The sequence below is a fragment of the Rhizobium pisi genome (assembly GCF_003938655.1).
GTDB lineage: Bacteria > Pseudomonadota > Alphaproteobacteria > Rhizobiales > Rhizobiaceae > Rhizobium > Rhizobium pisi.
This window is the reverse complement of the sequence record NZ_RJJT01000007.1, coordinates 1-57,357: the sequence shown is the minus strand read 5'-3', so window position 1 is coordinate 57,357 and position 57,357 is coordinate 1. Positions and strand designations below refer to the sequence as shown.

49 protein-coding genes and 3 pseudogenes (1 of these 52 only partly in view) are annotated in these 57,357 nt (G+C 60.5%); 24 read left to right on the top strand and 28 right to left on the bottom strand.

Features of this window, described 5'->3' with window-relative positions:
• Positions 1-150 carry the 3' portion of a hypothetical protein gene (locus EFD55_RS11345; RefSeq protein ID WP_125845148.1) on the top strand. The gene continues 1,320 nt to the left of window position 1, outside the view, so only the last 150 of its 1,470 coding nucleotides appear in the window; its start codon lies off the left edge, out of view; it ends in the stop codon at positions 148-150.
• A gap of 176 nt (positions 151-326) precedes the next feature.
• Here EFD55_RS11345 and EFD55_RS11340 read toward each other — a convergent pair whose 3' ends face one another.
• Positions 327-626 carry a hypothetical protein gene (locus EFD55_RS11340; RefSeq protein WP_125845147.1) on the bottom strand — a complete coding sequence of 100 codons (300 nt, stop codon included), beginning with the start codon at positions 624-626 and terminating at the stop codon, positions 327-329.
• A gap of 308 nt (positions 627-934) precedes the next feature.
• Between EFD55_RS11340 and EFD55_RS11330 the strand changes: the two genes are divergently transcribed.
• Together EFD55_RS11330 and EFD55_RS11325 are read left to right on the top strand one after the other, a co-directional pair.
• Positions 935-1,846 carry a glycosyltransferase family 8 protein gene (locus tag EFD55_RS11330; protein WP_125845145.1) on the top strand — a complete coding sequence of 304 codons (912 nt, stop codon included), beginning with the start codon at positions 935-937 and terminating at the stop codon, positions 1,844-1,846.
• A 25-nt stretch (positions 1,847-1,871) separates the two neighbouring features.
• Positions 1,872-2,894: a glycosyltransferase family 2 protein gene (locus tag EFD55_RS11325; RefSeq protein ID WP_125845356.1), complete on the top strand. Its 1,023-nt coding sequence runs from the start codon at positions 1,872-1,874 to the stop codon at positions 2,892-2,894.
• Between the two features lie 182 nt (positions 2,895-3,076).
• Here the strand turns inward: EFD55_RS11325 and EFD55_RS11320 are convergent, their stop codons facing one another.
• On the bottom strand, positions 3,077-3,814 hold the full coding sequence (locus EFD55_RS11320) for a Crp/Fnr family transcriptional regulator (protein WP_125845144.1): 738 nt from the start codon (positions 3,812-3,814) through the stop codon (positions 3,077-3,079).
• Between the two features lie 451 nt (positions 3,815-4,265).
• Between EFD55_RS11320 and EFD55_RS11315 the strand changes: the two genes are divergently transcribed.
• Positions 4,266-4,922, top strand: coding sequence for a sugar transferase (locus EFD55_RS11315; protein WP_125845355.1), 657 nt, complete (start codon positions 4,266-4,268; stop codon positions 4,920-4,922).
• A gap of 124 nt (positions 4,923-5,046) precedes the next feature.
• Here EFD55_RS11315 and EFD55_RS11310 read toward each other — a convergent pair whose 3' ends face one another.
• Positions 5,047-5,346: a hypothetical protein gene (locus EFD55_RS11310; RefSeq protein ID WP_125845143.1), complete on the bottom strand. Its 300-nt coding sequence runs from the start codon at positions 5,344-5,346 to the stop codon at positions 5,047-5,049.
• Between the two features lie 490 nt (positions 5,347-5,836).
• Positions 5,837-6,946 carry an acyltransferase family protein gene (locus EFD55_RS11305; protein ID WP_125845142.1) on the bottom strand — a complete coding sequence of 370 codons (1,110 nt, stop codon included), beginning with the start codon at positions 6,944-6,946 and terminating at the stop codon, positions 5,837-5,839.
• A 254-nt stretch (positions 6,947-7,200) separates the two neighbouring features.
• Here EFD55_RS11305 and EFD55_RS11300 point away from each other — a divergent pair, with 254 nt between their 5' ends.
• A complete protein-coding gene (locus EFD55_RS11300) occupies positions 7,201-9,519 on the top strand; it encodes a membrane-bound PQQ-dependent dehydrogenase, glucose/quinate/shikimate family (protein ID WP_125845141.1) in 2,319 nt (772 codons plus the stop codon).
• A 98-nt stretch (positions 9,520-9,617) separates the two neighbouring features.
• A complete protein-coding gene (locus EFD55_RS11295) occupies positions 9,618-11,411 on the top strand; it encodes an adenylate/guanylate cyclase domain-containing protein (protein ID WP_165504803.1) in 1,794 nt (597 codons plus the stop codon).
• A 59-nt stretch (positions 11,412-11,470) separates the two neighbouring features.
• Here the strand turns inward: EFD55_RS11295 and EFD55_RS11290 are convergent, their stop codons facing one another.
• Positions 11,471-12,238 (bottom strand): coniferyl-alcohol dehydrogenase, encoded by a 768-nt coding sequence (locus tag EFD55_RS11290; protein WP_125845140.1) that lies wholly within the window; start codon positions 12,236-12,238, stop codon positions 11,471-11,473.
• Positions 12,239-12,322: 84 nt separating this feature from the next.
• Entirely contained in the window at positions 12,323-13,795 is a 1,473-nt protein-coding gene (locus EFD55_RS11285) for a benzaldehyde dehydrogenase (RefSeq protein WP_125845139.1), read from the bottom strand.
• Between the two features lie 323 nt (positions 13,796-14,118).
• Between EFD55_RS11285 and EFD55_RS11280 the strand changes: the two genes are divergently transcribed.
• The 4 genes from EFD55_RS11280 (at position 14,119) to EFD55_RS11265 (ending at position 18,903) form a co-directional block, all read left to right on the top strand.
• Positions 14,119-15,906 (top strand): sigma-54-dependent Fis family transcriptional regulator, encoded by a 1,788-nt coding sequence (locus EFD55_RS11280; RefSeq protein ID WP_125845138.1) that lies wholly within the window; start codon positions 14,119-14,121, stop codon positions 15,904-15,906.
• 124 nt (positions 15,907-16,030) lie between these two features.
• The gene (locus EFD55_RS11275; RefSeq protein ID WP_125845137.1) at positions 16,031-17,092 is read left to right on the top strand and encodes an aromatic ring-hydroxylating dioxygenase subunit alpha; all 1,062 of its coding nucleotides are present in this window, start codon (positions 16,031-16,033) and stop codon (positions 17,090-17,092) included.
• A gap of 3 nt (positions 17,093-17,095) precedes the next feature.
• Positions 17,096-17,839 (top strand): GntR family transcriptional regulator, encoded by a 744-nt coding sequence (locus tag EFD55_RS11270; RefSeq protein WP_125845136.1) that lies wholly within the window; start codon positions 17,096-17,098, stop codon positions 17,837-17,839.
• A gap of 77 nt (positions 17,840-17,916) precedes the next feature.
• A complete protein-coding gene (locus EFD55_RS11265) occupies positions 17,917-18,903 on the top strand; it encodes a PDR/VanB family oxidoreductase (RefSeq protein ID WP_125845135.1) in 987 nt (328 codons plus the stop codon).
• Between the two features lie 63 nt (positions 18,904-18,966).
• Here EFD55_RS11265 and EFD55_RS11260 read toward each other — a convergent pair whose 3' ends face one another.
• Positions 18,967-19,371 carry a MarR family winged helix-turn-helix transcriptional regulator gene (locus tag EFD55_RS11260; RefSeq protein ID WP_245438458.1) on the bottom strand — a complete coding sequence of 135 codons (405 nt, stop codon included), beginning with the start codon at positions 19,369-19,371 and terminating at the stop codon, positions 18,967-18,969.
• A 389-nt stretch (positions 19,372-19,760) separates the two neighbouring features.
• Between EFD55_RS11260 and EFD55_RS11255 the strand changes: the two genes are divergently transcribed.
• Positions 19,761-20,600 carry a p-hydroxycinnamoyl CoA hydratase/lyase gene (locus EFD55_RS11255; RefSeq protein ID WP_125845133.1) on the top strand — a complete coding sequence of 280 codons (840 nt, stop codon included), beginning with the start codon at positions 19,761-19,763 and terminating at the stop codon, positions 20,598-20,600.
• Between the two features lie 13 nt (positions 20,601-20,613).
• Positions 20,614-22,758 (top strand): acetate--CoA ligase family protein, encoded by a 2,145-nt coding sequence (locus EFD55_RS11250; protein ID WP_125845132.1) that lies wholly within the window; start codon positions 20,614-20,616, stop codon positions 22,756-22,758.
• Positions 22,759-22,787: 29 nt separating this feature from the next.
• Here the strand turns inward: EFD55_RS11250 and EFD55_RS11245 are convergent, their stop codons facing one another.
• A complete protein-coding gene (locus tag EFD55_RS11245; protein WP_125845131.1) occupies positions 22,788-23,687 on the bottom strand; it encodes a helix-turn-helix transcriptional regulator in 900 nt (299 codons plus the stop codon).
• A 245-nt stretch (positions 23,688-23,932) separates the two neighbouring features.
• On the opposite strand from EFD55_RS11245, the gene EFD55_RS11240 reads away from it, so the two are divergent.
• The 8 genes and pseudogenes from EFD55_RS11240 to EFD55_RS11205 all read left to right on the top strand — a co-directional run bounded on the left by EFD55_RS11240 (position 23,933) and on the right by EFD55_RS11205 (position 32,479).
• Positions 23,933-25,384: an aldehyde dehydrogenase gene (locus tag EFD55_RS11240; protein ID WP_125845130.1), complete on the top strand. Its 1,452-nt coding sequence runs from the start codon at positions 23,933-23,935 to the stop codon at positions 25,382-25,384.
• A 78-nt stretch (positions 25,385-25,462) separates the two neighbouring features.
• Positions 25,463-26,779 carry an ABC transporter substrate-binding protein gene (locus tag EFD55_RS11235; RefSeq protein ID WP_125845129.1) on the top strand — a complete coding sequence of 439 codons (1,317 nt, stop codon included), beginning with the start codon at positions 25,463-25,465 and terminating at the stop codon, positions 26,777-26,779.
• A 7-nt stretch (positions 26,780-26,786) separates the two neighbouring features.
• Entirely contained in the window at positions 26,787-27,542 is a 756-nt protein-coding gene (locus EFD55_RS11230) for an ABC transporter ATP-binding protein (RefSeq protein ID WP_125845128.1), read from the top strand.
• Positions 27,539-28,265, top strand: a pseudogene (locus tag EFD55_RS11225) (ABC transporter ATP-binding protein). The gene EFD55_RS11230 and the pseudogene EFD55_RS11225 overlap by 4 nt, the downstream one beginning before the upstream one ends.
• Complete coding sequence (locus EFD55_RS11220) at positions 28,262-29,158, top strand: branched-chain amino acid ABC transporter permease (RefSeq protein WP_125845127.1); 897 nt, start codon at positions 28,262-28,264, stop codon at positions 29,156-29,158. Before EFD55_RS11225 ends, EFD55_RS11220 begins: the two are co-directional and overlap by 4 nt.
• On the top strand, positions 29,155-30,174 hold the full coding sequence (locus tag EFD55_RS11215; protein ID WP_125845126.1) for a branched-chain amino acid ABC transporter permease: 1,020 nt from the start codon (positions 29,155-29,157) through the stop codon (positions 30,172-30,174). Before EFD55_RS11220 ends, EFD55_RS11215 begins: the two co-directional genes overlap by 4 nt.
• Positions 30,175-30,216: 42 nt before the next feature.
• A complete protein-coding gene (locus EFD55_RS11210; RefSeq protein WP_125845125.1) occupies positions 30,217-31,002 on the top strand; it encodes a coniferyl-alcohol dehydrogenase in 786 nt (261 codons plus the stop codon).
• A 31-nt stretch (positions 31,003-31,033) separates the two neighbouring features.
• Entirely contained in the window at positions 31,034-32,479 is a 1,446-nt protein-coding gene (locus EFD55_RS11205) for an aldehyde dehydrogenase (protein WP_125845124.1), read from the top strand.
• Positions 32,480-32,580: 101 nt separating this feature from the next.
• On the opposite strand, the gene EFD55_RS11200 is transcribed toward EFD55_RS11205, so the two are convergent.
• From EFD55_RS11200 to EFD55_RS33135, 4 genes are all read right to left on the bottom strand, one after another.
• Positions 32,581-33,618, bottom strand: a complete 1,038-nt coding sequence (locus EFD55_RS11200) for an ABC transporter permease (RefSeq protein WP_125845123.1) — start codon at positions 33,616-33,618, stop codon at positions 32,581-32,583.
• Positions 33,619-33,660: 42 nt separating this feature from the next.
• The gene (locus EFD55_RS11195; protein WP_125845122.1) at positions 33,661-35,202 is read right to left on the bottom strand and encodes a sugar ABC transporter ATP-binding protein; all 1,542 of its coding nucleotides are present in this window, start codon (positions 35,200-35,202) and stop codon (positions 33,661-33,663) included.
• A 78-nt stretch (positions 35,203-35,280) separates the two neighbouring features.
• Positions 35,281-36,246 (bottom strand): sugar-binding protein, encoded by a 966-nt coding sequence (locus EFD55_RS11190; protein WP_004671359.1) that lies wholly within the window; start codon positions 36,244-36,246, stop codon positions 35,281-35,283.
• 140 nt (positions 36,247-36,386) lie between these two features.
• Positions 36,387-36,524 (bottom strand): hypothetical protein, encoded by a 138-nt coding sequence (locus tag EFD55_RS33135; protein ID WP_165504804.1) that lies wholly within the window; start codon positions 36,522-36,524, stop codon positions 36,387-36,389.
• 88 nt (positions 36,525-36,612) lie between these two features.
• Here EFD55_RS33135 and EFD55_RS11185 point away from each other — a divergent pair, with 88 nt between their 5' ends.
• Positions 36,613-37,284: a TetR/AcrR family transcriptional regulator gene (locus EFD55_RS11185; protein ID WP_125845121.1), complete on the top strand. Its 672-nt coding sequence runs from the start codon at positions 36,613-36,615 to the stop codon at positions 37,282-37,284.
• Positions 37,285-37,305: 21 nt separating this feature from the next.
• On the opposite strand, the gene EFD55_RS11180 is transcribed toward EFD55_RS11185, so the two are convergent.
• The 6 genes and pseudogenes from EFD55_RS11180 to EFD55_RS11155 all read right to left on the bottom strand — a co-directional run.
• Positions 37,306-38,157, bottom strand: a complete 852-nt coding sequence (locus EFD55_RS11180; protein ID WP_125845120.1) for a shikimate dehydrogenase — start codon at positions 38,155-38,157, stop codon at positions 37,306-37,308.
• Positions 38,158-38,225: 68 nt separating this feature from the next.
• The gene (locus tag EFD55_RS11175; protein ID WP_125845119.1) at positions 38,226-38,990 is read right to left on the bottom strand and encodes an amino acid ABC transporter ATP-binding protein; all 765 of its coding nucleotides are present in this window, start codon (positions 38,988-38,990) and stop codon (positions 38,226-38,228) included.
• 25 nt (positions 38,991-39,015) lie between these two features.
• Positions 39,016-39,858: a transporter substrate-binding domain-containing protein gene (locus tag EFD55_RS11170; protein ID WP_125845118.1), complete on the bottom strand. Its 843-nt coding sequence runs from the start codon at positions 39,856-39,858 to the stop codon at positions 39,016-39,018.
• Positions 39,859-39,893: 35 nt separating this feature from the next.
• Positions 39,894-40,544 carry an amino acid ABC transporter permease gene (locus tag EFD55_RS11165; RefSeq protein ID WP_125845117.1) on the bottom strand — a complete coding sequence of 217 codons (651 nt, stop codon included), beginning with the start codon at positions 40,542-40,544 and terminating at the stop codon, positions 39,894-39,896.
• Between the two features lie 13 nt (positions 40,545-40,557).
• Positions 40,558-41,226 (bottom strand): amino acid ABC transporter permease, encoded by a 669-nt coding sequence (locus EFD55_RS11160; protein ID WP_125845116.1) that lies wholly within the window; start codon positions 41,224-41,226, stop codon positions 40,558-40,560.
• 230 nt (positions 41,227-41,456) lie between these two features.
• Positions 41,457-41,697 (bottom strand): annotated as a pseudogene (locus EFD55_RS11155) (DUF1236 domain-containing protein); the annotation flags it as partial.
• A 470-nt stretch (positions 41,698-42,167) separates the two neighbouring features.
• Between EFD55_RS11155 and EFD55_RS11150 the strand changes: the two are divergent.
• Positions 42,168-43,193 carry a sensor histidine kinase gene (locus EFD55_RS11150; protein WP_125845115.1) on the top strand — a complete coding sequence of 342 codons (1,026 nt, stop codon included), beginning with the start codon at positions 42,168-42,170 and terminating at the stop codon, positions 43,191-43,193.
• Positions 43,194-43,986: 793 nt separating this feature from the next.
• Here the strand turns inward: EFD55_RS11150 and EFD55_RS11145 are convergent.
• The 5 genes from EFD55_RS11145 to EFD55_RS11125 all read right to left on the bottom strand — a co-directional run bounded on the left by EFD55_RS11145 (position 43,987) and on the right by EFD55_RS11125 (position 51,197).
• Positions 43,987-44,631, bottom strand: a complete 645-nt coding sequence (locus EFD55_RS11145) for a TetR/AcrR family transcriptional regulator (protein WP_125845114.1) — start codon at positions 44,629-44,631, stop codon at positions 43,987-43,989.
• 64 nt (positions 44,632-44,695) lie between these two features.
• Positions 44,696-45,985: an alpha/beta hydrolase gene (locus tag EFD55_RS11140; protein WP_125845113.1), complete on the bottom strand. Its 1,290-nt coding sequence runs from the start codon at positions 45,983-45,985 to the stop codon at positions 44,696-44,698.
• Between the two features lies 1 nt (position 45,986).
• Positions 45,987-49,037, bottom strand: coding sequence for an efflux RND transporter permease subunit (locus EFD55_RS11135; protein ID WP_125845112.1), 3,051 nt, complete (start codon positions 49,035-49,037; stop codon positions 45,987-45,989).
• A complete protein-coding gene (locus EFD55_RS11130; RefSeq protein ID WP_165504805.1) occupies positions 49,034-50,131 on the bottom strand; it encodes an efflux RND transporter periplasmic adaptor subunit in 1,098 nt (365 codons plus the stop codon). Before EFD55_RS11130 ends, EFD55_RS11135 begins: the two co-directional genes overlap by 4 nt.
• A gap of 1 nt (position 50,132) precedes the next feature.
• The gene (locus EFD55_RS11125) at positions 50,133-51,197 is read right to left on the bottom strand and encodes an efflux RND transporter periplasmic adaptor subunit (RefSeq protein WP_125845111.1); all 1,065 of its coding nucleotides are present in this window, start codon (positions 51,195-51,197) and stop codon (positions 50,133-50,135) included.
• Positions 51,198-51,409: 212 nt separating this feature from the next.
• On the opposite strand from EFD55_RS11125, the gene EFD55_RS11120 reads away from it, so the two are divergent.
• Positions 51,410-52,054 (top strand): TetR/AcrR family transcriptional regulator, encoded by a 645-nt coding sequence (locus EFD55_RS11120; protein WP_125845110.1) that lies wholly within the window; start codon positions 51,410-51,412, stop codon positions 52,052-52,054.
• A gap of 110 nt (positions 52,055-52,164) precedes the next feature.
• Here EFD55_RS11120 and EFD55_RS33750 read toward each other — a convergent pair whose 3' ends face one another.
• From EFD55_RS33750 to EFD55_RS11095, 5 genes are all read right to left on the bottom strand, one after another.
• Entirely contained in the window at positions 52,165-52,896 is a 732-nt protein-coding gene (locus tag EFD55_RS33750; RefSeq protein WP_245438456.1) for a hypothetical protein, read from the bottom strand.
• 380 nt (positions 52,897-53,276) lie between these two features.
• Positions 53,277-54,170, bottom strand: a complete 894-nt coding sequence (locus EFD55_RS11110; RefSeq protein ID WP_125845109.1) for a DUF2092 domain-containing protein — start codon at positions 54,168-54,170, stop codon at positions 53,277-53,279.
• Between the two features lie 136 nt (positions 54,171-54,306).
• Positions 54,307-55,089, bottom strand: a complete 783-nt coding sequence (locus EFD55_RS11105) for a 3-hydroxybutyrate dehydrogenase (protein ID WP_125845108.1) — start codon at positions 55,087-55,089, stop codon at positions 54,307-54,309.
• 26 nt (positions 55,090-55,115) lie between these two features.
• Complete coding sequence (locus EFD55_RS11100; RefSeq protein WP_125845107.1) at positions 55,116-55,874, bottom strand: acetoacetate decarboxylase; 759 nt, start codon at positions 55,872-55,874, stop codon at positions 55,116-55,118.
• A 27-nt stretch (positions 55,875-55,901) separates the two neighbouring features.
• On the bottom strand, positions 55,902-57,080 hold the full coding sequence (locus EFD55_RS11095; RefSeq protein WP_125845106.1) for a patatin-like phospholipase family protein: 1,179 nt from the start codon (positions 57,078-57,080) through the stop codon (positions 55,902-55,904).
• A gap of 161 nt (positions 57,081-57,241) precedes the next feature.
• Here EFD55_RS11095 and EFD55_RS33745 point away from each other — a divergent pair.
• A pseudogene (locus tag EFD55_RS33745) lies at positions 57,242-57,357 on the top strand (TetR/AcrR family transcriptional regulator); the annotation flags it as partial.

Genomic DNA, 57,357 nt, shown 5'->3' with positions numbered 1-57,357 from the left:
CTGCTGTTCAGCACCACCGCCGGTCTGGCAGTGGGCTGCCTGGCTGGCCCCTATGTCGCGCGGCGTCCGGCTACTCGAACGCTCGCGAACCGGCGTCCACCGGAGGCATCGGCATCTCTTACGAGAACGCCGACGTTTGCAACGCGATGACGACCGCCCCGAACTTCCCTCATGGCGAGAGACGGCGGCAATGCGCCGCGGCCACGCGCCGACCCGGCCGGTCGGCGGTGCCTCCTTCAGGGATTGCCGGTGAAATCATACGGTCGGACAGCTGCACTCCTGCAATTCCGTCCAGAGATGGATGCGCTGCGGGTTTTATTCCGCGGTCAGCTCTGCTGATGCTCGCTCGTGGCAGCGACATTGTCTGCCGCGGAATTGTTTTCCCGCAATCTGGCGCTGCGCCGTACAAATCCCGACAGGAACACGCCCGCGACGTAGCCGATTTCCATGAGCGCGAGGATAGCGACGCCCGAAAACGTCGCCGCGATCACGGAAGACCCGTCCGCGAAAGCCACGCCACCGAAGCCGATTGCCACGAGGAATGCGAATATCGCGAAGGCCCAGGCCCGGATGGAAGTGCCGGCAGCGATCGAAACCAGCGCGGCCACGAGTGTGATGATCAGCATGACAATCCTCCTTCCCTCTGCATCCCGAGAGTGGTCCGCGCAGGAATCCTCCTACGGCGGAACAGGATATCGAAACACTGCCTCGAGACAGGCAAGGCACTTTTCATGGCGAATATCTCAACAACGAAACACCCAAAAGCCGCCAGCAACCAGACGCTGCTCCATCCAACACGCAGGGCTGCCACCCGCAATATATACCGGACCGGACCGTCTTACGACAGGTCTGCCGGCTCAATCAACAACTGTTCCCTCGACCTGAAAGACAACAACGGTTCATTCCCGTTGCAGGCAACCGGAAGGGTAATGACATGAACAATCAGTGCCTCGTCTACGTCACGGACGTAGAGTATTCGTTTCCGACCATCCTCTCGGCGCTTCAGGCTCGCAAATTCGCAAGCCCGGCAACCGATGTCTGCGTCCTCATGTCGGAGCATCTGGACAATTTCGAAGAGCTGAAGGCGCTGCTTGCGGCAAGCAGGGTCGAATTGATCGATGCGACCGAAGCGCTGAAGGACTCACTCGGCAAGCTCGACAGTTCGCATTTTCAGGGCCGCATCAGCGTCAGCACGATGGCCAAACTGGTCCTCTGCGAAGTCCTGCCTGCCAATTATACCCAGATCATCTACCTCGATGGGGATACCCAGATCGTCAGCGATCTCGGCGCGTTCGAAAGCGCTGTCGTTCCCGAGGGCAGATTTTTCGCGGCACGCGATTACACGGCGATCCACGACTTTCTCGACACGGGAAAGGACAGCCACTATTTCAACGCCGGAGTGCTGAAATTCCATCGGAACGGCTGGATCGGGCAGGAGGCGCTTGAGCTTTTTGCCAGAAATCCCGAAGCATGTGACGGCAAACATGATCAGGGCGCATTGAACTACGTCTGCGGCTCCTCGCTCATCCTCATCTCGAACCGCTGGAACTTTCCCAAGCAGTTCCTTCATCTCGTGAACATGTCGTCCTTGTCGATCGTCCATTATATGGCGCATCCGAAGCCCTGGCATGGAACCTTCTTTCCGTGGACCGACACGGAAAGCCAAGTCTATGTCGACCTGCGCAAAGCACATCCGATTTACAACTCGCTGTACCGCGGAATAAGCTTCGATCGTAAGGTGCTGTATAAATACCGGTCGATACGAGCACGCATCCACCACGCGATTGAGGATCACGGACCCAATCCGCGGGTCCAGAGCCTGCTGGTCGGCGACTATGCCGTATGACGATGCATTGTTGGTTCGACCTGAAATGAGCTATCGCGCTTCCGCCGCCAGTATCTCCCATTTTGTCAAAGCCCGCCTTCGTCGCTCGCTCAAGGCCCGGCAGCTTCGCTACGACCGGCTGCGCAGCAGCCTCAGGCAGGCCCGTCACGTCCTCATCTGCGTGATCCGCGACGAAGGGCATCGGCTGGCATTCTTTCTGCAATATTATCGCGATCTCGGCTTCGAGCACTTCATCTGCATCGACAACGGCTCGACGGACGGCACCGTCGAATTGCTGTCCGGCTTCGATGATGTCTCCCTGATATCCGCTCATGGATCCTACAAGGCGGCGAGATTTGGAAACGACTGGATCAACGAAGTCATCAACCGCCATTGCCGGGGCAAATGGGTCCTTTACGTCGATGCGGACGAGTTCCTGGTCTATCCGCATTACGACACGCGGCCGATCGATCAACTGACCGCCTATATCGAATCCATGGGCGGCCGCTCCCTCCGTTCGGTCATGATCGACATGTACAGCCCGCTTCCCGTTGTCGAAAACATTTGCGAACCCGGTCGAAATCCGCTCGAGATCTGCAATCTCTTCGACCGATCCGGTTATGTCGCGCACTTCGACAAACGCAATTCGACGATATGGATCAAGGGCGGCGTTCGCGGGCGTGTCTATTTCCACGACCGGCTCTGGGACGGTCCCGCGCTCAACAAGATACCGCTGGTCTATGTGGCCGGCGAACGTCTGTTCCTCAAGTCGTCGCACCAGGTCTGGCCGCTTTCCCTGAATTTGGGCGAGATGCGCGGAGCGCCCGGCGTATCCGGCGCCCTCCTGCATTTCAAGTTCCTGTCGACCTTCGTTCACAAGGTCGCCGACGCGGCGCACCGAGCTCAACATACGGAGGAATATGCCGTTTATTCCTCGAATAAGGAGATCGATCACTTCGTCTATGACGACACCGGCACCTACAAAGGCTGGAAGGACCTGTCTGATCATGGACTGATCCAGGGCGAAGGGTGGCAATATTGGAAGAATGCTTCGGAGAGCGAAGTCTAGGGATACAGCCCGAATCCAATTGCGGTTTCGGCGATATGCTCCGTTGCGCCGGCTTGGCTTCAACCCACATCCACCGGCTATCCCTCGCATGCCGTTAGACAACGAAACCCGCCAGGCGGCGGGTTTCGAATAGATTTTCCTATTTCATCGGCCTTTATCGAGGCGGCGCTTCAAGCTTGGGATCACACGCCCTCGGCATAAGCTTCCAGCGCTTTTCGATTGAGAATGCGGATCTTGCCTTGTGCCCCATCGACCACCTTGCCCTCGCGCAAGCGTCGCAGGCACTGGTTGACCTTTTCGCGCGAGGCCGGCAGCGTCGCGGCGAGATCGTGTTGGGAGATGACGAGTTCGTCGCCGCTATTTTGCGCATCCATTCTGTACAGGGCGGAAAGGCGCAGCAGCGTCCGGGCCAATCGCTGTTTCAGATTCGACCCGGCGTTGGAAATGAGGCGCAGTTCGAGTTCGGAAACACGCGCCAGCGCCTTCGACAGGATATTCACCTGAAATTGCGGATTGTTTGCACATAACTCCCGCAGCAAGCGACCGTCGAAGAAATGCAGTTCGCAGTCCGACGAGGCCCGATATTCGAGACTGAGGGACTGCCTGCGCAGCACCTCCAACTCCCCGATCAAACCGCCCTTCGGAATGATTTCGACGATGAACTCCCGTCCATCGGGCAAGGGCGTGCTCGCACTCACCATCCCGCGCTGGACGCGGGCAAACATGTCGATCAGGACACCAGCGCCGGCAATGACTTCACCACGGCGAAATTTGCGAACACTCGACCGGGAAAACGGGAACTCGTGATCCAAATCCGCTCTGCCACCGTATTCAGCACCAGAACCGCAAGCAACCGCCTCGCCCATTCGGGCGGCGCCTCTTCCGGTTCTGTTGTCTCTGGTGCTAATTAACCCGTCCATACGCGAAACCCCACGAAGACTAACTGGCTTGTTATCGTCGGACAGCATTCGTAGTATATTAAATTAGAAAGTCAAATAATAATAATATAAAAATTTCGTGTTTAAACTATACATAATTGTGACGATTGCTCATATTTATATATAATAAAAACCACACATAATTCTGTCATTGAAAACAATTTTTGGGTGAATGACGGCTTTTATACAATAAAATGCGATCGACAACCAAAGGCACAAACCAGAAAACATAGTAACAACGTTGAGTAACAAAATACGCAACAGGAAGTATCTTATATTTACAAGAAAGCAAGATGAATTATTTCAAATAATCATAAAATTTACTTATAGGCGTAAAGAATTTATTCTATGATATGACCGCGGTCACAGACACCAAACCTGCATTAAAACAAGCTTTGGCTGTGATTTCTGCGAATGGCCGATGGAGACGCGGGTGACGGGAAAAAATCAGGGCATAAACCTCACCGAACCTTGGCAGGATTTCGCCAGGGCTCGACAGGAAAGGCGTCCGTTCAATTCATCTCAATCTCATCTGATCAGCAGAATTCTAAAGCGCGCATTGGACATCATTGTTGCGGCAGGTCTCCTATTCCTGCTGTCGCCGCTCCTTCTGTCCGTGGCAGCCATCATCACACTAAGTGATCGGGGTCCCCTCTTCAATTGCCATATTCGGGTTGGTTACAAGGGAAAAGAGTTCCGTTGCCGCAGGTTCCGCACGGCAAGCGCCGATGCGACGCCCAACCCTGAGGTAACCATCGTCGGTGATATCCTGGGACGATCGAGCCTCGACAAGCTTCCGCAATTGATCAACGTGCTGCTCGGTCAAATGAGCCTGGTCGGGCCGCGCGCGATCACCAGAGAAGAATTGCCGCGTTACGGCGAGCATGCCTATGCCTACATGGCCGTCCGTCCCGGCCTGACCGGCCATTGGCAGACCGGTGGTCGCAGCGACGCCAGCTATCAGAACAGGCTTGCCCTCGACGTCGAATATTTGTCCAACTGGACACTCGCATGGGACTTCGCAATCATGACGAAGACGCTCTCCGCCCTGCTTTCCCGGCACGCGCTATTGCCCAGGCTGGACTCCTGAGTATGCCGCGCAATCACGACATGCAAGAAGACGAAAGACCTGAGGCGCGGTGGGCAACTTTAAAAGATCGCGCCGCACCTTAGGCATTTCCCGCGCAACTCAGCAGCGTTTAACAGCAATGGCCTCATCCGTGAGGGCCCTTACCGGTCGCAGGCGAACGGTCGACGATGGCGTTCTTTTTCCGGCGCTTTTGAATATGCCCCCACAAGGAAAAAGTGAACAGGCCGGCCAGATAGCATATTTCCATCAGGACAAGCACCTCGAGAGAGGAAACGACCGCTTCCGTCCAAGAGGAACCCTTCAGCAGGATCACGATGCCCAAGGCCGTGACCAGCAGAAATGCAAAAGCCGCAAAGGCCCAGGCGCGAATGGTCGCTCCGGCGGCGATGGAGACGGCAATCACGACGAGCACGCTCTTCAGCATTACGACTCCTCTCTTCAGACCTCCTTCAAGCTGCCGCCGCCAGCTTCGATGACACGACAAATCTCAAAGTCGAAACGAAGTTCGATCGAAGTATTTTATCCGTTATCGTTAAAATATCGCTAAGACGTCGCGAACAAACCGACCGAACCACGCCGGGGAATATTCGACTATTCATCCGGCGAAGGAGCGTGACCGTCCAAAACCGGGAAATCTAGGGATGTCGCGACCGGAAAGATTTGCCTATTGCAGGATTATACAAGAGCTGGAGATGCAACCACAGCCGTCTTCCGCCGAACCGGACCTTCGTTTGATGGTTCTGAAAAGGTGAGTGCGAGCATAGGCTTACGCGGTCAGCACAGAGACACGCCGAGCGACCGGCATGCATCAACGAAACAGGGCTCGCAACGATGGCGAGCCCTGCGGATCTTGTATCGGTTAAGCACCGGCGATGGAATTCGTGCGGCCGGAGTTTCCGGCCGAATCGGGAAGTCTACTTCGAGACCGCGCCGGCCAACTCCCGTTTTGCACCACGCTGCAGGCTGAGATTTTCGAGCCAGGTGACTTGCTTGCGCAATTTCAACGCCGGCTTTTCGATGAATCTCCAGGAAAAAGCGGCAAAGCAGGTGGCGACGATGCTGCAGACGATGCCGTTCAACCACCAATTATGCGCCCAAGGCCCGAGTGCCACGAACGCCTGCTGGATCGGATAGCCATAGAGGAAGACGCCGTAGGAATAATCGGCGCCGCGCAGGATGCTGAGCTTGGGGGGTGAGGTGAGACCGAGGAAGACCGTGACATACCCCATTGCCGGTATGGCAATGAAATCCCCGAAGGATGTGAACCAATAGGCGCCCACTATGACCGCCACGGAGACGAGCAAAATTCGAACGTCCCAGAGAATCTTGTCCTTGTAGAGATAGAAAGTCACCCCCGCCAGAAAGGCACAAATGAGAAGATTGCCCGATGCGGTCGTCGGCATGACGCCCCAATCGCTTTCGTGTTTCCAGTATCGCGCAATGGCGAAGCTTATGATCAATGCCGGTGTTGCGATGAGGGCGATGACGCGCCGCCTGACCACGCCGAGCACGAAGAGCGCGGCGATCACCATGTAGCATTCGAGCTCGAAGGGCACTGTCCAGAGCTGCCCGTTCACCATCGCCGCGTCAGGATTATCCAGGAACACGCCGGGGAGATTGAAGTGAATATGTCCGGTGACATTCATCAAATATGTAAAGAACTGCGGATCGGTGAAATAGTCACGCAGGTCATACTCTGTATAGATCGCCCCGAGTATAAAGGCAGCCAGCAATACCTCTACCGTGAGTGCAGGATAGATTCGGATAAACCGGTTACCTAAGAAAGAGATCAATGTCTTCGATCGCTCGAGACTGCCCGCCACCAGGAACCCGCTCAAGACAAAGAACATGGGAAGCACGGACTTGAGAAGCGGACGAAGGGGCGACTCCCAGAGGAAAAGGTCATCGCCATATGTGACGCGGGCCGTATGTATCCAAAGCACTGAAAAAGCTAACAATAATCGCATATAGTCGAATCCTGACGGCCTCCCGTTCGCCAGATCAAGCTTTTCGCCGAGAACCATCTGTGCCCCTTTCAGAAGTATTGACGCAATTTGGAATGGCAAGCTGCCGCCGCAAAGCGGCCGTCGCATCCTTGCTGCAACGGGGACGCGTGTCAGTGACCAGAGGTACATCAGGAAAAAATTGAACGGGAAAGCGCCGCTCTCCCGAAGACGGATACCCGACCATCAAGCGAATGGCCCGGTGCCTCCCGAGGCGCCATTCGACGGTCAGGGATGAAATAGGATGATCGGGCGGCGAATTGGATGAGGGGACTATGAAATTTCTGGCTATCCTGTTCTCAATTGTTCTCGCCTTCATCGGCTTGGGGCTGGCGGGCGCCGGCGCCTGGCTGCTCAGCCTCGGCGGCTCGCCCTATTACGCGATCGTCGGGCTTGCCTATCTGGTTGCCGCGCTGCTGCTGTGGCGCCGGAAGGCATCTGGCGGCCTTATCGTTCTGCTCGTCGCCGTTTTCACGCTTCCATGGGCGCTATGGGAGTCGGGGCTTAATTTTTGGGCGCTCTTTGCCCGCGTGATGTCCCCGCTTGCGCTGGCGGGCTTCGCGCTTCTCTTTGCCCCGTCGCTTTCGCCGAACGCCAATCGCAGGATCTCCCATGGCGGCGCCTTGCTCGCCGCCGTCCTGTTCGCTGCGGGATTCAGCCTTGCTTTCACCCCGCACGGGGTCATCCGCCCGTCGGCCGACATCAGCGCCTACAAGGCGGCCAAGGGCGACAACACGCCCTCCGACTGGACATCCTATGGCCGCAGCACGGCAGGGGATCGCTATTCGCCCTTCGATCAGATCAATCGCGGCAATGTTTCCAGGCTGGACCTCGCCTGGACATATCGCACCGGCAAAAGCGAAGGCGCCGATCAGAACACGCCCCTGCAGATCGGTGATACGGTCTACACCTGTACGCCGACGGATGTGATTGCAGCGCTCGACGCCGATACCGGGAAACCCCGTTGGACCTTCGATCCGAAGGCGAGCGCACCTTATTGGCAACGTTGCCGCGGCCTCGGCTATTACAAGATGCCGAAAGAGGCCCAGTCGGCCGACGGCCTTTGCAACGAGCGCCTGGTGCAGACGACGATCGATGCCCGTCTCCTGGAGATCGACAGCAAGACCGGCGCACTCTGCAAGGACTTCGGAGACAATGGCACCGTCCAGCTGTCCCAGGGCATGGGCGAGGTCAAGGCAGGCTATTATTTCCAGACATCGGCGCCGCTGATTGCCCGCAATCTGATCGTCATCGGCGGCTGGGTCGTCGACAATCAGGAAACAGGCGAGCCCTCGGGCGTCATCCGCGCCTTCAACGTCGTCACCGGTGAACTCGAATGGGCGTGGGATCTCGGCAATCCTGAGATCACCAAGCTTCCGCCGGCGGGCCAGACCTATACCCGGGCGACGCCCAACATGTGGACGACAGCCGCATTCGACGACAAGCTCGGCCTCATCTATGCGCCGCTCGGCAACACCACCCCGGACTACTACGGCGCCAACCGCCCCGCCTTCGCCGACCAGTACAATGCGACGTTGGTGGCGCTCGATGTGACGACCGGTCGCGAGAGATGGAAGTTCCAGACCGTACACCACGACATCTGGGACTACGACCTGCCGTCCCAGCCGGCGCTGATCGACCTGCCCGACGGCAATGGCGCCACCGTGCCTGCTCTGCTGCAGACCACCAAACGTGGGCAACTTTTCCTGCTCAACCGCCAGACCGGCACGCCGCTTGCCGAGGTTCAGGAAAAACCGGTGCCTCAGCAGGGAGGCGCGCCGGAAGAGAAATTGTCTCCGACCCAACCCTATTCCGTCGGCATGCCGACGGTCGGCGCGGAACATGTGAGCGAGCAGACGGCCTGGGGCCTGACGATGTTCGATCAGCTGGCCTGCCGCATCGCCTTTCGAAACATGCGCTACGATGGCGATTTCACGCCGATCGGAACGCAGCAGGCGATCCAGCAACCCGGAAATCTCGGCGGCCTCAACTGGGGAAGCGTCTCCGTCGACCTGCCCAACAACCGGGTTTTTATGAATGACATCCGCGTGCCCAGCCTCTTTGCGCTCGTTCCTCGCAAAGACTATGTCGATTTTGCCCTGACGACGACCGCGCACGGGCCATCAGCCCCGCAGCGGGGCACGCCCTACGGCATGACCACCGAGATGTGGACCTCGAGGCTCCGCGTCCCCTGCACGCAACCGCCGTTCGGTACCGTCACGGCAATCGACCTGAACACCCGTAAGATTGCATGGCAGGTGCCGGCCGGAACCGCCGAGGAGCTCGGACCGTTCAAGTTCAAGACCAATCTTCCGATGCCCATGGGCCTGCCGAGTTACGCCGGCACGTCGGCAACCGCCGGCGGCGTCGTCTTCTTCGCCGGCTTCCAGGACTATTACATTCGCGCCTATAATGCCGAGAATGGCACCGAACTCTGGAAATATCCCCTGCCCGTCGGCTCGAGTGCGACGCCGATGACCTACATCTCGCCGAAGACAGGCAAGCAATATGTCCTGATTTCGGTCGGCGGAGCGCCATATTCGAAGGACAGCGGCGACTATGTTCTCGCCTTTTCTCTCAAAGACGGAGATTAACCTCTCGGGACTTCGAAATCGCGTCACACCGCCGAATTAGGGATTGGGCGACGTTAACGGCCCTCTGTGCTATTTTGGTCCGACAAGGAACAAAGGCCATGAGCTTGGCGCGAAAACTTGCGGCCATCCTGGTCGCGGATGTGGTCGGCTACAGTCGTCTCGCCGGTGCGGACGAGGACCGCATCTTGGCGCGACTGCGAACACTGCGCAGTGATCTGATCGATCCGACCATCGCCGTGCACAATGGCCGCGTCGTCAAGCGCACCGGAGACGGAAGCCTCATCGAATTCCGCAGCGTTGTCGATGCCGTGCGTTGCGCGATCGAAGTACAGACGGCCATGGTCGAGCGCAATGCCGGTGTCCAGCCTGACCACCGCATCGAATTCCGGGTCGGGATCCATCTCGGCGATGTCGTGGAGGAGAGCGATGGCGATTTGATGGGTGACGGCGTCAATATTGCCGCCCGGTTGGAGGGCGTTGCCAAGCCTGGCGCCATCTGTCTCTCCGAAGACGCTTATCGCCAGGTGAAGGCGCGCCTTGATCTTGCGGTGACCGATCTCGGCCCGATCCGTCTTAAGAATATCGCCGAACCGATGCGGGTCTATTCCCTTCGGATCGGAAGCGTGCTGCAGCCGGCAATACAAGCGCAGCCGCCCGCAACGGAAATGCCTTCGGTTAAGGCCATTCCCGACAAACCCTCCATCGCCGTGCTGGCGTTCAACAACATGAGCGGCGACGCCGAACAGGAATATTTCTCCGACGGCATCAGCGAGGACATCATTACCGACCTCTCAAAACTATCCGAGTTGCATGTGATCGCCCGCAACTCGTCTTTCGTCTACAAGAATGTCACAGCTTCCGTGCCTGACATGGCCAAGGCGCTGGGCGTCCGTTATGTTCTTGAGGGCAGCGTGCGCAAGGCCGGTAACCGGGTGCGGGTCACAGCCCAATTGATCGACGCTGACAATGGCGGACATATCTGGGCCAGCCGGTTCGATCGCGACCTCACCGACATTTTTGCGGTTCAGGATGAGCTCACACGAGAAATCGTGGCGGCGCTCAGGCTGAACCTCACGCACCGCGACCAGGGCCGGTTAGCGCAAGGACGCCCGGTCGATGTCGGCGCTTACGAGTTCCTGTTGCGTGGCCGGGAGCAGGCATCGGCCCACACCCGAACCGGAAACAGAGCGGCCCGCAGCCTGGCGGCGGATGCTATCGCCATCGATCCGGAATATGCAGCGGCCCTGGCGCTCATGTCCTTCACCCATGTGCTCGACTACGTCAACGCCTGGAGCAGCGATCCGGAAGCCTCGCTGCGGATGGGCATGGACCTCGCGCAGCAAGCAGTGGAAATGGCCGAAGAACAGCCAACCGGCCACTTCGCACTGGGCATGGCCTGCATGTGGAACCGCGAATTGGACCGGGCGCGGGCAGAAGTGCTGCGAGGCCTCGAGCTTTCGCCCAACTCTGCCGAACTCCTCATACTGATGGCCCATATCCAGATATTCTCCGGTAAACCCGCAGACGCCCTTGAGACACTTGACGCATCGATGCGGCTTGACCCGCACTATCCGGAAATTCTTCTCCAATTTCTCGCCGATGCGCGATTTTCTCTCGGCGAGTATGAGCAGGCGATTGTTGCCATCCAGCGACGGCTCCAACAAAACCCCCAATCGGAAACGGCCTATGCGCTGCTTGCGTCATGTTACGGCCACCTCGGCCGAATGGAGGAGAGCCGGCAGGCCTGGGAGAAGGCGCTTCAGATAAACCCCGACTTCTCCATCGAACGCCGCCGCCGCGTCCTCCCATTTCAAAACCCTGAGGATTTCAACCGCCGCGTCGATGGGCTCCGTAAGGCAGGACTGACGGTTCCTGATGTCGGTCCATGCTGAAGGGCAAGCAGGTTATCGACAGGTGCCTTTAAGCAACGAAGAAGCAGGGCCTTTGGCCATCAGGGGGCGGTCGCAGCGAGGCCGCCATCCACTGCCAGGTTGACGCCTACCACCCAGCGAGCGGCATCGGAGCAAAGGAAGAGAGTTGGCCCGGCGACCTCGTCGGCAAAGGCAGGGCGCTTCATCAAGCCCGCGTCTCGCTGCACCCGTTCTTCGCCCAGCATGGTGACGAAATCGCCGAGGATCGGCGTGAAAACCGGCCCCGGCGCCACCGAATTCATGCGGATGTCGTGCTGCATGAACAGATCGAAGCTGCGCACACGCGTCCAGACGATGAGCGCCTCCTTGAAATACTGATAGCAGGTCTCCTGTGCGACCGGATTGTCGTTCAGCCAAGCCAGTCCCTCGGCGAAATTCTTCGTCGCAGCGAGTGCACGGTGAGCTTCGACACGTTCAGGCCACTCGGCGCCAAGAATGGAGGCGAAATTGACAATCGATGCCCCCTTGCGCATCCGCGCCACCAGCGCTTCGGTAAGGTGGCGAAGCCCGAGATAATTGACCTTCGCAACGAGAGCTCGGTCGGCGGTTCCCGGCACGCCCGCCGCATTGATCAGCGCATCGACCTGCCCGGGAAGTGAGCGGACGGCAGCGTCGATTGCAGAGGGATCGCTCAGATCGGCCTTGATGAAGCCGTCAAGCGTCAGCATAGGATCATTCCGATCGAGGCCGATAACATGCGCGCCATGGAAGCGCGCCAGGCGGGCGACTTCACCCCCAATGCCTGAAGACGCACCGGTGATGACGATTGTTTTTCCGTGAAGATTCATGGGTATTGTCCTTGTCCCAGAAAGCGTAGAGTCCAGCCAGCGGTCCGCGGCCGGACCGGTAAAGTGATCCAAAGTACCGGCTGATCAGAACGGATACGGCGTTGCGGTTTTCTTGACCGAAACCCACTGCCACTGGGTGAATTCCTCGATATCCGCCGGCCCGCCCACCCGCGTGCCGTTGCCCGATTTGCCGCGTCCGCCGAAAGGGGCATACGGACCGCCATTGACCGTTTGGTCGTTGATATGCAACTGGCCGACCTCAAGCTCTTCTCCAACAGCCATCGCCCGGCCGATGTCGGCGGAAATGACCCCGGCGGCGAGGCCGTAGTCGGATCGATTGGCAAGCGCGATGGCCTCTTCATCGCTGCGGAAGGAAACGATGCAGGCGACAGGGCCGAAGACCTCCTCCTCGAAAGCGAGCATGCCGGGCTTCACGCCGGAAAGGACGGTTGCCGGATAGAAACGCCCATCGCTGCGCCCGCCGGCGAGCAGTCGCGCGCCCTTTGCGACGGCATCGTCGACAATCGCCTGGATCGCCGTCACCTGGGCATCGGAAATGATCGGCCCAAGCGCCACCTGATTGCTTGAGGGATCGCCAACCGGCAGGTGCGCGGCCTTTGCGACCAGCCGGTCAGTCACCGCCTGTTCGATTTTCTCGTCGATGAGAACCAGGCCGGTTGCCATGCAAATCTGCCCCTGGTGAAGGAACGCGCCCCAGGCTGCATTGGAGGCCGCCACGTCAGGGTCGGCGTCACCGAGAATGATCAGCGCGTTCTTGCCTCCGAGTTCGAGCTGCACACGTTTCAGGTTCCTGCCGGCAATCTCGCCAACCTTGGCGCCGCCGCGTGCGGAGCCCGTAAAGGAGATCATCGCCACGTTTGGATCGCTGCAGAGGGCTTCCCCGGCATCGGCACCGCCGGGCACGATCTGCAGAATGCCCGCCGGCAGGCCGGCCTCCTCGAAAATCCGGGCAATGATGATGCCGCCCGAGATCGGCGTGCGTGGATCTGGCTTGTGCACCACGGCATTGCCGACCGCCAGCGCCGCAGCAATGGAGCGAACCGAAAGGACCAGCGGAAAATTGAACGGCGAGATAACGCCAACGACGCCGTGCGGCACTCGCCGGGCATAATTTTCGCGATCGTCCATGCCAGGAAGGAACATACCGGACGGAGCCGTGGCAAGTGTTGCCGCATGGCGGATGAACAGCGCTCCGTGCTCGATTTCGATCATCGCCTTCTGATGGATCGAGCCCGACTCCTTCATGATCCACAGGGCGAGTTCCGCACCATTTGCCTCCAGCAAATCTGCGGCCCTGTTGAGGATGCGCGCACGCTCAGCACCGAGCATTTTCGCCCAGGCTTTCTGGGCAGCACGGGCCTCGCCTGCAGCGCGGGCGATGTCTGCTGGACCGCCAAGGCCGACGGAGGCGAGAACCGTTCCATTGGCCGGATCAGTGACATTGATCGTTCCCGCTTCGGTCCGATCCCAGCCGCCAAAGAAGGCGCGACCGCTCCAGCGCCCGGCATCGATGAAAGTGTGAGTTTGGATGTTCATGGTGTGGGCCTCCTCAGATCCTCTTGTCATGAGAGAAGGCATCGCTTCGCCATTACACGGTCCGCACGGTTCGTGCCGACGTCGGCTATGGTCGATGCTGCAATCCTCCCGGCCGCTGCTCCTCAAACGGCCGCTCCTTCCGTCGCAAAGCGCGTGCCAGTTTTCATTTTTGCCCAGCTGGATGCCGGCGAAGACAGATAAACGCTTCCACCAACTTGATTTTCGGGGGATCTGGAGATGAAGCCAAGCTCCGAAACGGGCTTGCCGAATTTCATAAAATGATAAAGACTTTCATGATTTTGAGAATCTCATGAAAGACGATCATGCCAAAGCGCACAGTCCCGCCGCACCTGATCTCGCTGGCCGATGCATCCAAACGTACGGGCAAGATGCTTTCGCGCGGCACATACAGCGAGCTCGACACCGGCGCGTCGCCAACATTGACCGAATTGACCGAGGCCCTGCACTTCGCACTGGGAGATGGCCGCATCTGGCTGAACGATCAGCGCATGGTGTTGATGCAGTCGCAGGTCCTGGGCCGGCTCCGGCAGGAGATCATCGAAGCTTTCGGCGTCGAGATCGCCACGGCCATGTTCATGCGGGTCGGCTACATGCAGGGCGTGCGCGATGCGGAATTGATCCAGAAACGGTTTCCGAACGAGGACCTGACTCACGCCCTGGCGGCCGGCCCGCGGGTCCACACCCTCGAGGGTTTCGTCAAGGTCACCACCCGGCATTTCGAATTCAACAGCGCCCGGGGCACCTACTTCGGCGAGTTCGACTGGCACGATTCCTCCGAAGCTGCCGAACACATCGCCCACCACGGCCTTGCCAGCGCCCCGGTCTGCTGGATGCAGACCGGCTATCCCAGTGGCTACACCAGCACGCTCTTTGGACGCCCCGTCATCTTTCGCGAAGTCGAATGCGCCGGGATGGGCGCCCCCCATTGCAAGGTCATCGGCCAGAATGCCGAGGAGTGGGGCGAAGACGCGCCGGAGCGCGCCTATCTCGGGCTCGAATGGCCAAGGTCCCGCCGCACCGCTCGCCGCGCCGCCGATCCGGCAATGCAGCCAACCGAACCGCCGGCGAAGGCCGTTCCGTCCGAAGTCGCTGGTTCCAGCCAGGTCATCGGCGTGTCGGCAAACTTCCTGCGCGCCCGGCTGATGGTGGAAAAGGTTGCCGATACCGAGGCCACCGTCCTGCTGATCGGAGAATCCGGTGTTGGCAAGGAATTGTTCTCCCAGCAGCTTCATCGGCTGAGCGGCCGGGCCGGCGGCCCGTTCGTGCCGATCAACTGTGCCGCAATCCCCGAAAACCTCGTGGAATCGGAGCTGTTCGGCGTCGAAAAGGGTGCCTATACCGGCGCAATCGCATCCCGGCCGGGATATTTCGAGCGGGCCGCCGGTGGCACCATATTCCTTGACGAGATTGCCTCGCTCGCCTACGCGGCTCAGGGAAAGCTGCTCCGCGCCATCCAGGAGCGGCAGATCGAGCGGGTTGGCGGCATCCGCACCATTCCAGCCGACGTGCGGGTGGTGGCGGCATCCAATGTCGACCTTGAAGGCGAAGTGCGCGCCGGGCGGTTCCGGCAGGACCTCTATTTCCGCCTCTGCGTCTTCCCGATCGTCGTTCCCCCGCTGCGCGACAGGCGCGACGACATTCCGATGCTGATCGACCATTTCCTGCGTATTTTCCGCGATCGCCACCGCCGTGATGTCATCGGCCTGTCGCGACGAGCGATCGACGCACTGTTGGCCTATGACTTTCCCGGCAATATCCGTGAACTGCAAAATCTGATCGAACGCGGCGTAATTTTTGCCGAGCCCGGAGGTCTGATCGATATCCAGCATCTCTTCACCGGCGGCGAAGTCTCGCCGACGTTTCCGCAGGCGTTAAGCCGGGATGGACGGATAAAGCCGAAAAATGCGCCGCTCCCCGTGACACATCCTAGCCTTATCACCTCGCCTGCCGATCTCGTCGCCGCCGAGGACGCACTCTACCAAGAAGCGCTGCGGGCCGCCGCCGGCAATGTCTCTGCAGCCGCCCGCAATCTTGGCCTTACCCGCGCCAAGCTGGAATACAGGTTGAAGAAGCTAGGCCTGGTGAATTGAAAAGCTGTATACAGAGATCGAGCGAATGCCGCCGAGATTGTCATATTTTTCCGATTTTCACCTTCCGTCTTGACGCGATGTATACATTGTGCGCTTCTTAAGCCATCTGAGGAGGACAGATGAAATGAAGCGACCGACATTTCCCTTGAATGCTTGGTATGCCGCCGCCTATGATGTGGAGCTGAAGCGCGCACTGCTGCCGCGCACCATCTGCAACAAGCCAATTGTGCTGTATCGCAAGGAAAATGGCACGCCCGCGGCCTTGGCGGACGCCTGTTGGCACAGGCTGGTACCGCTCTCGTTCGGCCGGCTCGATGGCGACAACGTGGTGTGCGGCTATCATGGCCTCGAATATGACGAGACCGGCCGCTGTGTATACATGCCGTCACAGGACACGATCAATCCATCGGCCTGCGTTAAATCCTATCCAGTCGCCGAGAAGCACCGCTTCGTCTGGATCTGGCCCGGCGAGCCGGCGCTTGCCGACCCGGCGCTAATTCCCGACATGCACTGGAACGATGACCCCGATTGGGCCGCCGACGGCAAGCTGATCGAGGTGAAATGCGACTATCGCCTGGTTGTTGATAATCTCATGGATCTCACCCACGAGACCTTCGTGCACGGCTCGTCGATCGGCGATCGTGCCGTGGCTGAATCTCCCTTCGAAGCAAATCATTCTGATCGCTTCGCCTATGTGACAAGGTGGATGCACGACATCGATCCGCCGCCCTTCTGGCGCAAGCAGTACGGCAAGCCGGGCAAAGTGGACCGTTGGCAGATCATCCGATTCGAGGCTCCCTGCACGGTCACGATCGACGTCGGCGTCGCAGCGGCTGGTACCGGCGCGCAGCAGGGCGACCGCTCGCAAGGCGTGAACGGCTACGTCCTGAACACGATCACGCCATCGACGGACAATACCTGTCTGTATTTCTGGGCCTTTGCCCGGAACTACGACCTGCATAATCAGGCCCGTACGCATGAACTGCGCGAGGGCGTCGCGGCTGTTTTCGGCGAGGATGAGGCGGTGCTTCAAGCACAGCAGATCGCGATCGAAGCCAACCCTGATCATCAGTTCTACAATCTCAATATCGATGCGGGCACGATGTGGGCTCGCAAGCTTATCGACCGGATGATCGACCGGGAAACCAGTCCAGAACGGAACGCCACGGCGGTGGCGGCGGAGTAAAGCATGGCGGCAGAACGGGACGGCGCGCCGAAACAGCAGACGGCAAAGGCCCTCACGGGCCTTCGTGATCTCGTGCTCAAAGGCGAGGTGCTGCATGGGGAGCGGCTCTCGGAGGTAGCACTCGCCGCCCGGCTCAAAGTGTCTCGCACGCCGTTGCGTGCCGCCCTGCAAAAGCTGGAACAGGAGGGACTCGTCGTCATGATTCCCTCGGGCGGCTATGCGGTCCGCAGCTTCAGCCGCCAGGACGTGATCGACGCCATAGAACTTCGCGGCGTTCTCGAGGGCACCGCTGCCCGGCTGGCGGCCGAACGCGGCGTACCGCCGGTAAAGCTGAAGGCAATTTTGGACGTGGTCGCAAGTCTCGACCGTGTGGTGGAGCCAGGACCGGGCGCGATGGATTTCGGGCTCTATGAAATGCTGAACGAACGTTTCCACCGGCAACTCGCAGCCCTGAGCGGCAGCGAGGTGCTGAGCCGAGAGATCGAGCGGATCACCGGCCTCCCATTTGCCAGCCCCAATGCCTTCGTCAACACGGAGGCGGATGTGCCGGCCTTTCAACGCACGCTGGTAATCGCCCAGACGCAGCACAAGGCAATTATTTCCGCAATCGGACTGCGCGAAGGCGCGCGTGCCGAAGCGCTGGCGCGCGAACATGCACGGCTGGCGCGGCAGAACCTGGATTTCGTCATGGAAGAACAACCGGATCTGCGCGGCAAGGTGCTGGCACTGGCGCTGATGTCCAGCTGAAGCGGCGAGAGGTCTTCGGGCGGCCGCCTTTTATACCGGATGACCGGCAGATCATCGAAATTCAAAGGGAGGGAAATATGCGGTCCAGGTTGGAGTGGCGCAAGGCGCGGGTCGTTGAGGCACGCACGATCGCCGAGGATGTGCGGGCGGTGACCTTTGCCGTCGAAGGCCTGCGTGCCGGTTTCGATCCCGGTTCACATACCAATATCAGAGTGCAGATCAACGGTGATCCGGCGATCCGCACCTATACCGTTTTACCTGGACCGCCCGGCACGCTCTCCATCGCCGTGAAGCTTCACCCGAACAGCCGTGGCGGCTCGGTATTCATCTGGCAGCTGCAGCCGGGTGATGACATAGAACTGACCGAGCCCGAAAACCGTTTCGAGCTTTCGTGGCGCGCCTCCCGCTATCTCCTGATCGCCGGCGGCATAGGGATTACCCCGATCTACGGCATGGCGAAAACACTCGCCTCGCGAGGGCAGAGGCTCCGGCTGGCCTATGCCGCGAAGAGCCGTCACCAGATGGCTTTTGTCGATGAACTTGCCGCGCTGCTGGGCGACCGGCTGCAGTTTTTTGCTCAGGAAGACGGTGAAGCACTAGATCTCGACTCCGAATTTGCCGCCCTGCCGCCGGATGGTGAGGCATACATTTGCGGCCCGCTCGGCCTCCTGGAGGCGGCGCGACAGGCTTGGCAAAAAAGTGGCCGCTCCATGAGCCGACTGCGCTACGAGGTCTTCGGCGACAACGGTCGCTTTGCAGAGCAGGCCTTCGATGTCGAAGTCCCCCAGCTCGGTGCTCGTGTTCGGGTCCGGGCCGACCAGTCCATGCTCGACGTGCTGGTGGAGGCCGGCGTCGACATGGTTTTCGATTGCCGCCGCGGCGAATGTGGGCTCTGTGCCGTCAACATCGTGGAAGCGGATGGGATGATCGACCACCGCGATGTTTTCTTTTCCGAAGCCGAGCGGCAGGAAAATTCACGCATGTGCGCCTGCGTTTCGCGGGCCTGTGGCGGACGGATCGTCATCGATACTGGCTATCGCTCCGACCTCACCCCGGCAGAATAATCCACGCATGTCCGGAAAGATGCGCAGTTCAAATAACGCTGCGGCTGTTTTGGCTTTGGTCGATCAATCATCAGTCGGGAGTTCGGGGTTATCCTGGCGAGAGGCCCCTTCGCCCTCCTGCCGGATGCTGCGCAAGACTTCCAACGCTGCCTCTCGCAGCTCCGGCGCGAAAAGGCGCAGAAACCGCGCCTCGTGTGCCCCGATGATGGCATGCACCGTCTCCACCCTCTCCATACCGGTCCTCGTCAGGCGAAGAGCCTGCGATCGGCCGCCGACCGGAGCCCGGTCGACAAGCCCGGCCTTGGTCAGCCCGACCATCAGGGGAACCATGTTGGCGCGCTGGATGCCGAGGCTACGTCCGAGATCGCTCTGGGTACAGCCGGGATTGGCATCAATCAGCGTCAGAATGGAAGCTTCGACCGGCCTGAGTTCGATTGCCTGAAGCCTTGAACCCAGGTCGGTCATCATCACATTGGATGCCCTCCTCAGCTGATAGCCAAGCAGGGTCTCGAGCGGGTCGCTCAATTTCGATGTGCGGGCGTCGATATCCATAATCCGGCTATAATGCTATTGCGCATAACAATCAAATGATGCTATGAGACATAACATTACCGGTGAGGAGGTCATATGCCGGTATTGGAGGAATTTCTTTCAGAATATCGGCAGATGCGCCGCGATCCGTTGATCAACGACGCAACAGCTCTCTGCGCATTCGCGCCGGCTGGCGTGAGGCGTCTCATTTGGATTTCACTGCGGCCACCAGGCCCTGGTGAGGCTTACTGTCTTCAACGCAGGTCGCGACTTTGCGGCCGCGTCCCTTTTGATGTGCAGGCCCGAACGGCAAGAAGGACACCATCATGACAACAGAACATTCCGAAAAAGATACCGTCGCCTTTACCGTTGAAGCCGGTATCGCCTGGGTCAGCTTCAACCGCCCGGAGAAACGCAATGCCATGAGCCCCACGCTCAATCGGCGCATGATGGAGGTTCTGGACGAGCTCGAGTTTCGGGCCGATGTCGGTGTACTGGTTCTGTCCGGCGAGGGTACGGCCTGGTCAGCGGGCATGGATCTCAAGGAATATTTCCGCGAGACCGAGGCCCACGGTCTGCAGGGCACGCGAAAGGCGCAACGTGAAAGCTATGGCTGGTGGCGCCGGCTGCGCTGGTATCAGAAGCCGACCATCGCCATGGTGAACGGCTGGTGCTTCGGCGGCGGTTACGGGCCGCTTTTCGCCTGCGATCTCGCCTTTGCCGCCGATGAAGCCAAATTCGGGCTGAGCGAGATCAACTGGGGCATTCTGCCCGGCGGCGGCGCCGCCAAGGTGGCGACCGAGCTGACATCCTTCCGCAACGCCATGTATCACGCGCTGACCGGCGAGAACATCGATGGCAGGAAAGCGGCCGAGTGGGGTTTCGTCAACGAGTCCCTGCCGCTTGCGCAGTTGAAAGCGCGCGTGACCGATGTCGCCAACATTCTGCTGCAAAAGAACCCCGTGGCTCTCAAAGCCACCAAGGATGCCATCCGCCGCGTGCGGGAGATGGCCTACGACAATGCGGAGGATTACCTGGTCCGTGCCCAGGAAGCGGCCAACAGTTATGACAACGAGGGGCGCAAGGAAGGTATCAAGCAGTTCATCGACGACAAGACCTACAAGCCGGGTCTTGGTGCCTACGACAAATCCAAGCATCAGGCCTGAGGAGCGCCCTAGCATGACGGTCGACACCACTAGCGCGCTTCCCAGCGGTTCGATGGAACGCTTGTTGCACCCGAGATCGGTGGCAATTGTCGGCGCCTCCGACAAGCCCGGCGCGCTTGGCGCTTCGGTTCTGTCCAATCTCGACCGCTGCGGCTATGCCGGCGCCATTCATCTCATAAATCCCAAGCGGACCGAGATCGGCGACCGGCCCTGCCTCGCCTCGATCGATGACTTGCCGGACGGGGTGGATGCGGCGGTTCTTGCCGTTCCGCGCGCAGCCGTGCTTCCCTCCATAGTGGCGCTTGCCCGCCGCCGTGTTGGCGCGGCCGTCATCTTTTCGGCGGGCTTTGCCGAGGGCGGCGAGGAAGGCTTGGCCGACCAGCGCGAGATCGCCCGCATAGCGGCTGAGGTGGGTATGGTGATCGAGGGGCCGAATTGCCTCGGCATGGTCAATCATGTTGACCGCATCCCCCTGACCTTCATCGAAACCGATTCAGAGGCGCTAGGCGATCGGCCGGGCATCGCGATCGTGTCGCAGAGCGGCGCCATGGCTGCTGTCCTCGGCGTGACCTTCGCCAGCCGCGATCTCGGCCTCTCCTATTCCATTTCGACCGGCAACGAAGCCGCAAGCGGCGTCGAAGACTATGTGGAATTTCTAGTTGAGGACTCATCCACACGCGTCATCGCGATGATCGTTGAACAATTCCGCAAGCCCGCCCGCTTCCTCGATGCAGCGCGCAAAGCATATGCGAAGGGCAAGCGGATCGTCCTTCTTCACCCCGGCCGGAGCAGTGCGGCGCGCGAATCTGCTGCGACCCATACCGGCGCCATGGCCGGCGACTATCAGGTCATGCGCGCCAAGGTCGCGCGTGCCGGCGTCATTCTGGCCGAAACGCTCGAAGAACTCGGCGACATCGCCGAGATCGCCCTGCGTTGCCCGGCTCTTCCCGCCGGAGGCCCTGCCGTGCTTGGCGAATCCGGCGCGTTCAAGGCGCTGACGCTCGATCTGTGCGAGGAGCTTGGGCTGGTTCTTCCGATAATCAGCGACGATACCGCGCCAGCGCTGCGCGCTGTCCTGCCGCCCTTCGTCGGCGTCAGCAATCCGCTGGATCTGACGGCACAGGGCCTTGTCGAGCCGGACCTTTATGACAGAACGCTCACCGCCCTCTTCGACGATACCCGTTTTGCCAGCATTGTCGCCTGCATCATCCAGACCGACCCCGTCACCTCAGCCATCAAACTGCCGCCGATCCTGAAAGCGGTGCGCGAGCGCAAGCCTGCAAAACCGCTGATCTTTGCCGGGCTCGATGAGGGGGCCCCTATCCCGGCGGACTATATCACGCAGTTGCGTGCGCTCGGCATCGTCTATTTCCCATCGACCGAACGCGCCTTCCGGGCGCTGAAGCGCATCGACGAATTCGCGGCACGCGACGTTACCACGTCCACCGCACCGCCGGTCGCGATTACCGATCTCCCCTCGCAGGGAGGTGTCGTTCCCGAATATCGGGCCAAGCAAATCCTGGCACCACTCGGCATTCCTTTTCCTGAAGGCCGCCTGGCAACGACCATCGAGGAAGCCCTCGAGGCGGCGGCATCGATTGGGTATCCGGTGGTGCTGAAGGCACAATCACCCAATCTCAGCCACAAGAGCGATGCGGGCGGTGTCGTCATTGGATTGACGGGCGCAGCCAGCCTCAAGGAGGGCTGGGCCAAGCTGCACGCCGATGTCGCGCGCCATCGCCCAGGCCTCACCCTGGACGGTGTACTGATCGAAGCCATGGGCAAACGCGGCATCGAGCTGATCATCGGCGCACGCAACGATCCCGATTGGGGTCCTGTGATCCTCGCGGGCTTTGGCGGCGTTACGGCGGAGATCCTGAAGGATGTCCGCATTCTGACCCCCGATCTACCCGATGATGCCATCATCCGCGAACTATATCGGCTGAAGAATGCACCCTTGCTGCGTGGTTTCCGTGGCTCGCCGCCGCTCGATGTGAATCCCGCCGCCCGCATCATCGCCACGCTCGGCCGACTGCTGCTGGCCGAACCGGCGATCCGGGAAATAGACCTCAATCCCGTGGTGATTTATCCCGACGGCGAAGGTGCGGTGGCGCTGGATGCCTTGATGCTGACCGCACCCATAAATGGCCGCACCTGAACCGCGAAACTCACGCGATCGAGCGATGGTCACGGCCAGTCCGAATAGCCCGACGAGAGCATGTCGCTGCGGGCGACTTCCGCCTTCCTGGCGAAATCGCGGTAGGTGGCGGGTGAAAATCCGGTCTTTCTCTTGAAGAAATGACTGAAATAAGTGGGATCGCGAAAGCCGAGACTGTCGGATATCTCCTGGACGGTCCTGGCGGAGCGCTCCAGCCGCAGCTTCGCCTCCTGGACAACGCGCTCATGCAGGAGCTGGACGGGAGATCGCCCGAGCGCGCTGCTGCAGATGGAATGCAGGCGGTCGGTGGTGACGCCGAGCTCCCGCGCATAGTCGCTGATCGGCCGATGCTGCCGGAACCAGATCTCCACCAGCTGTCGGTATCGCTGCAGGATCGAGGCACCACCGCCACGGCCGCGTTGCTCGGCCGCCTCACTGCCGCCGGTGCGCCACAGCGTCATGAGGATCAGCCGCAAATAGGCGGAGATGACCATCCACGAGGCGCGTGAGGGATCGCCAAGCTCCCGCACGAAGCCCGCCACCAGCGGCTGTGTCTCTTCGACGGCATGCGGCTTCGGTTCGTCCGTCAGCCAGGGCCGCTCGCTGAAAGTCCGCAGCGCATAGGATTCCGCCTGGTCGCCGATCGCGTCCACCATGATCTGCGGCGACGCGCCGATCAGGAAGCCTGCGGCACCGGCAGCCATGCGCAGCTCGCACCGTGCCTGCGGCGGCAGATAAGCGAGCGCCGGCCCTTGTAGCGATCGTTGCTCCTCCGGCTCGAACAATAAGGCAGCCGTTCCAGCCTGCAGCAGAAACAGATGGTGGAAGTCGGCATAGAGGCCTTTCTGGAAACGGATCGTGCGGTGAGACAGCGATGGCTCCCGCCACTCGCCATGTGCATGATGATGGATGCCGCCATCGGAAACCATGAAGCCCTCCGCCTGCCGGCATCGCAATAGCGTCGCCGGGAATGCCAGATAATTACAACATTAACCCAGAAAAACACATTCCTTCCGAATTGCAATGGCGTAGTCTCATCTCATGAGCCTCTGGGAGGAGGACTCCACACAACAGATCCAGAGCTGCGAGGCCATATCCCGGCCACGCTAGACCGTGTGCGCTTTCTCCCGTTGAGCGGGATGCAGGGCGACCTGTGGAGAATGGGACGATCGCGATGTTTGTGGCAAAACTTCTGATCAATGACGAGACGGTGGATGCGTCAGATGCATCCACCTTCGAATGCCTTGATCCAGCGACCGGCGATGTCGCGACCGTCGCGCCGGCGGCCTCGATATTGGACGCGGCGCGGGCCGCCAACGCCGCCGCCGCTGCCTTTCCCGCATGGTCGGAACTAGGGCCGGGTCAACGCCGTGCCATACTCAACCGGGCGGCAGATGTTCTCCTTGCGCGATCGGCGGATTTCGTCGCGGCGATGATCGGAGAGACCGGGGCGACCGCCCTTTGGGCCAGGATCAATTGCGATCTTGCCGCCGACATAATGCGCGAGGCGGCCTCGATGACCACGCAGATCACCGGCGAGATCATCCCCTCGGGCATTCCCGGCAACGTCTCGATGGCAGTGCGCCAGCCGGCCGGTGTCTGCGTCGGCATTGCGCCGTGGAATGCGCCGATCATTCTTGGCGTGCGGGCAATCGCCATGCCGCTTGCCTGCGGCAATACGGTCGTGCTCAAGGCCTCCGAACTCTGCCCGAAGACGCATTGCCTGATCGGAGAGGTCATGCGCGAAGCGGGCTTTCCCGCAGGCGTCGTCAATGTCGTCACCAATGCTCCGAAGGATGCCGCAATCGTCGTGGAGGCTTTGATCGCCCATCCAGCAGTTCGCCGGGTCAACTTCACCGGCTCGACGCGCGTCGGACGGATCATCGCAGAGACATCGGCACGGCATCTGAAACGCTGCCTGCTCGAACTCGGCGGAAAGGCGCCCTTCATCGTGCTTGCGGATGCCGATGTTGACGAGGCTGTCCGAGCGGCGGCCTTCGGCGCCTTCATGAATCAGGGCCAGATCTGCATGTCGACGGAACGCATCATCCTGCTCGAGGAGATTGCCGATGAATTCGTCGAGAAATTGAAGGCGAAGGCCGCAACGCTCGTGGCCGGAGATCCGCGTCACGGAAATACGCCGCTCGGAACCATGATCAGTGCCGAGGCGGTGCGGCGCATCAAGGCGCTGGTCGAGGATGCCTTGCAGAAGGGCGCGGTTGTCGTCTGCGGCGGGCACGCGAATGGTATGCTTATGGACGCGACCGTCGTCGATCACGTGACATCAGCCATGCGCCTCTACCGGGAGGAAAGTTTTGGACCGCTGGCGGCAATCATCCGCGTCGGCAGCATCGACGAGGCCGTCACCATCGCCAACGACAATGAATACGGATTGTCCTCGGCGGTGTTTAGCCGAGACATCAATCAGGCGCTGGCCGTCGCCAAGCGCATCGAGACCGGCATTTGTCACATCAACGAGGCGACCGTCTCCGATGAGCCGCAAATGCCCTTCGGCGGGGTCAAGTCAAGCGGCTACGGCCGTTTCGGCGGTAAGGCCGCGATCGACGAGTTCACCGAATTGCGCTGGATCACATTGGCATCCGGCGCGCGTCACTACCCGATCTGAGCCGCATTGCGGCGCTCGACCGGCAAGACTGAAGAAGCATCGGGGGCGAGAAGGCTCCGTAAAGGGAGGAACGATTGCATGACCAACAATCTCATTGGAACGAGGATCAACGCCGCATCGCTGACGCGCCGTTCGTTCATGGCTGTTACGGCAGCCGGTAGCACGGCACTGGCGCTTGGTGGACGGGCGGCATTCGCAGCCGACGATACGATCAAGGTCGGCTTCATCAGCCCGCGCACCGGACCGCTTGGCGGCTTCGGCGAGACGGATGGCTATGTGCTGGAACTGGCGCGCAAGGCGCTGGCGGCCGGCCTGCAGGCGGGCGGCAAGACCTGGAAGGTGGAAATCCTCGATCAGGACACGCAGTCCGATCCGTCCCGCGCCGGACAATTGGCAAAGGATCTGATCAACAACAAGGGCATCGACCTCATGCTGGTCGTTTCTACTCCGGAAACGATCAACCCGGTGGCCGATGCCTGCGAGGCGGCAGGCGTTCCCTGTCTGTCGACAGTCATGCCCTGGGAAGCTTGGTATTTCGGTCGTGGCGCCAAGCCGGGCGCACCCTCGCCGTTCAAATGGACCTACCATTTCGGGTTCGGCGTCGGCGAATTCCTGAAAACCTATGTTTCACAGTGGAACCTGATCGAGACCAACAAAAAGGTCGGCGTCATGTATCCCAACGATGCCGATGGCAATGCCATCCGCGCCCATCTGGCCCCGGCCCTTTCCAAGGCCGGCTTCACCATCGTCGATCCGGGCGCCTATGAAACCGGCACGACCGACTTCTCGGCGCAGATCGCCCTCTTCAAGCAGGAAGGCGTGGAGATCTTCAACTCGTTTCCCATCCCGCCGGATTTTGCCGCCTTCTGGCGTCAGGCGGCCCAACAGGGTCTGACCCAGCAGATCAAGATCTGCCAGGTCGCCAAGACCGGGCTCTTCCCCTCCGACATCGAGTCGCTTGGCGACCTCGGCGTCAACATCAGCAGCGCCGCCTATTGGCATAAGGCCTTCCCTTACAAATCGACGCTGACAGGGGTTTCCGGGACGGAGCTTGCGGACGGCTACGAAGCATCGAGCGGTAAGCAGTGGACGCAGCAGCTCGGCGCCAGCCTCTCGCTTCTCGACGCCGGCTTCGATGCCCTGAAGGCCAGCACCGACGTCAAGAGCAAGGAGGCCGTGGCCAAGGCGATCAGCACGCTGAAGACCACGACGATTGCCGGCAAGGTCGACTTCACCAGCGGTCCGGTCGCCAACGTTTCTCCTGGACCAGTCATCGGAACGCAATGGGTAAAGGCGCCAGAAGGCTCCAAGTTCGCGCTCGACTACGTCGCGACCGAAAATGCCACCGACCCGAATGTTCCGGTCAGTGCCAAGCTCATTCCCTACAATGGATAACGGCACCGTGCAGCAACGGGATCAAAAAGGACGGCCGGACGAGGCCTTTCTCTCGGCTAAGGGAATCCACAAGCGTTTCGGCGCGCTTGTGGTTCTCGAAAACCTCGATTTTTCCATGGGCGCTGGAGACGCGGTGGGGATTGTCGGGCCAAACGGCGCGGGCAAGACGACGCTGCTCAGCGTGCTTGCAGGTGCCTTTCCGCCGACCGCCGGGACAGTGACTTTCGATGGCGCCGATGTCACGGCGCTATCGGCGGCCGATCGCTGCCGGTCGGGGCTGGTCCGCACGCATCAGATTCCCAAACCCTTCAGCGGCATGACCACCTTCGAGAACGTTTTCGTTGCCGCCTCGCACAGCAGCGCCGCCAGCCGCGACGAGGCCTATGAGCGTGTCGTCGATTCGCTGACGCTGTGCGGCATGCTCGGCGTTGCCAATCGCCGCGCCGACACGCTCGGCCTACTCGATCGAAAACGCCTGGAGCTGGCACGGGCGCTTGCCACCAAGCCGAAACTGCTGCTCCTCGACGAAATCGGCGGCGGTTTGACCGACGGCGAGGCCAGCGAGCTGGTGGATACCATTCTCGAATTGCGCCGGCGCGGCATCGGCGTCGTCTGGATCGAGCATATCGTCCACATCCTGCTGCAGGTGGTCGAACGACTGATCTGCATGGACGCCGGCAAGATCATCGCTAACGGCGAGCCGAAGGCGGTCATGCGCGACGCCGAGGTCGTAAAGGCCTATCTCGGAGGAACGCCGGCATGAGCCTTCTCTCCATCCGCGACCTCGACGTCCGTCATGGCCTGCTGCAGGCGGTGCGCGGCGTCAGTTTCGATATCACCGAAGGCGAGGTGCTGGCCCTGGTCGGCGCCAACGGCGCGGGCAAGACGACGCTGCTGCGATCGATCGCCGGCGCCCATCTCCCCGCCGCCGGCCAGGTGTTTCTCGGCGGCCAGGATATAACGGCGGTGCCCTCTCACAAGCGGATCGCCATGGGCATCGCCCTGGTGCCGGAGGGTCGGCGCCTTTTCTCGCAAATGACCGTCGAGGAAAACCTTTTGCTCGGCAAGACTGCCGGCCGCAAGGGCGACTGGACCATCGAGCGGGTTTTCGATGCATTTCCGAACCTGAAGCCCCGCCGCCGCGCCAAGACCGGCCATCTCTCCGGCGGCGAACAGCAGGCGACCGCTATCGGCCGGGCATTGATGAGCAATCCCGATATTCTCCTGCTCGACGAAGTCTCGCTCGGCCTGTCGCCGCTCGTGGTCGATCGCGTCTATGCGCAGCTACAGGCGCTACTCGGTGACCACCATCGTCCTCGTCGAGCAGGATCTCGGACGTGCGATGAACGTCGCTAGCCGCGTCATCTGCATGCTGGAGGGACGTGTCGTCCTCGACAGGCCGGCAGCGGGCGTTACCCGCGACGAAATCACCAAAGCCTATTTCGGGCTGCACCATCGGGCCGACGAAGACAGGAGCGCATCGTGATCAATACCTTGCTCCAGGGCATCCTGCTCGGCGGCTATTATGCCGTCATCGCCTGCGGCCTGTCTTTCATGTTCTCGGTCATGCGCATCATCAACCTGGCGCATGGCAGCCTGGCGGTCGCGGCGGCCTACGGCCTCTGGCTGCTGGCCTCCAAGTTCGGCATCTCGCCCTTTGCCGGGCTGCTGATCATATTGCCCATAATGGCGGCCTTCGGCTGGTTGCTACAGCGCTTCGTTCTCGAGCGTAGCGCCAGCGGCGGCGCGCTTTTGCCGATCCTCACCACCTTCGGCCTGTCGATCGTCATCGACAACCTGCTGTTCGAGCAATTTGGCGCGGATACACGGTCGCTGGCGCCGTTTATCGGCAACCTGTCCTACGCATCCTGGCAATTGCCCGGCCATATCTTCGTCGGCAAGCTCGCGGTGATGATGATGGCGACGGCGATTATCATTCTCGGCGGTTTGCAATTTTTCCTCAGCCGCTTTGCCCTCGGCCGCGCGATCCGCGCCACGGCGGAAGACCCCGATACGGCAGGTCTCGTCGGCATCGACGCCCGCAGGGTGAATGCGACGGCAACGGCGATCACCATGGTCACCATCGGGATCGCCGGGGCGTTCCTCGCCATGCGGGCCACTTTCAGCGCCTATGCGGGCGCGCCGCAGCTGCTCTTTGCCTTCGAGACGGCAGTCATCGGCGGCGCCGGCTCTCTGTGGGGCACGCTGGTCGGCGGCATCGTCCTCGGGCTTGCCCAATCGCTTGGCGCGCAGCTGCATCCACAGGGCTTTCTGATCGGTGGACATGTTGTGTTCTTGCTGGTCGTCTTCCTGCGGCTCTTCCGGTCCGGCATGCCGGCCTTCGGCAGAATTCGCGCATTTCTTCGGAGTCCGGCATGACCCTCCTCTCGAACGACATTTCCATCGAGCGCTGGACAAGATCGTCACGGCTAATGCTGGCCGCCATGGCAGCGGCAATCGCAGTCCTGGCGCTTGCTCCAGCATTCCTTGGAGCCGGCATGATCGACCGGATGACGGCCCTGTTCATCTACGTGATCCTTGCGGCCATGTGGAATGCCCTGGCAGGGTTCGGCGGGCTCGTTTCGGTCGGCCAGCAGGTATTCTTCGGCCTTGGCGCCTATTTCACCATCCGGTTCGCTGATGCCGGGCTCAATCCCTTCGTTGCACTGCTCGTTGCCGCGATCGTCACCGGTGCCCTCTCCATCCCGCTGTCGCTGTTCATGCTACGGCTCAAGGGCGGGGAGTTCGCCATCGGCATGTGGGTCGTGGCCGAGCTCGTCCACCTTCTCGTCAATCTCGATCGCCTCATCCAGGGCGAGACCGGCACATCACTGATCTCGCTGAACGTCTATGACAGCGCCACCCGCCGAGCGATCATCTACTGGCTGTCGCTGGTTGCCATGACGGCCCTGCTCGGCACCCTTTTCACGCTGATGCGCAGCCGCGCCGGGGCTGCCATGCAAGCCATCCGCGACAATGAGGACGCGGCAACCTCCGTCGGCGTGCGCGTCATCGCCACGAAGAGGCTGCTCTTTGTGCTCGCGGCATTCGGCATTGCGGTTGCCGGCGGCCTCTGGCTGGCGGCGGCCACCACCTTCCAGCCGAAGACCTACTTCAGCGTTCAGTGGACCGCCTACATGATCTTCATGGTTCTCGTCGGTGGCATTGGAAAGTTCGAAGGCGCGATACTCGGCGCAATCCTGTTCTTCGTCATCGAGACCATCTTCGGCGGAACCGGCGTTTGGTACCTGATCGGCTTGGGCGCGACGGCCGTCCTCTTCTCACTTTACCTGCCGCACGGCCTTTGGGGTGAGATCGAACGGCGCTTCGGCTTGCAACTGCTGCCGATCGGCTACCGACTGACGCTGCCGGATCTTCTCAAAGGCAAACGATAGCGGCTGGCGGATTTTCCGATCCCGTTGAGAAAGGTACAAATCATGCTTTTCGGAAAGACTATTCTGATCACCGGCGTTGCCTCTGGTATCGGTGCACGCACCGCGGAACTGGCAGGACAAATGGGCGCTGATGTCATCGGCGTTGACATCCGTGAGCCGAGCCAGGGGGGCGCCTCCTTCATAAAAGGTGACATATCGACGGCCTCCGGCGTCTCTGAGATCGTCCGGCAGTTGCCCAAGCGCATCGACGCACTCGCCAATGTCGCGGGCCTGTCGGGCAATACCGGCGTTGTGGCGACGCTGGCCGTGAATTTTTACGGATTGCGCGCACTGACGGAAGTAGTGGCGCCGCGGCTTCGCGAAGGCGGGGCCGTCGTCAACGTCGCGTCCATCGCCGGTTATGGTTGGCGCGCAAACCTCGAGCGGGCAAAGACATTGACCGACATCGAGGGTTTCCCAGGCATCGAAAGCCTCGTTGCCAAGCATGGCCTGAAGGACGAGGAGGCCTATCCTCTCTCCAAGGAACTGCTTCTACTCTGGACGATGCGCGCGGCCCACCAGCCACTGTTCAAAGAGCGCGGCATCCGCGTCAATGCCGTAAGCCCCGGCCCGGTCGAAACACCTATCCTCAGACAATTTCGTGCGGTCCTCGGCGACGAACGTGTCGACAGCGACATTACCCGCGTCGGCCGCGCCGGAACCTCGGCCGATATCGCTCCCGCCATTCTCTTCCTCTGCTCGGATGGCGCACGTTGGATCAACGGCACCAACCTCGCCACCGACGGCGGCCTCGAGGCCTCCATCAACGCCTCGGTTCTCGGTTTCTAGTTTTCGTTTTCATTTTCATCAGGAGACAGACATGACTATTTCCCTTCTCATCAACGGCGTCGATCGTCCCGCCGCCAGCAGCCGGACCTATGACCGCGTGGATCCCTTCACCGGAGAGGTTGCAAGCCGGGCTGCGGCGGCCGGCCCCGATGATGTCACGGCAGCAATCGACGCTGCATCGGCGGCGTTTCCTGCCTGGTCGAAGACCGGCCCCAGCCAGCGCCGCGCGATCCTGATGAAGGCTGCCGACATCATGGATTCCAAGGCCGGCGATTTCACCCGGCTGATGATCGAGGAGACCGGCGCAACCGCCCCCTGGGCGGGTTTCAACGTCATGTTCGCCGCCAACATCCTGCGCGAGGCCGGCGCCATGACGACGCAAATCGCCGGCGAGATTATTCCCTCGGACAAGCCCGGCACGCTCGCCATGGGCGTTCGCCAGGCCGCCGGCGTGTGTCTGGCAATCGCCCCCTGGAACGCGCCCGTCATCCTCGCCACCCGCGCTGTCGCCATGCCGATCGCCTGCGGCAACACCGTCATCCTCAAGGCATCCGAGCAATGCCCGGGCACGCATCGTCTGATCGCCACGGCTCTTACCGAAGCGGGCCTGCCCGCCGGCGTCATCAATGTGCTCACCAACGCGCCGGAAGATGCGCCTGAAATCGTTGCCGCGCTGATTGCCCATCCCGCCGTCAAGCGCGTGAATTTCACCGGATCGACCAAGGTCGGCAAGATCATCGCCGAGACCTGCGGCAGACACTTGAAGCCTGCCCTTCTCGAACTCGGCGGCAAGGCGCCGCTTGTTGTCCTCGACGACGCCGATATCGACGGCGCCGTCAATGCCGCCATTTTCGGCGCCTTTATGAACCAAGGCCAGATCTGCATGTCGACGGAGCGGATCATCGTCGACGAGGCGATCGCCGATGAGTTCGTCGCCAAGCTGGCCGCCCGCGCCGGCCAGTTGCCTGCCGGCGATCCCCGCGGCCATGTCGTGCTCGGCTCGCTGATCAGCCTCGACGCAGCGAAGAAAATGGAGGAACTGATCGCCGATGCCACGGCCAAGGGCGCAAAGCTCGTCGCCGGCGGCAAGCGCTCAGGCACCGTGGTTGAGGCGACGCTACTCGATCGCGTGACGCCTGCGATGCGGGTCTATGCGGAAGAATCCTTCGGCCCGGTCAAGCCGATCATCCGCGTCTCCGGCGAGGAGGAAGCGATCCGCATCGCCAACGACACCGAATACGGCCTGTCCTCGGCAGTCTTCAGCCGCGATATCCAGCGGGCGCTCGCTGTAGCGGCCCGCATCGAGACGGGGATCTGCCATATCAACGGCCCGACCCTGCACGATGAGGCGCAAATGCCCTTCGGCGGCGTCAAAGGCAGCGGCTATGGCCGCTTCGGCGGCAAGGCGGCGATCGCCGAATTCACCGACCTGCGCTGGATCACCATCGAAGATCCGGCGCAGCACTATCCCTTCTGAGAAAGCAGGCGGTGGCTGAGATCGGCGAGCAGCAAGGCACGAACATCCAGCATTCCAGTGCGGAAGAGGCTGCATGGTTCGCTAGCGGCAATACACTGGTCTCATCCACCGACCTGGTCCTGATTGGCAACCACCGGCAATTTGTCTTCGTCCGGAACACGGGCTTCGGTCTGCCGGGCGGCAGAGACGAGCCGGCGCTGTGCGCGGATGGCGTTCCATTGTTGATCGATCAGGACGCCGATGAGGATCACGCCACCCATGACGGCGAAATTCAGCGACGAGGGGATGCCAAGCAGATTCACGAGGTTCTGCAACTCCTGGAGCAGGACCGTTCCGAGCACGACGCCAACGATCGATCCCTCGCCGCCGCGGAGTGAAAAGCCGCCGAGTACGGCAGCGGCAATTGCGTAGAGTTCATAGAACTGGCCATGGCTGGCCGGCGAGATCGAGCGTGTGTACATGGCGAAATAGATAGCCGCGAGCGCCGTAAGCAGTCCGCAGATGACATAGGCCGACATCACCATCCGGCCGGTGCGGATACCGGAATAGCGGGCCGCCTCCTCGTTCTTGCCGATCGCATAGAGATAACGCCCGAAGACAGAGCGATGCAGCACCACCCACATGACCACGGAAATGATGACGAGCGCTATGAAGGTGTTGGGAACGCCGTAGAGCCGTCCGGCGGTCAGGAACTCAAGGTCCGGGAAATTTTGGCCGAACGCAAAACCCGCCGTTCCGTCGGCCGTATAGAAGCGCGCCGCCCCGCGATAGATAAGGAGGCCGCAGAGGGTGACGACGAAGGGTTGCAGGTTCAGCCGGGTGATCAGCCAGCCGTGAATGGCGCCTATGGCCGCGCCGAGCACGAGAATGAGTGGAAGCGCCAGCATCCACGGCATATCTTGGACCGCGACGAAATCGACAAACAGCACGCCAAGAAGCGCTACGAGCGAACCGACGGAAAGTTCGATACCGCCTGTAATAATGACGTAGGCCTGGCCAATCGACAGGATGCCAAACAGGCCGATCAGGTTGGCGGTATTTGCCAGGTTGATCGGCAGCAGGAACCGCGGATTGATGATGGCGACGACGATGCCGACAACGACGATCAAAAGCAGCAGTCCAAGATCTTTTTTGATCATTCGAGACCCATCCCCGATATCTAATCCCATTTGGCGCCGCGGCTATTTTACGCCTTTGCCGACAGCAAGCAAAAGGACGCTTTCCTGACTGAATTCGTCCTCATCGAGAATGCCGGCGATCTGGCCTTCATGCATGACGGCAATGCGGTCGGAAACGCCGATCACCTCTTCCATGTCGCTGGAGATCATCAGGATCGCGACACCGGCATCGGCAAGCGCCCGCATCAGGCCGTAGATCTCGTTCTTCGCGCCTATATCGATGCCGCGTGTCGGCTCGTCGAAGATCATCACCTTCGGGCTCATCGACAACCATTTGGCCAGCACCACCTTCTGCTGGTTGCCGCCTGACAGCGTGCCGGTTCGGCTCGAAACGGAGGGCGCCTTGATGCCGAGGCGAACGCGCTGCTTTTCGGCCGCCGCCGTCTCCCGCTCGGCGGAAAGCATGAAGCGGCTGGCGAGCATGGGGAGATCGGCAAGGGTTATGTTCTGGGCGATCGGGAAATCAAGAAGAATGCCGTTGCGCTTTCGATCCTCTGGCACCAGGAAAATGCCGCGAGCAACGGCGTCCCGCGCGGAACGGACTGCAATTTGCTGCCCGTCCTGCAGGATGACCCCGCCGTAGCTGCGATCAATGCCAAAGAGCACCCTGGCAAGCTCGGTACGGCCGGACCCGACGAGGCCCGCAAGTCCCAGGATTTCGCCATACCTGATTTCCAGATCAACGGGATGGCCGGGATAGGCCTCGGTGCGCACGGCACTGACCTTCAGCGCAACTGAGCCGGGTGAGCGCTGCGGCTTTGCGGTACGGGCCGCAAGCATTCGGCCAATCATCAGCTTGACCATCTGGTCGTGGCCGATGTCCCTCTTGGCGAGCGTGCCCACAAGCGCGCCGTCACGGAGCACGACGACCCGGTCGGCTACGCGCTCAACCTCGTGGAGCCGATGCGAGATGAAAATAACACTGATGCCATCCGCCTTCAGCAATTTGATGATGCTGAGCAGCCGCTCGGTTTCAGCCAGCGGCAGGCTGGAAGTGGGTTCGTCGAGGATGACGAGCCTCGCGTTGATGGACAGCGCCTTGGCGATTTCCACCATCTGCTGCTCGGCCAGCGAAAGCGATGCCACGGGTGTGTCGGCGGAAAAATGCGCTCCCACGCGCCTCAAGAGCGGCTTCACCATGTCTCTTAGTCGATCGCGATCGATGAGCTTAAGAGGTCCCGCCTTCAGCGGTTCGCGCCCCAGGAAGATATTGGCAGCGACGTCGAGATTGTCAAAGAGATTGAGCTCCTGATGCACGAAGGCGATGCCGGACGAGATGCTCGATTCCACAGTGAGGAAACGAAGCTCTGCCCCGTCGAGCAGGATCGTGCCCCGATCGGGTGCGATCACACCGCCGAGAATCTTCATCAGCGTCGATTTTCCGGCCCCGTTTTCGCCGACAAGGCCGATGACCTCGCCTGGCATGATGTCCATCGAGAGGCCTTCGAGCGCAACGACGCCTGGATAGGTCTTGCCAACGCCGGAAAGCGAAAGGAATGGCGTTGCGGGCGCGCCCGGTGACGGGATGTCGGAACTATGGTTCATCGCCTGTCCATGGCTGCTGATGTTGTCGGCATGAAACGCCTTTCGCGGCGGCGGTGAGTGCCGCCGCCGCGAAGGAGGTTATTTTCCAGCCATGGCCTTCAGGTTGGCGGCATACTTGTCAACGTCATCCTTGCCGATGATCACCGTCGGGATGATGATCAAGCCATCGGCAGGAACGCCTGATTTGTCGCCCTTAAGGTAGGCGGCCATTAATTTCATGCCCTGATAGGCCCATTCGAACGGCTGCTGTACGACGGTTGCCGCGATCGTGCCTTCCTTGACGCCGCCGAGCGTGATCGGATCGTCATCAAAGCCGACGACGGTGATCTGGCCGAGCTTGCCTGCGTCGCGCAGCGCCTCATAGATGCGCGGCGTGTTGTAGGAGTAGAAGCCGACCATGCAGGTCAGGTCGGGGCTGGCCACCAACGCGTCCTCCACGTTCTTCTTGGCGCGCGTCTGGTCGATGTCGTCACCGCGAACATCGACAAGCTCGATCTTGGTACCCTTGAGCCCTTCCTTCATCCCTTCGATGCGTTCGCGGGCGTTATCGGCGCCCAGCAGACCGACGAAGCCCATGCACTTGCCGCCGTCCGGCATCGCCTTCTTGGCGATTTCGGCGGCCTGCTTGCCGGCATCGACGTTCGAAGAACCGATATAGGCGACGCGGTTGGTCTTCGGCGCGTCGCTGTCGGTGGTGAAGAGAGCCGTCTGCGAGCCAATCTTGTTCAGGCCGTCCGTCTGGGTCTTGGGATCGACAGCGGAGACCATGATCCCCTTGACGCCGGCGCTGACGAGATCTTCCATGAGACGCTGCTGAATGGCGACAGCCGCCTGCTCAGGATATTTCAGTTCCATGTTGTAGTCTGGCATCTCGCCCTGCGCCTTCTTGACCCCCGCCTCGGCGGCTTTCCAGAAGTCGGACGCTCCATTGACGACGAATGCGAGTGTCGGCTTGTCGGCCGCATGTGATGCAGCCATCGGCGCCGCACTCAGCATCAATGCGGCAAAGAACAAGGCTGCATTTTTCCGTTTCAGCTGTTTCATAACACTCCTCCCGAGGGCCGCGGTTGCGAGGGCCCGTTCGCGACTTACGGCCGGCCGCATGCGCGCCCCCTCCAAGGGCCGTCGCGAAGCGACGTGTGGCATAGTGCCGATCGCACCTCGACGGTATACCAGAATCTTAATTAGTAAATAGTAATATGAATGCAGATCGTCGATGCTGGGCCAAATCCGCCCACGGCGGCACAAATGCAAAAGCTTCGCATCGCCAGCTTTTCGGGCAGATCGCCGCTGATCAACACCGTCGCGATGGAAGTCTTCATGCCGATCCTCCCTGATCACGCTCAAGTCCGCCGACTTGCCTTCCCCGTGGTTCTTCTGTACCAACTGGTTAAGATTTTGGAAGAGGAAATGGAGAACGGGGTGATCAAGCCGCAGGGCAAACGGGATCCTGAGGGGGTGCGCGAAGACATCCTTCGCGTTGCCATGCAGGAGTTTTCCGAAAACGGCCTGTCTGGCGCCAGAATCGACGAAATCGCCGCCAAGACCAAAACGTCCAAACGGATGATTTATTATTATTATGGTGACAAGGAAGGGCTCTACACGCGCGTGCTGGAAGAAGCCTATCGCCATGTCCGCGGCGATGAGGCCGATCTCGGGCTGGATACGCTCGATCCGATCGAGGCGCTGGACCGTTTGGCGCGGTTCACCTTTCATCACCACCGGCAGAACCCGGCCTTCATTCGCATGGTGATGATCGAAAACATTCATCATGGGCAATATCTCGAGCGCTCGCAGACCATCCGGGAACTCAACCGGCCAGCTATCGAGAAATTGCAGTCCCTGCTCGCCCGCGGACAGCAGGACGGCGTATTCCGGGCTGATATCGACGCGCTTGAACTGCATTGGCAGATCAGCGCATTGTCGTTCTTCAATGTCTCGAACCGGGCGACCTTCTCGCATATTTTCGGCCAGTCTCTCTGGTCCGATGGCACGCACGACATATTATCGGGCCATGTTGCTACGATGGTGCTGCGCTATGTCGCAAAACCCGAGGCTTTGGCCGCAAGAGGTGATCGCTGAGTCTCCTCTTCTCCGCCTCTGTTAGATAAGCTCGGCAAAATGGTGCTGCATGCGTTCCGCGTCGGGTTCGAGGCCGGTGAAAAGCCGGAACGCGCCGACCGCCTGGAAGACCGTCATCCCACCGCCCGGCAGAATGCGACAGCCTCGGCGAGAGGCGGCCGCCAGCAGTTCCGTGACCAGCGGCATGTAGACGATATCCGCCACCCAATGGCGGCTTTCCAAAAGGGTTTCCTCAATGGGCATGCCGGGATGGCTCTTCATCCCCGTCGGCGTCGCATGGATCAAGCCGTCCGAGGCCGCCATGGAACCGACGAGATCTTCCGTGGGCGTAGCGCGTCGTCCATCGAAACGTTCATTAAGGTCGTCAGCAAGCTGCACGGCGCGGGCTGGATCGCGATCGAAAATATCCAGCTTGCTGATGCCAAGCTTGAGCGCCGCGTGGGCGACGGCGACGCCGGCGCCGCCTGCCCCAAGTAGCAGCGCATGATCACGGCGCGCATCCGGCAGGCCGCGCCTGAAGCTCTCGTAAAAGCCGTACCAGTCCGTATTGTGCCCCAGGCGCCTGCCGTCGCGGAGCACCACCGTATTGACCGCTCCTAGCATGCGGGCGTCCTCCGACAGCTCGTCGAGAAGCGGCAGCACGGCCTGTTTGAACGGGTGGGTGATGTTGGTGCCGGAAAAGCCGCGCTCCTCGAGTTCTCGCAGCAGGTCCGGCAGCGCGCTCGCGCGGAGATCGCGCTCATAGATGTCCACCCGCTCATAGCGATAGTCGAGCCCATGACAAGCGCCTTCGCGCTCATGCAGTGCCGGCGTCTTGGAAAGTTGGAGGTCGGAGCCGATCAGCCCGACAAGCACAGTGCGTTTGTCCGTCATTTGATGTCCAGAAGCAGATAGGCCGGTCTTCGCGCGCTCCGAAAGATCCCGGAGCCCGATTGTGACGATCAGTGGTGAGCAAGAATTTCGCCGAGAAAGGCCTTGGTGCGATCGTGCCGCGGGTTGCGGAAGAATTCGTCGGGCCGCGCCTCTTCGATCACCTCGCCCGCGGTCATGAAAATCACGCGGTCGGCGACCTGCCTGGCAAAGCCCATTTCATGCGTCACGCAGATCATCGTCATGCCGTCGCGCGCCAGGCCGATCATCGTATCCAGCACTTCCTTGACCATTTCGGGGTCGAGCGCCGATGTAGGTTCGTCGAACAACATGACCTTCGGCTCCATGCACAGCGCCCGGGCGATGGCCGCCCGCTGCTGCTGGCCGCCTGACAATTGCGCTGGATACTTGTCCGCCTGATCGCCGATGCGCACCTTGCCGAGATACCGGGTGGCAACGGCCCGAGCATCCGCCTTCGACATGGCTCTCACTCGCATCGGGGCGAGCATGCAGTTTTCCATGATCGTCATATGCGGAAAGAGGTTGAAGCTCTGGAACACCATGCCGACCTCGCGCCGGATGGCATCGACGGTCTTGCCCGTGTCGTCCAAGGTCACGCCTTCCACGACGATCCTGCCTTTCTGGATGTCTTCCAGCCGGTTGATGCACCGGATCAAGGTGGACTTGCCGGAGCCCGACGGTCCGCAAAGGACGATTTTCTCCCCCTTGCGGACCGAGAGGTTGATATTCTTTAGGGCATGGAAGGCGCCATACCATTTCTCGACGCCCTCGAGCGCGATCAGCGCCTGTTCGGAGCCGGATTGATTATTCGGCATGGCGACGTCCTCCTCAGATTTTCGATCACATGACGGTGTAGGGAATGTCAGGCATGGATTCCGGGAACTTCGGTACCTCGCGCTTCATCCACTTGGCGTAGATCTTGGCATACTCGCCATTGGCCATGATCTTGTCGAGAAAGGCGTTGACGGCCTCGTTCCAGTCTTTCTCGCCGAGGCGCGTGCCGGCGCCGTTGTAGAGGGTCTTGAGGTCGAACTTGGTGTCATAGGTTCCGGCGCTGGCCGCATCGAGCCGGTCGCCGTAGAACTGGTTACCGCCGACCACTTGAACCTGGCCTGCCAGCAGTGCCTGGATGGTCGCGGCATCATCGTCAAAGCGCAGAATGGTCGCCTTGTCGCCGACGCCGGCGGTGATGGACGTGTCCATAGCGCTTGACTTTGGCACACCGATCGTCAGGCCAGCGAGATCCTTATAGTCGGCGATCTTCGTCGTCTTCGGCCCATAGACGGAAAGCACGTTGCCGGCATAGGGCTTGCTGTACTGGATCGATTTCGCCCGTTCGGCCGTCATGCCCATGGTGGCGAACAGAACGTCGACCTTACCGGTCACCAGTGAAGGAATGCGATTGGCGACCGCAAGCGGCACGAATTCGACCTCGACGCCGAGTTCCTTGGCAAATGCGCGGCCGATGTCGGCGTCCAGGCCATCCTGAACGCCGCTCGAATTGACGAAGCCCCAGGGAGCATTGTCGCCCTGGATGCCGATGACGACCTTGCCCGCCGCCTTGGCTTGCTCCAGCGTTCCGGCATGCGCCGGCAATGCTGACACCAGCGGAAGCAGCATTGCTCCTGCCGCAGCTATAAGGACGCTTCTCCGATGCAAGGCATGTCTCAATTTGTTGATCATGTTTTCCTCCTCTTCAACAAAGCTCTGCGAATTCTTCACCGCGCGGCCTTGGCAAGCCGACGTTCCATGCTTGCGCCCCACAAAGAGAGCGGCCAGCAAAGCGCGAAATAGATGGCTCCGATGATCGCAAAGACCATCAGCGGCCGGAAAGTCTGGTTGGAAACGATCTGGCCGGCGCGGGAAAGCTCAACGAAGCCGACGATCGCGGCGAGCGACGTTCCCTTGACGAGTTGCACCAGAAAACCGATGGTCGCAGGCAGGGATATCTTCAGTGCCTGCGGCAGGATCACATCCTTCATGCGCGAGACATAGTGCAATCCGAGCGCCTTTCCGGCCTCCGTCTGCCCCTTGGGAACCGACTGAATGCCGCCGCGCCAGATTTCACCCAGGAATGCGCTTGCATGCAGGGTAAAGGCGATGGCGACGGCAATCCACGCATCGACATTCACCCCGAGCAGACCGATGCCGTAATAGACGACGAAAAGCTGCATCAAGAGCGGCGTTCCCTGGAAGACCGCGATATAGGCGGCGCCACTCCGCCAGAGCACGGCATGGGTCGACACGCGCATCAGCGCAACCCCCAGGCCGAATATGCCGCCGCCGACAAAGCCGATCGCCGCCAGCGCGATCGTCCATTTCAAGCCCTGAAGCAGGAAAAGCAGTTCGTTTACACCGATATTTGCCATGATATGCCCCTCCTCACCGAACCGGATAGCTGAAGAGCAGCCTGGATATTGCCGAGAACAGCGTCATCATCAGCCCGGAAATGGCGAGATAAATCAGTGTGATACTGAAATAGACCTCGAAGGATCGGAATGTGTCCGACTCGATCCGCTGGGCAACCGATGTCAGTTCGTAAGCCGCGATCGACGTGCATACCGATGTCGTCAGCGTCAGCATGATGAACTGGCTGGTCAGCGAAGGATAGATCGCCCGGAAAGCAGGTTTCAGCACGATATGGCGGAATACTTGCCCCTTGTGCAGCCCGAGTGCGAAGCCGGCTTCGATTTGTCCCTTGCCGATGCTTTCGACCCCGCCGCGAATGATCTCGATCGCATAGGCACCGCCATTGACCGCCAGTGCGATGATGGCTGTCGCCGTTGGATTCAAGCGGATCCCGAACTGCGGCAAGGCGAAGAAGATGAAGAAGATCTGCACCAGGAACGGCGTGTTGCGGATGACTTCGACGAAGGCGATGGTTGGAATGCGAAGGATGCGAGACTTGGATGTGCGTGTCAGGACGCCGAGAATGCCGATCAGGGTCGCAAGCGACATGCCGGCGACGGCAAGACCGACGGTCGACAAGGCCGCCAGCAGCAATTCAGGCAGCCGTTGATAGACGACACTGAAGTCGAGCACATAGCCCATCAATCCCTCCCAGCCGCCTCCTCAAGCGGCAGTTGCCCAACCGCTCCAGGGGAGCGGGTCACTTACTATGGCAACTTTGTACCAGACAGTTAACAGCTGTCAAGATGTTTGTACCAGTTAGTTAATTAATATTGAGTGCAGCTAGGAACCTCCGAATTTCGGTGGAATTCTATCCCGAGTTGAACAGGGTTATTAGGCCAATTGACCATGTGTATTTGGTTGCGGGGGCCTGATGGCACAGCGATCACACGCTGATCGTTGATGATCGCATATGCGTATTTCAGATCGTGGGAATTGCGTCACCACGACGGTCTGCGGCAACGGCTGCCCGACAACGATCTTCTCCTTCACCACGATGCGTTCGGCCGGAGCGGGAGCCTGTTGAACATAGGTCACCACCTTCTGCGGCGGGGGATCGATGACGCTGCCTGCCACGCCGCCAACGATGCCGCCGACAGCAGCACCCACCGGGAAGAAAGTGGAGAAGCTTTCCGAAACGTTGTCTGGCCGTTCGCTCATCCCGCGCGATAAAATGTTGCGAACGCAGCGCAGATAGATGTTCAAAGAGCCGGACGATCCTCGACTAGCGGACCCGGCCGGTGAACAAAGCAAACGAAGGTCGCCCGACGCAGACCAGATCGGCGCGACGCAATATCTCGAGCTGCAGGAGGACCTGGATTGGAAGCAACTCTCCGTCGGCTCAGATGAGGAGCGCCGCATCACGGAAAGTTAGATCCGATAAAGCAGTTGTCTTTGCCACGACGATCGATGTTTCCCATGGGCTCGTGGCTTCCGTTCGATCGTCAGGGAAAGCGCGCCTGCGCCAGACCTCGCCTCCGATGAGGCGAGGTCTTCACCAAATCATAGCGCCATCCCCGCGGTCGGCGGCGCCCTAGAACAGGATGAAACCTGTAGCCCTCGGGAGGGATCAGGCGCATCATATGATCATGAAACTCTTTTCCAGCTCCAGCCGCTCCCGTGAGCGTTTTCTCGAAGCCATCCTCCAGAGCGCGATCGAATATGCGATCATCTCCATGGATCTGGATGGGTTGGTGACCACCTGGAATGAGGGCGCGCGACGGCTCCTCGGATGGGAGGAGGCCGAGATTATCGGCAAACCTGCAGCCGTAATTTTCACGCAGGAAGACCTGCAGGCCGGGATTGTCCAACGGGAGATGGCCGCTGCTTTAGCGGAGGGCCATGGCAATGATGAGCGCTGGCACGTTCGCAAGGACGGCTCCCGGTTCTGGGCGTCGGGTCAGATGATGGCCTTGACGTCGGATGACGGCGAAGTCGAGGGCTTTGTGAAGATTCTGAGAGATCGTACCGAGCAGAGAGAAAACGAGGAGCGACAACGCGTCCTGATGCACGAACTTTCTCACCGCATGAAGAATACGCTGACCGTCGTTCAGGCTATCACCAGTCAATCCTTCCGAAACGCCGGCTCCATGGAGGATGCGGAACAGGCAATCTCGGCACGGATCAATGCTTACTCGAAAGCACACGACATTCTGCTGCAGCAGAATTGGTTAAGTACGACCATGGCGACGATCGTCGAGGCGACCGCGATTAATCTTGGACTTGAGACGTCAGGACGGTTCAAAGCGAGCGGCCCCGCGGTTGAATTGGGTCCACAGGCTGCCCTTTGCTTCTCTCTCGTGCTGCACGAACTTGTCACCAACGCCCACAAGTATGGTGCACTATCTGCAGATACCGGGACTGTCGAAATCGAGTGGTCCGTGCGCGATGAGGCGGGCGACAAGCGCCTGAACTTCAATTGGCAGGAGGTTGGAGGCCCGGCGGTGGAAGCTCCGACCAAGAAGGGTTTCGGCTCCCGGCTCATCAGCTCTAGCCTTTCCGCCTTTGGAGAGGTCGCCGTTGATTTCGCGACGACAGGGCTCGTCCTGAGGCTGGATGCATCGCTCCAGAAGCTGCAATACAAAAACTATTCCGACACCGAGGAATAACTTGATTTCAAAGCCATGAGGCCCTCGACAAAGCAAAGCCTCCCCTTGGATGGATGGAAAAGAGGCGATCCGGCTTAACCGGAGCGCTTGGCGTCGTCGCTCCGGAATCAATCTCTCTATCTGAAGTCATCGTCTCGGACCGGGCTCTTTTGACCGTCAGGCTCCGGTGGCGCTTCCTTATAGTCAGAGCGATTGACAGGCTGCTCTTTGGGATTGCCCCTCTGGAGCATTTTTTGGGACATGGCCGATTCCTAATTCCTGCGCAACAGTCGACTGCGTTGCACATCATTCTGGCCACCAACCGGCATCAGGCTCACCACGAACATTCCTAATACGAGAGTCAGGTAGATTGCCCATCCGATTGCCAGACGAAACGGTCTAGGCAGGCGGGCAATACGAACCAGCAGGCGATCTGCGAAGCCTGCCCCGGAGGGAACATCCCCCTGTCCATGATGATAGCCTTCACTAGCCATTCGAGCGCTCTCAATTAAACAACCAAACGCTAGGGGCGAGTGGCCGCCCAGCGAACAGGAGTGCTGGCTGCCTGGGGTAAGCAACAATCGCCGAGCGACCGTTTGAATAAACACCAGGAGCATTAAAATGTTCCCACTATATACCGCACCTGCGGAAGTGTATCCTCGGTTGTTTTTGCGGTTTATTTGAATAAAAGTTGCGAATTAAGGGGCAAGTCTACGCAGCCCTATACTTTACGCAAGTAATTCAAAAAGGGCGAGAGCGTGAGTGATCGGCGACGCGCCTCGGCATTGGCATTGCGGCTCAGCCACAACCTTCATTAACGTTGCTTCCCATCGGATTCTTCTCCTGCCTGAGTGAACTTGCGAAGTCCCGCAACTGCGAAGGAAGCGAGTTCATGAGCAGATAGCTCAGAGTGGTTCGAAGGCAGGGCGCCAATAAATCTGGGATCCCACAAGGAGATGATCGAGGCGCAAAAGCAGGAGGCGAGCGCATCGACGTTCCTCGGAACAAACTCTCCAGTCGTGATACCGGCGGAAACGAGCTCCCCCACAGTTGCCTTAAGTCGCTTAAGATGGTTTCTGAAGGATGGCCAAGTGCCTTCAGCGGCGAGAACAGCGAGGCTAAACATCTGGCCGTCGCCGTCACGTGCCTGCAGCATCAGGTGGTGTTGTCCGAGCGCGGTTTCTATTAGACGGCTCGCCGCACTGGTGAGCTCGCCGTCGGCAGACGGGGTGACGCGAAGATCCGTTTCGAAGAAATTCCCGGCAATGGCATCCCAAATCGGCGCCTTGGAGGGGAAGATTTTGTACACAATTGCCGGCGACTTCCCCAGCAGTCGAGCGATATCGATGACATTTGTTTTCGACGGACCATACAGCCGGCACGCCGCCGTGCCGGCTTCGATGATCGAGGACATATAGTCAGACTCCGGCTGGTTTTTTACAGTCGTGCCAACTTCCATTCGCCAATCCTATCTATTCCGCATGCTGGACCGGTCTCAGACAGCGTCCGATCGCAGCTGACGATCAGTACGCAATCTGCCCATCCACCATCTTTTTCCCATTCGAGGAGAGTTCGCGCTTCAGGATTTCTCGCGCCTCCGGGCTGATGACTGCGACTGGGGCCGCAACGGCAACGCGCGCTGCCGAGCCGGCGAAATTGGCCGCTGTCATCCCGATCTGATCGGCAACGCTTGCCTTTCCGCCGTCGAGGCTCTGCCCTGCCAGCCGCTGTCCCAGCAGGCGCACGATCTCAGGACTGTCGGCGAAGGCGTTGTGGCCGAGCGGATCGTTCGTCTTGATGGCGCTCGTATCGATAACGGATACGCCGAGTTCGTCGAGAAGAGGCGCATAGGGTCTGAGATCCGACCCGCCGACGCGGCTGACGCCACCTGATAGCCAGCTCGACATCTCCAGCGCCTTGTCGCGTGTCGATGTCAGGATCACAAAGTGCGGCCGCTTCGACCCCATCTCGGTGAACTGGCGACGGAACACGTCGATGTCGATGTCGGGCGATGCGAGAACGACGTTCTTCACCTTCGTCGGGATTGATTTCTCGCGCATGGCGACGCCGCGTAGCGCCTCGGCCGCAAGCCAGCCGCCCATGGAATGGGCAAGGATCGTCACGTCGGAGACGTCGGGACTTTTCACAGCCTGGAGGATCAGATCCTCCAGAGCGCGGCGCGAATAGTTGGCGCTCTCCTTGTCGTAGAGGTAATCGAAGACACGGCCCCTTGATGGCCAGGTGAAGAGGATCGGTGCGGCGTCGGTTCCCGAGTCATGGACGATCTGCGCGAAGCGGAAGACAGCGTCGGCGTAGGTGTTGTTGAAGCCATGCACGAAAATGACGACCTGATGCTTCGCATTTCGATTCTTCCGATACCAGTCGAAGGCCTGGCCCTCGAATTGCACCTTGGCAACCTGCGTGACCGCAAACTCCTTTTGCGGGTTGGGCGGCATGCGGGACGGCCACTGCACCTCTCCGATCTTGCGGTTCCGATCGGGCGGGATGGATACGTCGACGCTGTTAAGGGAAATCGCCGTCCCGCGATCGCCGGAAAAGAGTTTGCCGGGATCCTCCGAAGGCTTCCGTGTCGTGGCGACGAGCATGGTGACCCGGCTCGTACCAGCCGGGACCACGGCGAGAGGCTGAAGGACATCCTGCACCCGGTCGGCGCAACCCGATGTAACGAGTGCCAGGGCCACAAGGACCGGGACGGCTCGGCCCGAGCGGGCAGCGATCGCCGTGGCGAACCCAAACCCAAGCCCGGCGAGACCCTGGGCAATGCACCCAGGGAGCGAGAGAGATGTGGTCATCTCAGTGCTGCTCTGCTTCGCGAGGAATCCGGAACCAGGCGACGTAGAGCGCCGGCAGGAAGAGAAGTGTGAGTGCCGTTCCGACGACAATCCCGCCCATCATCGCGTAGGCCATGGGACCCCAGAAGATCTCGTGCGAGATCGGAATGAGGGCCAGCGTCGCGGCCGCGGCGGTGAGCATGATCGGTCGCATGCGGTGCTCGGTCGCCTCCACTACCGCCTTCCATGCCGACATTCCCTCTGCGCGCAACTCCTCGATCTGAACGATCAGGATCACCGAGTTGCGGATGAGGATTCCGACCAGTGCGAGCACGCCCAGGAGTGCGACGAAGCCGAGCGGCGAGTTGCTGGCGAGCAGAGCCACGACGACGCCGATGAGGGCCAGCGGCGCTACCGAGAAGACCAGGAACAGCCTGTGGAAGCTCTGAAGCTGGATCATAAGTAGTGTCGCCATGATGACAAACATGGCTGGTGCCACCTTCGCGATCGGACCCTGTGACTTGGCACTTTCCTCGACAGCGCCGCCGACCTTGACCGAATACCCCACAGGCAGCGTCTTTTCGAAGGCCGAAACCTTGTCGGAAAGCGCCTTCACAACGGTCGCCGGCTGCGTCGCATCGCCGATCCCGGCCTTGATCGTGATGGTCGGAATTCTGTCGCGCCGCCAGATCGTCGGCTGCTCGAGCTCATAGTGGAAGGTAGCCACCGATGACAGCGGGACGGATTGACCGCTGCTGCTCTGCAGTTGCAGGTCAAGCAGGGTGTCGATGGAGCCCCGCTCCTTTTCCGCGGCACGGCCGATGACATCGACCAGGTAGATGTCGTCCCGAACCTGCGTTACGGCATTTCCTTGTACGACGGTGTTGAGCGCCATTGCGATGTCCTCAGACGAGACGCCGAGCTGTCGGGCCTTGTCCTGCAGCACGTCTATCTTCACGACGCGAGCCGGCTCGTTCCAGTCGAAGGCAAGGTTCCTGAGTGAAGGATCAGTGCCGACGATCGAGCCCAGCTTCTGTGCCAGATCGCGCACCGTCTGCAGATTTTCGCCGGACACACGGTACTGGATCGGCTTGCCAACCGGTGGCCCAATGTCCAGAAGCTTCACGTAAGCGTCCGTTCCCGGAAACGTCTTCTGAAGGTAGATTTCCATCTGCTGCTTCAGCTTATCGCGATCATCGAGCCCCTTGGTGACAATGACCGTCTGGCCGAAAGAAACGTCGGCCGGCTGCACGTCGAAGGAAAGAACGAAGCGCGGCGCGCCCCTGCCAACATATGTCGACCAATGCTCGACGCCAGGGTTGTTAGTCAGCATTTCCCGCTCAAACTGGGCCATCTGACGGCTCGTTTCGGCGATCGAACTGTTCTGCGGCAGGTTCCAGTCGATGATCAGTTCCGGACGATCGGAGCTCGGGAAAAACTGCTGTTGCACCATCGACAGGCCGACGATCGATGCGGCGAAAAGAAGAACCGTAGCGACGATCGTCATCCAGCGCCAGCGCAGGCAGAATTGCAGCAGGCTTGAAAACGCCGTGGCAAAGCGCCCCTTATGCTCGGCGTGCTTCTTCATGGTTTTCGGTAGAATGGTCACCCCGATCAGGGGCGTGAACACGACCGCGACCACCCATGAAACGACGAGCGAAACCGCGATGACGACAAAGAGCGTGAAGGTGAACTCGCCGGCATTGCTCTTGTTGAAAGCGACGGGGATGAAGCCGGCGACCGTAACCAGAGTGCCGGTCAACATGGGAAACGCCGTCGATGTGTAGACGTAGGTGGCGGCCTTCGTGAGACTGTCGCCCGCTTCCAGCCGTGCAACCATCATCTCGACGGCGATCATGGCATCGTCGACGAGGAGGCCGAGCGCGATGATCAGCGCGCCGAGCGAGATGCGCTGCAGCGATATGCCGGTGTAGAACATGACCATGAAGGTGATGGCGAGTACGAGAGGGATCGCGATTGCCACTACCAGGCCGGCTCTCGTCCCCAGACTGATGAAACTGATCGCAAGCACGATCGCGACTGCCTCGAACAGGGCTTTCGTGAAGCCGCCGACTGCCTCCTCAACCACCTTCGGTTGGTCGGATACCTGTTCGACGGAGACGCCGACCGGAAGCTCCTGGGTGATTTTGCTCATCGTCTTTTCAAGCGCTTCGCCGAAGGCAAGCACATTGCCGCCCGTCTTCATACCAATCGCCAGCCCGATGGCGGGCTTTCCGTTGAAGCGGAAAAGCGACGTCGGCGGGTCGACGTAGCCACGGGTGATCGTGGCGACATCGGTCAGCGGGAAGAAGCGATCGTTGACCCGAAGATTGATCCCCCGCAGGGTGTCTTCGGAAATGAAGCGGCCGCCGACCCGCAAAGCGACCCGCTCCGGCCCGGTTTCGACAAAACCGGACTGGGTGACGGCGTTCTGCGCCTGCAGCGTGGCAATGATGGCGGAGCGGTCGATGCCGAGGGCGGCGATCTTGCGGGTGGAGAATTCGAGGTAGATCACCTCGTCCTGCGCGCCGACGATGTCGACCTTGCCGACGTCGGGGATGTTGAGGATCTTCGTTCGGGCACCCTCGGCGAAATCACGCAGTTCCCTCTGACTGAGGCCGTCTGCCGTGAAGGCAAAGATATTGCCATAAACGTCGCCGAACTGGTCGTCGAAGAAGGGTCCGACCACGCCTTGGGGGAATTCGTGCTTGATATCGTCGATCAGGTTGCGGACGCGCGACCATATGGGCTTTACGTCCCGCGCGTTCGTATCAGGCAGCAAATCGACGAAGACGATCGTTTGACCGGCCGTCGTAATGCTGCGGGTATGCTCCAGTTTGTCGAGTTCCTGCAGCTTCTTTTCGATGCGGTCGGTAACCTGCTGCGTCACCTCCTGGGCAGAGGCGCCCGGCCATTGAGCCTGGATCACCATCGTCTTGATCGTGAAGGATGGGTCTTCTTCGCGGCCGAGTCCCAGATAGGCGAAGGCGCCCGCTACCGCGAACATGATCATGAAGTACCAGACGAGAGACCGATGCTCGAGCGCCCAGTCAGAAAGGTTGAATTTATTCACGGGCGTGGCTCCTGTCCGAGTTGCACTTTCTGTCCATCGGTGAGTTCATCGACCCCGGCGATAACGATCTCTTCTCCTTCCCGAAGGCCCGCTTGAACCAGGACGGAACGGGGGGCGGACGCCGGGCCATCGAGTTCAACCGGCCTTAGGACGACCTGGGACGTGGTGCGATCCACCACCCATACCTGGCTGGCGCCGTCTTCATGGCGGATGGCGGAGAGCGGTAGCGTGATCGCCTGCTTCCTTTGTCCGACAAGCGGCGTCGCGGTGACCACGGCGCCAAGGCGGAAGATGTCCGGCGCCTGATCGATCCCGATCTTCAGCCGATAGGTGCGGGTATTGGGATCGGCCTGCGGCGCGATCTCTCGGACCACGCCAGTGGCCTGGATCCTACTGTCGAGCTGGAGGGCGACTTCGAAGCGGTCGTCCAGGCGAACGCGATCGAACTGCGCTTCCGGCACGTCGACGACCACATCGCGCTGCTCGAGGCGCGCCAATTTCAAGACCGGCTGGCCGGCCGAAACAGTCTGCCCCATTTCCGCGGACGTGGCGGTCACGACGCCGTCGAACTCGGCCCTCAACTCGGCGTAGCCTAGCTGCTCGCGCGCCTTCGCAAGGCTGGCCGTCGCTTTCGCAGCATTGGCGGTCGCCGACTTGAGTTGCTGTTCGGCAAGATCGTGATCAGCAATACTCGCTGCATTGCTCTGAACGAGCCTTCGCTTGCGGGTTTCCGTCGTTGCGGCGTTTTCCAGCTGCGCCTGGGCGTTGCGCAGTTCTGCCTCCGCGCCCTTGACCGCGAGCTGCAGAGTGAGAGGATCGATTTCCGCCAGGACATCGCCCTTGTGCACCAGGTCGCCAACATCGACCTTGCGAGAGACCATTCGCCCGAGCGTCCGAAAAGCCAGGTCAGTCTCGATGCGGGCCCGAACCACGCCGGGCGAGCTTGCGATTTTGTCCTGTTCGGCCGCAGCCATGACGACTTTGACAGGGCGGGGAGCCGTCTCCTCCCCTGCGACGGAGTTCTGATCGCAGCTTGCAAGCAGCGACACTGACAGAAGAAACGGGAGAGAGGCGCATATGCGATTGAGGGTCATCTCACTTGCCTTCCCAGGCGACTGCCTGGCCTTCCTTGAGGAACTTTCCGCCTTCGGTGACGATCAGGTCTTGCGCGGCGACGCCGCCGGTGACGACGAAATCGCTCTGGCGGTACCGGTCGACCGAAATCTTCCGGAGCGAAACGGTTTGGTTGTGAGTGTTGACGAGCCACACGGCTGGTTCGCCTTCGGCCGATGCGATCGCGGTATAGGGGAGCACGATGCCGTCGCGCGGCGAGGCGCGCAGCTTGCCCACGACAGGCGTTCCGAGCGGCCACGGCGCGCCGTCCTGGAGCCCCACCTTGATCCGGATCGTGCCTGCCTTCGCGTCGATGACGGGCGAGACCTCGCGTATGCCGGCAGGGACGTCGCGCGAGGGGTCGGAGACCGGTGCGACCTCGACGTCGTTCAGCGGCCGGCCATCGAGGAAGAATGCCTCGAAGACGTCGAACACCGCATCCCGCGGTCCGTCATGGGCGAGCATGAAGGCCGACTGCGCTGCTGATACCACCTGCCCGGCTTCGATGCCGCGGGCCGTGATGATGCCGTCCGAGGCGGCCTTCAGCTCAGTATAAGACAGCGCGTCCTCGGCCGTCGCAAGTGCGGCCTCGGCGGCATCGAGGGAAGCCTGCGCACTCAGCAGCTCCTTCTGCGCATCGTCAAAGACCGCGCGCGGAACAGCCTGCGACTGCAGGAGCGAATTCGCCCGGTCGAAGGCGAGTGTCTTCTGCGCAACGACGGCCTGCGCCGACTCCAGTGCGGCGTGGGCGACGCTGACGTCCGCCTGTTGTTCGGTGTCGTTGAGCCTCGCCAGAACGTCGCCGGCGTGAACATGCGATCCGACGTCCACCTTTCTCTCAAGAACCCGGCCGCTCACGCGAAAGGAGAGTTCGGTCTGGACCCTCGCCTTCACCTCACCGGTGATTTCCGCACCCGGTTGATATTGGGCCTTCGACGCCGCAACGACGCGGACCTGCTGCGGCGGTGGCGCCACTTCAACTTTCTCCTCGCAGGCAGCCAGGACTGCGCAGGCGAGACCAATTCCCAGCAATCGAAAGGACTGCATTTTTTGCTCCGGTACGGTTGCGAAGAGAGCCGCGTTGTTGATCGGCCAGCTTCAATCTGCTGCTGACAGGCTGTTGCCCGATGTTGACAACGCCCACTTAAAGATTAAAGTAGTCAATGTCAACATCGCGGCCACGAAATGTTGACACACGCAACATGGAGATGGGCGAACAGATGTGGTTTGGCGCCGGATATCCAAACAATTCCAATGTGATGACGAAACGAGTTGGTAAAAAAACATCGCGGGCGGAGCGTAGGGCGCGGCGTCCCCATGAAATACTGGAGGCCGCGTTCGAGGAGTTTGCTGCGAAAGGTTATGCGGCAACGCGAGTCGAAGACGTCGCAACCCGACTGGGCATAACAAAGGGAACGGTCTACCTCTATTTCCCGACCAAGGACGTTCTGTTCCAGGAGATGTTTCGCCACGCGTCCACGTCATCCGCAGACCGGCCAACCGCCATCGGCGGCCTTCGGGGATCCTGCGCCGAGCGGATCCGCGCCCTGCTGCTCATCGCTTATGAAAACACGGCCAACGACCGAAAGACCAGAGAACTCCTGCGCTTGTCCGTCGCCGAAGGAGCTCGTCTTCCCGAAATGGTCGATTGCCGTCATGAGCTATTCATCGCACCGACGCTTGCAGCTCTCACGGCCCTGGTCGAGGAAGGCGTGAAATCGGGAGAGTTGAGACGAGATACGGCGGCCGAGACGCCTGACGTGCTCGCGAGCTTGATTTTTCAGGTTGCCGTCTGGCTGCTGATGTTTGCGGATCGAAAGCCGATCGATGGCAAGGCGCTTATGGAAGCGCACATCGAGCTCGTTATGAGCGGGCTTCTGCAGCGGTCGGAACAAATGGTCTGATTTGACGAGGTGCGTTCGAGCGGACTGAGCTGTGCAGTTTTCGATGCTGGCAAAGGCCGGATACGTCGTGCGACGTCCGGCCTCAACCTTTTCCACATGCTGAGCTGAATCTAGTTTGCGCTGGGAACGCGATTGTAATCGGACGGCGGGACTTCGCCCGTGACCAAGATGTTTCCCTGGATCTTATAGACGATCCGTAGATTGGCGGCCGCAGCCTGAAGCCAACCGACCGCATCTTCCGATGTCCATGCCGTGCCCTCCGGCGGCAGGCTTTCAAACAGGCCGGCAATCAGAGGATTGACAGACTGGGAGCTGCCATTGCCGCCGCTCTGGTTCGACCCGCCCTCTCCGCTGCCAACAGGCCGGTCGGAGCGGCTCTGATCGGAAGAGCTCGCATATTCTCCGCCAGATGAACCTGAAGACCTGGTGTGAGACGAACCCGAAGAACCCCCGTGAGATGAACCCGCCGACGCCGCGTTAGCGGAGCCCGCACTGCCGTGGGACGAACTCGATGACGCTGCGCCATAGGAACCCGTAGAGGATCCAGACTGATCTCCATAGGAAGAATACGTCCTTCCACTGGTGCTCGAGGCGGCGGCCGCACCAGTGACGACGCCCGCTGCATACCCGCCCAGGACGTAGGCGTCGCGGCGATTATATCCACGCCCATAGTCTCCACCGCCATACTCTCCCTGACCATAGTCGCCGATGCCATAGTCTCCACGACCATAGTATCCACGGCCAAAGTATCCATTGCGATTGCCCGAGACCTTGAGATCGCCTGAGTTGTTGACGGTGAGGTTGCCCGAGTCCTTCGCGACAATATTGCCCCCGGAGTTCATGAAGGTGCGGTTCCCGTTGACGTTACCGCCCGAATTCAGGGTGTTGCGGACGCTTCCGGACAGGTTGCTCCCTCTGCGGCCTGGCCCTTCCGCCAATCGCCCCTTTGCGCGCCCTAGATCTGGCATACGAGTACGAGGGTTCACCGGTGGACGGTTGCGCATGCTTATCGGCGGACGGCCGTGGCTCGCCATCGGCGGACGCGGCGTACGACCTATCTGCGGACGTGGGGGGCCGCCCGGCCCTGCCGACGGAAAATGGGGTGGCCCTCCAGACGGCAGGGGTGGCGGACCGCCGGGCGGCGCAAACTGACCGAAGGCAACGTCCGATGTGATGGCCGTTAAAGCGAGAAAAGCAAGGCAGGTGCGCTTCAGATAGTTCATCACCTGCTCCCTTCCGTTCCCGACGCGACGGCTGGTGTCGGATCGATCTTTTTCACATCCGCAGGAGGCTCAAACGTGAATTCGGAGTCGGACAGAGGGAGCTCGGTCGTCCAACTGGTGAATTCGGCAACGAAGCTTGGTTGGCCCTGCAGCAACGGGTAGGTGACGACCAGGCGATGCGGCGTCGCCGCATCATTCTTCTCGACCCACAATTCCACATCGATACCGGACTTCTGTGAGAAAAGCAGATGCCGGCACTCGATCCCATCGACGGTAGCCGTGCCCACCTGCCAGGCCGCCATGGTATCGTCCAGCAGAACTTCGTCCGGAGAGCCTGCAAAAAGGACACCGAGCGGAAAATCGAGGTCTAGCTTGTCTCCGATCTCGTCGAGCGCGGACGGTATGTCGCCCGACGCGGGGATCGTCATGTATTTCTTGCTGTCGGGAAAGAAGACCGCGGCCGCCTTGCCGTCGTAGAATAGATCGTGTCTGCCGTCATCGCCGATAAACTTGACGGCGATCCGATCGGGCCGGCGGGCGGCGATTTTGATCGTATGGAAGATGTGAAGCGGTTGTCCGAATTCGTCCAGATAAACGCTGACCGTTCTTGCCGTGACCGACAAGTCCCTGGCATGCAGCGTCTTTCCCATCTGCGAAATGGCAGTCGCGGCCTCGTCGCTAATCGCAGGCTTGAACGGAGGCGCCGGTTCATCCGCTCGAGCTGTCGACAGTGTGGCGAATCCCACAAGAACGCCGAACGCGGCAGTCTGAACGACATTCCGCAGCATCGTAGTCGCTCCACGCGCGGCTGCGCCATCGACAGAGCGGTGCGTAGCCACCGCAGGTCGCCGGGCCTTCGCGAGGGTCCGCCGCAAACCATTACAGACTTCCATGTTCATTTCCTTTAATACTAGACATGATAGCGCGAGCCTGCTGCGGCTCGTCGCGAGGGAGAATTTGTTCCGGGTGCTTGAGCGTTCATGTCAGACGGCGCCGCAAAGGGTGTCGTCCGTCTGTCCGCGATCGATCCTACTGCATGAACCAGCCGTGGCTCACGACCAGCGACTGACCCGTCACGGCATTGGACCTGGCCGCTGCGAAATAGAGAACGGCGTCGGCCACGTCATCGATGCTGGTAAACTCGCCGTCGACCGTGTCCTTGAGCATCACCGTCTTGACCACCTGCTCCTCGCTGATGCCGAGCTCCCGCGCCTGTTCGGGGATCTGTTTGTCGACGAGCGGCGTGCGCACGAAGCCAGGACAAACCACGTTGGCCGTGACGTTGTGCTCGGCCCCTTCCTTTGCCAGTACCTTGGCCAGTCCGATCAGTCCGTGCTTGGCTGTGACATAGGGCCCCTTCAGCTTCGAGGCTTCCTTGGAGTGCACGGAACCCATGTAGATCACCCGGCCGTAATTGGCGGCATACATGTGCTTGAGGCAGGCGCGAGTGGTCAGAAAGGCGCCGTCGAGATGGATCGAAAGCAGCTTTCTCCAGTCCGCAAAGGGAAAGTCGACCAGCGGCTTGACGATCTGGATGCCGGCGTTGCTGACCAGCACGTCGATCTTGCCGAACCTTGAAATCACCTCGCCGACGGCTTTTTCCACCTGCTCTTCGTCGGCGACGTTCATCGCCACGGCGAAGGCATCGCCGCCCTTGCTTTTGACCTCGGTGGCCGTTGCGTTCGCGGCGTCGAGATTGAGGTCAGCGATCACGGGAATGCCGCCTTCGGCTGCGAAGCGAAGCGCGATCTCCTTGCCGATGCCGCTCGCGGCTCCGGTGACAATCGCCACCCTTCCATCAAATCGAGACATGGATAGTTCCTTTCAATTGCGGGAGATCAGTCATTTTGGAGGTAGTCGAACACGACCTCGCCGAGGCCGAGCGTCAGGTCGGCGACGTAGTGGCTGGCCGACATGACTTCGCGCACGGGGAGACGTGCGACGTCGCACATCGCGTGTTCGAACAATTGCAGGGCTGCCGGCCCGGCCCATGCCCCTTTCAGGGTCACATCCTCGAGATAGTAGCGCACGAGTTCGCAAATCCGGGGCGAACCATCGACGTGCGGGATGATCTTCAGCATGAAGGCGGGCTTGGCCATCGCCTTTGCCAGCGGCTCCAGCGGGAGCTCGCGGTGCTTGTAGCCCATGGTCGCCGTCACGCACAAAACCGAGCCGTAGTGGAGTGTCCCGACGAGCGTCTCCTGCTCGTGCGACAACTTCGGCGTCGCCAGTTTCTTCGGAAAGCCCCAGATCTCGCGGCCGCCGGCGATCGGAGAGCTGTCGTCAAGATACATGGCATGCACGTAGCTGCCTTCCTGCACCCTGCCGGATGGCGTCGTGAAGCGCACCGGAATGACCTGCCCGGTTTCCGTATAGTCGCCGAAGCCGGTCGAATCCGGCATGCGGATGAATTCATAGGCGACCGTGTCGCCGATCACCTCCAGCGGCTCCGGCACGACGGCGCGAAGGGCCTCCGGATCGGTCCGGTAGTTGATGACGACAAATTCGCGGTTGTAGAACTTGTAAGGTGGCCTCGGATAGGCCGGGTTGTTGAGCGGCATCGCGAAGGCATTTTCGCGGACTGCGGCGATCTTCATGGTCGTGTTCTTCTCTTTGGTGAAATCTCAATCGAAGTCGAAAATGGCGACGCCGTCCGGCGTGCCGGGCCGCTGCAGCACCTCGGGGTGGCGCAATGTTCGAAGGGCGTCGTTGTAGCCGGAGGTCCAGTGCTCCTCCATCGTCCGGCGGGAGAACTCGTAATCCTTGGAGCTCGCCTCGTATTTCTTGGCGCGATATATGAGCTGGACGATGTTGTAGACCTTCTCGTCGGCCTGATCGACGAGGAGCTTGATCTCCGGATCGGCCCGCAGCAGGGCGTCCTGCGGGACGAGTTCGACGAGATGGCCGAGTGCGCGGCGCAGCCGCTGCTGCGTCTTGAAATGGTCGGTCGCCGCGCGCGTGCGGCTCGAGAAGCGGATATCCTTCTGCCGCAGTTCGATTCCTGGCAGGTCGCGCGGAAACTCGCCACTCGCGCTCCAGAGGTCGACCTGAAAGGCGAGCGTGTCCTGGCGCGGCGAGTTATCGAGGACCCATTGCAGTGGCGTGTTCGATATGAGGCCGCCGTCCCAGTAACACTCGCCGTCGATCCTCGTCGCCGGGAAGCCGGGCGGCAGGGAGCCGCTCGCCATGATATGTTCGGGACGGATTTTGTGGGTCGTGGTGTCGAAATACTCAAAGTTGCCGGTGCGAACGTTGACGGCGCCGACGCTGAAACGCATGGCGCCTGTGTTGATGCGGTCGAAGTCCACCAGCCGTTCCAGCGTCGCCCTCAGCGGTGTGATGTCGTAGAAGCTTTCCGCCTCCACGCTACCGGCCGATGAAAAGAAGGGTGATACCGGACGGGGTGTAAAGAAGCCCGTCGCGCCATCCATCAGGGTGGCGAAGGCGTGTGCCTGATTGAGCAGGCCACGCGCGAAATCACCTTGAAACCCTATTGCGCCTAGCATCGCCGAAAACAGCGTGGGAAACCCGTGAGCCGGGGCGGTTACTGTCTCCCAGAAGCTCCGGAGCGCCTCCACTCGTCTTTCGGGCGGGTTGCCGGCAATCAGGGCACTGTTGATGCCGCCGATGGAGATGCCGGCGACCCAGTCAGGATGAAGACCGGCTTCGGCCAGTGCTTGATAGACGCCGGCCTGATATGAACCGAGCGCCCCTCCGCCTTGCAACAACAGCGCGATACGCTCGAACGGCGGACGCTCCATTGAACGCTGCGTCGTGTTTTTGACGGGATGTTGAGCGGCCATCAATGTACCTCTTTGTTGTAGCGTCCGTGGGCGCCGATCGGGTGTTCGCATTTCAGCGCACCAGATGTTGACAACGCCCACTTAGAGATGAGAGTAGACAATGTCAACATCGTACGGTCAAAAATGTTGACATGAGCAACTTAAAAACCTAATGGACTGATATGACCGAAAACATTTCCACGACAGAGCAGCGTCCGTATCACCATGGCGACCTTCACAGGGCGATCGTAGGCGCCGCACTCGATGTCCTCAGCGAGTCCCAGAGCACGGAATTTTC

Excerpts from the sequence above, each read along its gene's own strand:
- EFD55_RS11340 (WP_125845147.1), bottom strand. The coding sequence starts at position 626 with ATGCTGATCATCACACTCGTGGCCGCGCTGGTTTCGATCGCTGCCGGC.
- EFD55_RS11330 (WP_125845145.1), top strand. The coding sequence starts at position 935 with ATGAACAATCAGTGCCTCGTCTACGTCACGGACGTAGAGTATTCGTTT.
- EFD55_RS11325 (WP_125845356.1), top strand. The coding sequence starts at position 1,872 with ATGAGCTATCGCGCTTCCGCCGCCAGTATCTCCCATTTTGTCAAAGCC.
- EFD55_RS11320 (WP_125845144.1), bottom strand. The coding sequence starts at position 3,814 with ATGGACGGGTTAATTAGCACCAGAGACAACAGAACCGGAAGAGGCGCC.
- EFD55_RS11310 (WP_125845143.1), bottom strand. The coding sequence starts at position 5,346 with ATGCTGAAGAGCGTGCTCGTCGTGATTGCCGTCTCCATCGCCGCCGGA.
- EFD55_RS11305 (WP_125845142.1), bottom strand. The coding sequence starts at position 6,946 with ATGGTTCTCGGCGAAAAGCTTGATCTGGCGAACGGGAGGCCGTCAGGA.
- EFD55_RS11300 (WP_125845141.1), top strand. The coding sequence starts at position 7,201 with ATGAAATTTCTGGCTATCCTGTTCTCAATTGTTCTCGCCTTCATCGGC.
- EFD55_RS11295 (WP_165504803.1), top strand. The coding sequence starts at position 9,618 with ATGAGCTTGGCGCGAAAACTTGCGGCCATCCTGGTCGCGGATGTGGTC.
- EFD55_RS11290 (WP_125845140.1), bottom strand. The coding sequence starts at position 12,238 with ATGAATCTTCACGGAAAAACAATCGTCATCACCGGTGCGTCTTCAGGC.
- EFD55_RS11285 (WP_125845139.1), bottom strand. The coding sequence starts at position 13,795 with ATGAACATCCAAACTCACACTTTCATCGATGCCGGGCGCTGGAGCGGT.
- EFD55_RS11280 (WP_125845138.1), top strand. The coding sequence starts at position 14,119 with ATGCCAAAGCGCACAGTCCCGCCGCACCTGATCTCGCTGGCCGATGCA.
- EFD55_RS11275 (WP_125845137.1), top strand. The coding sequence starts at position 16,031 with ATGAAGCGACCGACATTTCCCTTGAATGCTTGGTATGCCGCCGCCTAT.
- EFD55_RS11270 (WP_125845136.1), top strand. The coding sequence starts at position 17,096 with ATGGCGGCAGAACGGGACGGCGCGCCGAAACAGCAGACGGCAAAGGCC.
- EFD55_RS11265 (WP_125845135.1), top strand. The coding sequence starts at position 17,917 with ATGCGGTCCAGGTTGGAGTGGCGCAAGGCGCGGGTCGTTGAGGCACGC.
- EFD55_RS11260 (WP_245438458.1), bottom strand. The coding sequence starts at position 19,371 with ATGATGACCGACCTGGGTTCAAGGCTTCAGGCAATCGAACTCAGGCCG.
- EFD55_RS11255 (WP_125845133.1), top strand. The coding sequence starts at position 19,761 with ATGACAACAGAACATTCCGAAAAAGATACCGTCGCCTTTACCGTTGAA.
- EFD55_RS11250 (WP_125845132.1), top strand. The coding sequence starts at position 20,614 with ATGACGGTCGACACCACTAGCGCGCTTCCCAGCGGTTCGATGGAACGC.
- EFD55_RS11245 (WP_125845131.1), bottom strand. The coding sequence starts at position 23,687 with ATGGTTTCCGATGGCGGCATCCATCATCATGCACATGGCGAGTGGCGG.
- EFD55_RS11240 (WP_125845130.1), top strand. The coding sequence starts at position 23,933 with ATGTTTGTGGCAAAACTTCTGATCAATGACGAGACGGTGGATGCGTCA.
- EFD55_RS11235 (WP_125845129.1), top strand. The coding sequence starts at position 25,463 with ATGACCAACAATCTCATTGGAACGAGGATCAACGCCGCATCGCTGACG.
- EFD55_RS11215 (WP_125845126.1), top strand. The coding sequence starts at position 29,155 with ATGACCCTCCTCTCGAACGACATTTCCATCGAGCGCTGGACAAGATCG.
- EFD55_RS11210 (WP_125845125.1), top strand. The coding sequence starts at position 30,217 with ATGCTTTTCGGAAAGACTATTCTGATCACCGGCGTTGCCTCTGGTATC.
- EFD55_RS11205 (WP_125845124.1), top strand. The coding sequence starts at position 31,034 with ATGACTATTTCCCTTCTCATCAACGGCGTCGATCGTCCCGCCGCCAGC.
- EFD55_RS11200 (WP_125845123.1), bottom strand. The coding sequence starts at position 33,618 with ATGATCAAAAAAGATCTTGGACTGCTGCTTTTGATCGTCGTTGTCGGC.
- EFD55_RS11195 (WP_125845122.1), bottom strand. The coding sequence starts at position 35,202 with ATGAACCATAGTTCCGACATCCCGTCACCGGGCGCGCCCGCAACGCCA.
- EFD55_RS11190 (WP_004671359.1), bottom strand. The coding sequence starts at position 36,246 with ATGAAACAGCTGAAACGGAAAAATGCAGCCTTGTTCTTTGCCGCATTG.
- EFD55_RS33135 (WP_165504804.1), bottom strand. The coding sequence starts at position 36,524 with ATGAAGACTTCCATCGCGACGGTGTTGATCAGCGGCGATCTGCCCGAA.
- EFD55_RS11185 (WP_125845121.1), top strand. The coding sequence starts at position 36,613 with ATGGAGAACGGGGTGATCAAGCCGCAGGGCAAACGGGATCCTGAGGGG.
- EFD55_RS11180 (WP_125845120.1), bottom strand. The coding sequence starts at position 38,157 with ATGACGGACAAACGCACTGTGCTTGTCGGGCTGATCGGCTCCGACCTC.
- EFD55_RS11175 (WP_125845119.1), bottom strand. The coding sequence starts at position 38,990 with ATGCCGAATAATCAATCCGGCTCCGAACAGGCGCTGATCGCGCTCGAG.
- EFD55_RS11170 (WP_125845118.1), bottom strand. The coding sequence starts at position 39,858 with ATGATCAACAAATTGAGACATGCCTTGCATCGGAGAAGCGTCCTTATA.
- EFD55_RS11165 (WP_125845117.1), bottom strand. The coding sequence starts at position 40,544 with ATGGCAAATATCGGTGTAAACGAACTGCTTTTCCTGCTTCAGGGCTTG.
- EFD55_RS11160 (WP_125845116.1), bottom strand. The coding sequence starts at position 41,226 with ATGGGCTATGTGCTCGACTTCAGTGTCGTCTATCAACGGCTGCCTGAA.
- EFD55_RS11150 (WP_125845115.1), top strand. The coding sequence starts at position 42,168 with ATGATCATGAAACTCTTTTCCAGCTCCAGCCGCTCCCGTGAGCGTTTT.
- EFD55_RS11145 (WP_125845114.1), bottom strand. The coding sequence starts at position 44,631 with ATGGAAGTTGGCACGACTGTAAAAAACCAGCCGGAGTCTGACTATATG.
- EFD55_RS11140 (WP_125845113.1), bottom strand. The coding sequence starts at position 45,985 with ATGACCACATCTCTCTCGCTCCCTGGGTGCATTGCCCAGGGTCTCGCC.
- EFD55_RS11130 (WP_165504805.1), bottom strand. The coding sequence starts at position 50,131 with ATGACCCTCAATCGCATATGCGCCTCTCTCCCGTTTCTTCTGTCAGTG.
- EFD55_RS11125 (WP_125845111.1), bottom strand. The coding sequence starts at position 51,197 with ATGCAGTCCTTTCGATTGCTGGGAATTGGTCTCGCCTGCGCAGTCCTG.
- EFD55_RS11120 (WP_125845110.1), top strand. The coding sequence starts at position 51,410 with ATGACGAAACGAGTTGGTAAAAAAACATCGCGGGCGGAGCGTAGGGCG.
- EFD55_RS33750 (WP_245438456.1), bottom strand. The coding sequence starts at position 52,896 with ATGAACTCCGGGGGCAATATTGTCGCGAAGGACTCGGGCAACCTCACC.
- EFD55_RS11110 (WP_125845109.1), bottom strand. The coding sequence starts at position 54,170 with ATGGAAGTCTGTAATGGTTTGCGGCGGACCCTCGCGAAGGCCCGGCGA.
- EFD55_RS11105 (WP_125845108.1), bottom strand. The coding sequence starts at position 55,089 with ATGTCTCGATTTGATGGAAGGGTGGCGATTGTCACCGGAGCCGCGAGC.
- EFD55_RS11100 (WP_125845107.1), bottom strand. The coding sequence starts at position 55,874 with ATGAAGATCGCCGCAGTCCGCGAAAATGCCTTCGCGATGCCGCTCAAC.
- EFD55_RS11095 (WP_125845106.1), bottom strand. The coding sequence starts at position 57,080 with ATGGCCGCTCAACATCCCGTCAAAAACACGACGCAGCGTTCAATGGAG.